The sequence below is a fragment of the Pseudodonghicola sp. genome (assembly GCF_048268305.1).
In the GTDB taxonomy this organism is placed as follows: domain Bacteria; phylum Pseudomonadota; class Alphaproteobacteria; order Rhodobacterales; family Rhodobacteraceae; genus Pseudodonghicola.
In genome coordinates, this window is the sequence record NZ_JBLWVT010000001.1 from 56,659 (window position 1) to 110,750 (window position 54,092).

58 protein-coding genes, 1 tRNA gene and 1 pseudogene (1 of these 60 running past the window's edge) are annotated in these 54,092 nt (G+C 64.7%); 35 read left to right on the forward strand and 25 right to left on the reverse strand.

Features of this window, described 5'->3' with window-relative positions; genetic code table 11:
* Positions 1–23: 23 nt before the first annotated feature.
* The 4 genes from ACN0V4_RS00275 (at position 24) to ACN0V4_RS00290 (ending at position 3,497) form a co-directional block, all read left to right on the forward strand.
* Entirely contained in the window at positions 24–518 is a 495-nt protein-coding gene (locus ACN0V4_RS00275) for a hypothetical protein (RefSeq protein WP_417672500.1), read from the forward strand.
* 161 nt (positions 519–679) lie between these two features.
* The gene (locus tag ACN0V4_RS00280; RefSeq protein WP_417672502.1) at positions 680–1,366 is read left to right on the forward strand and encodes a sigma-70 family RNA polymerase sigma factor; all 687 of its coding nucleotides are present in this window, start codon (positions 680–682) and stop codon (positions 1,364–1,366) included.
* Between the two features lie 78 nt (positions 1,367–1,444).
* Entirely contained in the window at positions 1,445–2,818 is a 1,374-nt protein-coding gene (locus ACN0V4_RS00285) for a flagellar hook-length control protein FliK (protein ID WP_417672504.1), read from the forward strand.
* A 13-nt stretch (positions 2,819–2,831) separates the two neighbouring features.
* Positions 2,832–3,497, forward strand: a complete 666-nt coding sequence (locus ACN0V4_RS00290) for a flagellar hook assembly protein FlgD (protein ID WP_417672506.1) — start codon at positions 2,832–2,834, stop codon at positions 3,495–3,497.
* A 19-nt stretch (positions 3,498–3,516) separates the two neighbouring features.
* On the opposite strand, the gene ACN0V4_RS00295 is transcribed toward ACN0V4_RS00290, so the two are convergent.
* Genes ACN0V4_RS00295 through ACN0V4_RS00315 form a run of 5 tightly spaced genes read right to left on the reverse strand, consistent with a single transcriptional unit; the run spans position 3,517 to position 7,038 of the window.
* Positions 3,517–3,987 carry a hypothetical protein gene (locus ACN0V4_RS00295; RefSeq protein WP_417672508.1) on the reverse strand — a complete coding sequence of 157 codons (471 nt, stop codon included), beginning with the start codon at positions 3,985–3,987 and terminating at the stop codon, positions 3,517–3,519.
* An 11-nt stretch (positions 3,988–3,998) separates the two neighbouring features.
* The gene (gene flgH / locus ACN0V4_RS00300; protein WP_417672510.1) at positions 3,999–4,787 is read right to left on the reverse strand and encodes a flagellar basal body L-ring protein FlgH; all 789 of its coding nucleotides are present in this window, start codon (positions 4,785–4,787) and stop codon (positions 3,999–4,001) included.
* Positions 4,784–5,473, reverse strand: coding sequence for a flagellar basal body P-ring formation chaperone FlgA (gene flgA / locus ACN0V4_RS00305; protein WP_417672511.1), 690 nt, complete (start codon positions 5,471–5,473; stop codon positions 4,784–4,786). Before flgA ends, flgH begins: the two co-directional genes overlap by 4 nt.
* Before the next feature lie 5 nt (positions 5,474–5,478).
* Positions 5,479–6,264 (reverse strand): flagellar basal-body rod protein FlgG, encoded by a 786-nt coding sequence (flgG, locus tag ACN0V4_RS00310; protein WP_417672512.1) that lies wholly within the window; start codon positions 6,262–6,264, stop codon positions 5,479–5,481.
* A gap of 33 nt (positions 6,265–6,297) precedes the next feature.
* Positions 6,298–7,038, reverse strand: a complete 741-nt coding sequence (locus ACN0V4_RS00315) for a flagellar hook-basal body complex protein (protein ID WP_417672513.1) — start codon at positions 7,036–7,038, stop codon at positions 6,298–6,300.
* A gap of 148 nt (positions 7,039–7,186) precedes the next feature.
* Here ACN0V4_RS00315 and ACN0V4_RS00320 point away from each other — a divergent pair, with 148 nt between their 5' ends.
* The 4 genes from ACN0V4_RS00320 (at position 7,187) to ACN0V4_RS00335 (ending at position 13,019) form a co-directional block, all read left to right on the forward strand.
* A complete protein-coding gene (locus ACN0V4_RS00320; RefSeq protein WP_417672514.1) occupies positions 7,187–9,016 on the forward strand; it encodes a hypothetical protein in 1,830 nt (609 codons plus the stop codon).
* 172 nt (positions 9,017–9,188) lie between these two features.
* On the forward strand, positions 9,189–10,490 hold the full coding sequence (locus ACN0V4_RS00325) for a flagellar hook protein FlgE (protein ID WP_417672515.1): 1,302 nt from the start codon (positions 9,189–9,191) through the stop codon (positions 10,488–10,490).
* Between the two features lie 27 nt (positions 10,491–10,517).
* The gene (gene flgK / locus ACN0V4_RS00330; protein WP_417672516.1) at positions 10,518–11,930 is read left to right on the forward strand and encodes a flagellar hook-associated protein FlgK; all 1,413 of its coding nucleotides are present in this window, start codon (positions 10,518–10,520) and stop codon (positions 11,928–11,930) included.
* 9 nt (positions 11,931–11,939) lie between these two features.
* On the forward strand, positions 11,940–13,019 hold the full coding sequence (locus tag ACN0V4_RS00335; RefSeq protein WP_417672517.1) for a flagellin: 1,080 nt from the start codon (positions 11,940–11,942) through the stop codon (positions 13,017–13,019).
* Positions 13,020–13,067: 48 nt separating this feature from the next.
* Here ACN0V4_RS00335 and ACN0V4_RS00340 read toward each other — a convergent pair whose 3' ends face one another.
* Positions 13,068–13,829, reverse strand: coding sequence for a winged helix-turn-helix domain-containing protein (locus ACN0V4_RS00340; RefSeq protein WP_417672518.1), 762 nt, complete (start codon positions 13,827–13,829; stop codon positions 13,068–13,070).
* Positions 13,830–14,017: 188 nt separating this feature from the next.
* Between ACN0V4_RS00340 and ACN0V4_RS00345 the strand changes: the two genes are divergently transcribed.
* The 4 genes from ACN0V4_RS00345 to ACN0V4_RS00360 all read left to right on the forward strand — a co-directional run bounded on the left by ACN0V4_RS00345 (position 14,018) and on the right by ACN0V4_RS00360 (position 16,933).
* Entirely contained in the window at positions 14,018–15,151 is a 1,134-nt protein-coding gene (locus ACN0V4_RS00345) for a flagellar basal body P-ring protein FlgI (RefSeq protein WP_417673057.1), read from the forward strand.
* Positions 15,151–15,441: a rod-binding protein gene (locus ACN0V4_RS00350; RefSeq protein ID WP_417672519.1), complete on the forward strand. Its 291-nt coding sequence runs from the start codon at positions 15,151–15,153 to the stop codon at positions 15,439–15,441. Before ACN0V4_RS00345 ends, ACN0V4_RS00350 begins: the two co-directional genes overlap by 1 nt.
* 39 nt (positions 15,442–15,480) lie before the next feature.
* Positions 15,481–15,978, forward strand: coding sequence for a flagellar biosynthesis protein FlgI (locus tag ACN0V4_RS00355; protein WP_417672520.1), 498 nt, complete (start codon positions 15,481–15,483; stop codon positions 15,976–15,978).
* Between the two features lie 133 nt (positions 15,979–16,111).
* A complete protein-coding gene (locus tag ACN0V4_RS00360) occupies positions 16,112–16,933 on the forward strand; it encodes a flagellin (protein WP_417672521.1) in 822 nt (273 codons plus the stop codon).
* Between the two features lie 57 nt (positions 16,934–16,990).
* Here ACN0V4_RS00360 and ACN0V4_RS00365 read toward each other — a convergent pair whose 3' ends face one another.
* Positions 16,991–18,412 carry a FliI/YscN family ATPase gene (locus ACN0V4_RS00365; protein WP_417672522.1) on the reverse strand — a complete coding sequence of 474 codons (1,422 nt, stop codon included), beginning with the start codon at positions 18,410–18,412 and terminating at the stop codon, positions 16,991–16,993.
* A gap of 65 nt (positions 18,413–18,477) precedes the next feature.
* Between ACN0V4_RS00365 and ACN0V4_RS00370 the strand changes: the two genes are divergently transcribed.
* The 8 genes from ACN0V4_RS00370 to flhB are packed head-to-tail and all read left to right on the forward strand — an operon-like array spanning position 18,478 to position 24,720.
* Positions 18,478–18,831, forward strand: coding sequence for a flagellar basal body rod protein (locus ACN0V4_RS00370; RefSeq protein WP_417672523.1), 354 nt, complete (start codon positions 18,478–18,480; stop codon positions 18,829–18,831).
* Between the two features lie 11 nt (positions 18,832–18,842).
* Positions 18,843–19,253, forward strand: a complete 411-nt coding sequence (flgC, locus tag ACN0V4_RS00375; protein WP_417672524.1) for a flagellar basal body rod protein FlgC — start codon at positions 18,843–18,845, stop codon at positions 19,251–19,253.
* Between the two features lie 10 nt (positions 19,254–19,263).
* Positions 19,264–19,584: a flagellar hook-basal body complex protein FliE gene (locus ACN0V4_RS00380; protein WP_417672525.1), complete on the forward strand. Its 321-nt coding sequence runs from the start codon at positions 19,264–19,266 to the stop codon at positions 19,582–19,584.
* Between the two features lie 39 nt (positions 19,585–19,623).
* A complete protein-coding gene (gene fliQ / locus ACN0V4_RS00385; RefSeq protein ID WP_417672526.1) occupies positions 19,624–19,893 on the forward strand; it encodes a flagellar biosynthesis protein FliQ in 270 nt (89 codons plus the stop codon).
* Positions 19,883–20,719 carry a lytic transglycosylase domain-containing protein gene (locus ACN0V4_RS00390; RefSeq protein WP_417672527.1) on the forward strand — a complete coding sequence of 279 codons (837 nt, stop codon included), beginning with the start codon at positions 19,883–19,885 and terminating at the stop codon, positions 20,717–20,719. The genes fliQ and ACN0V4_RS00390 overlap by 11 nt, the downstream gene beginning before the upstream one ends.
* 7 nt (positions 20,720–20,726) lie before the next feature.
* Positions 20,727–22,826 carry a flagellar biosynthesis protein FlhA gene (gene flhA / locus ACN0V4_RS00395; protein WP_417672528.1) on the forward strand — a complete coding sequence of 700 codons (2,100 nt, stop codon included), beginning with the start codon at positions 20,727–20,729 and terminating at the stop codon, positions 22,824–22,826.
* Between the two features lie 4 nt (positions 22,827–22,830).
* Positions 22,831–23,586, forward strand: a complete 756-nt coding sequence (locus tag ACN0V4_RS00400) for a flagellar biosynthetic protein FliR (protein ID WP_417672529.1) — start codon at positions 22,831–22,833, stop codon at positions 23,584–23,586.
* 3 nt (positions 23,587–23,589) lie between these two features.
* Positions 23,590–24,720 (forward strand): flagellar biosynthesis protein FlhB, encoded by a 1,131-nt coding sequence (flhB, locus tag ACN0V4_RS00405; protein ID WP_417672530.1) that lies wholly within the window; start codon positions 23,590–23,592, stop codon positions 24,718–24,720.
* A gap of 84 nt (positions 24,721–24,804) precedes the next feature.
* Here the strand turns inward: flhB and ACN0V4_RS00410 are convergent, their stop codons facing one another.
* The 4 genes from ACN0V4_RS00410 to ACN0V4_RS00425 are packed head-to-tail and all read right to left on the reverse strand — an operon-like array spanning position 24,805 to position 27,340.
* Positions 24,805–25,464 (reverse strand): MotE family protein, encoded by a 660-nt coding sequence (locus ACN0V4_RS00410; protein ID WP_417672531.1) that lies wholly within the window; start codon positions 25,462–25,464, stop codon positions 24,805–24,807.
* 3 nt (positions 25,465–25,467) lie between these two features.
* Complete coding sequence (locus ACN0V4_RS00415; protein ID WP_417672532.1) at positions 25,468–25,851, reverse strand: flagellar motor switch protein; 384 nt, start codon at positions 25,849–25,851, stop codon at positions 25,468–25,470.
* Complete coding sequence (locus ACN0V4_RS00420; RefSeq protein ID WP_417672533.1) at positions 25,832–26,785, reverse strand: flagellar motor switch protein FliM; 954 nt, start codon at positions 26,783–26,785, stop codon at positions 25,832–25,834. The genes ACN0V4_RS00415 and ACN0V4_RS00420 overlap by 20 nt, the downstream gene beginning before the upstream one ends.
* 9 nt (positions 26,786–26,794) lie before the next feature.
* The gene (locus ACN0V4_RS00425) at positions 26,795–27,340 is read right to left on the reverse strand and encodes a flagellar basal body-associated FliL family protein (RefSeq protein WP_417672534.1); all 546 of its coding nucleotides are present in this window, start codon (positions 27,338–27,340) and stop codon (positions 26,795–26,797) included.
* 241 nt (positions 27,341–27,581) lie between these two features.
* Here ACN0V4_RS00425 and fliF point away from each other — a divergent pair, with 241 nt between their 5' ends.
* The 5 genes from fliF to ACN0V4_RS00450 all read left to right on the forward strand — a co-directional run bounded on the left by fliF (position 27,582) and on the right by ACN0V4_RS00450 (position 32,295).
* Entirely contained in the window at positions 27,582–29,276 is a 1,695-nt protein-coding gene (gene fliF, locus ACN0V4_RS00430) for a flagellar basal-body MS-ring/collar protein FliF (protein WP_417672535.1), read from the forward strand.
* Positions 29,276–29,947, forward strand: a complete 672-nt coding sequence (locus ACN0V4_RS00435) for a hypothetical protein (protein ID WP_417672536.1) — start codon at positions 29,276–29,278, stop codon at positions 29,945–29,947. Before fliF ends, ACN0V4_RS00435 begins: the two co-directional genes overlap by 1 nt.
* Positions 29,948–30,319, forward strand: coding sequence for a flagellar motor switch protein FliN (fliN, locus tag ACN0V4_RS00440; protein ID WP_417672537.1), 372 nt, complete (start codon positions 29,948–29,950; stop codon positions 30,317–30,319).
* 11 nt (positions 30,320–30,330) lie between these two features.
* Complete coding sequence (fliP, locus tag ACN0V4_RS00445; RefSeq protein WP_417672538.1) at positions 30,331–31,152, forward strand: flagellar type III secretion system pore protein FliP; 822 nt, start codon at positions 30,331–30,333, stop codon at positions 31,150–31,152.
* Positions 31,153–31,272: 120 nt separating this feature from the next.
* Positions 31,273–32,295 (forward strand): flagellar motor switch protein FliG, encoded by a 1,023-nt coding sequence (locus tag ACN0V4_RS00450; RefSeq protein WP_417672539.1) that lies wholly within the window; start codon positions 31,273–31,275, stop codon positions 32,293–32,295.
* A 13-nt stretch (positions 32,296–32,308) separates the two neighbouring features.
* On the opposite strand, the gene ACN0V4_RS00455 is transcribed toward ACN0V4_RS00450, so the two are convergent.
* Genes ACN0V4_RS00455 through flaF form a run of 3 tightly spaced genes read right to left on the reverse strand, consistent with a single transcriptional unit; the run spans position 32,309 to position 33,986 of the window.
* A complete protein-coding gene (locus tag ACN0V4_RS00455; RefSeq protein WP_417672540.1) occupies positions 32,309–33,142 on the reverse strand; it encodes a DUF1217 domain-containing protein in 834 nt (277 codons plus the stop codon).
* Positions 33,143–33,157: 15 nt separating this feature from the next.
* On the reverse strand, positions 33,158–33,583 hold the full coding sequence (locus ACN0V4_RS00460; protein ID WP_417672541.1) for a flagellar biosynthesis repressor FlbT: 426 nt from the start codon (positions 33,581–33,583) through the stop codon (positions 33,158–33,160).
* Positions 33,584–33,587: 4 nt separating this feature from the next.
* The gene (gene flaF, locus ACN0V4_RS00465) at positions 33,588–33,986 is read right to left on the reverse strand and encodes a flagellar biosynthesis regulator FlaF (protein WP_417672542.1); all 399 of its coding nucleotides are present in this window, start codon (positions 33,984–33,986) and stop codon (positions 33,588–33,590) included.
* A 254-nt stretch (positions 33,987–34,240) separates the two neighbouring features.
* Here flaF and ACN0V4_RS00470 point away from each other — a divergent pair, with 254 nt between their 5' ends.
* The 4 genes from ACN0V4_RS00470 to recR all read left to right on the forward strand — a co-directional run bounded on the left by ACN0V4_RS00470 (position 34,241) and on the right by recR (position 37,526).
* On the forward strand, positions 34,241–36,040 hold the full coding sequence (locus tag ACN0V4_RS00470; RefSeq protein WP_417672543.1) for a DNA polymerase III subunit gamma/tau: 1,800 nt from the start codon (positions 34,241–34,243) through the stop codon (positions 36,038–36,040).
* A 90-nt stretch (positions 36,041–36,130) separates the two neighbouring features.
* On the forward strand, positions 36,131–36,445 hold the full coding sequence (locus ACN0V4_RS00475) for a helix-turn-helix domain-containing protein (RefSeq protein ID WP_417672544.1): 315 nt from the start codon (positions 36,131–36,133) through the stop codon (positions 36,443–36,445).
* Between the two features lie 78 nt (positions 36,446–36,523).
* Complete coding sequence (locus ACN0V4_RS00480) at positions 36,524–36,868, forward strand: YbaB/EbfC family nucleoid-associated protein (RefSeq protein WP_417672545.1); 345 nt, start codon at positions 36,524–36,526, stop codon at positions 36,866–36,868.
* Positions 36,869–36,932: 64 nt separating this feature from the next.
* Entirely contained in the window at positions 36,933–37,526 is a 594-nt protein-coding gene (recR, locus tag ACN0V4_RS00485) for a recombination mediator RecR (RefSeq protein ID WP_417672546.1), read from the forward strand.
* Positions 37,527–37,530: 4 nt separating this feature from the next.
* On the opposite strand, the gene ACN0V4_RS00490 is transcribed toward recR, so the two are convergent.
* Entirely contained in the window at positions 37,531–38,727 is a 1,197-nt protein-coding gene (locus tag ACN0V4_RS00490) for a benzoate/H(+) symporter BenE family transporter (RefSeq protein ID WP_417672547.1), read from the reverse strand.
* 170 nt (positions 38,728–38,897) lie between these two features.
* Positions 38,898–39,674 (reverse strand): DUF1013 domain-containing protein, encoded by a 777-nt coding sequence (locus ACN0V4_RS00495; RefSeq protein WP_417672548.1) that lies wholly within the window; start codon positions 39,672–39,674, stop codon positions 38,898–38,900.
* 132 nt (positions 39,675–39,806) lie between these two features.
* On the opposite strand from ACN0V4_RS00495, the gene ACN0V4_RS00500 reads away from it, so the two are divergent.
* Positions 39,807–40,436, forward strand: coding sequence for a ribonuclease T2 family protein (locus tag ACN0V4_RS00500; protein ID WP_417672549.1), 630 nt, complete (start codon positions 39,807–39,809; stop codon positions 40,434–40,436).
* A gap of 596 nt (positions 40,437–41,032) precedes the next feature.
* Here the strand turns inward: ACN0V4_RS00500 and ACN0V4_RS00505 are convergent.
* The gene (locus ACN0V4_RS00505) at positions 41,033–42,106 is read right to left on the reverse strand and encodes a GlxA family transcriptional regulator (RefSeq protein ID WP_417672550.1); all 1,074 of its coding nucleotides are present in this window, start codon (positions 42,104–42,106) and stop codon (positions 41,033–41,035) included.
* A gap of 101 nt (positions 42,107–42,207) precedes the next feature.
* Between ACN0V4_RS00505 and ACN0V4_RS00510 the strand changes: the two genes are divergently transcribed.
* The 3 genes and pseudogenes from ACN0V4_RS00510 (at position 42,208) to ACN0V4_RS00520 (ending at position 45,301) form a co-directional block, all read left to right on the forward strand.
* Entirely contained in the window at positions 42,208–42,849 is a 642-nt protein-coding gene (locus ACN0V4_RS00510) for a glutathione S-transferase family protein (RefSeq protein ID WP_417672551.1), read from the forward strand.
* Positions 42,850–42,881: 32 nt separating this feature from the next.
* Entirely contained in the window at positions 42,882–43,859 is a 978-nt protein-coding gene (locus ACN0V4_RS00515) for an agmatinase (protein ID WP_417672552.1), read from the forward strand.
* Between the two features lie 166 nt (positions 43,860–44,025).
* Positions 44,026–45,301, forward strand: a pseudogene (locus ACN0V4_RS00520) (IS5 family transposase).
* A 332-nt stretch (positions 45,302–45,633) separates the two neighbouring features.
* Here ACN0V4_RS00520 and ACN0V4_RS00525 read toward each other — a convergent pair.
* A tRNA-Pro gene (locus ACN0V4_RS00525) sits at positions 45,634–45,710 on the reverse strand.
* Between the two features lie 129 nt (positions 45,711–45,839).
* On the opposite strand from ACN0V4_RS00525, the gene ACN0V4_RS00530 reads away from it, so the two are divergent.
* Positions 45,840–47,435, forward strand: coding sequence for a Na/Pi cotransporter family protein (locus tag ACN0V4_RS00530; protein ID WP_417672553.1), 1,596 nt, complete (start codon positions 45,840–45,842; stop codon positions 47,433–47,435).
* Positions 47,436–47,438: 3 nt separating this feature from the next.
* Here the strand turns inward: ACN0V4_RS00530 and leuB are convergent, their stop codons facing one another.
* Together leuB and ACN0V4_RS00540 are read right to left on the reverse strand one after the other, a co-directional pair.
* Positions 47,439–48,545 (reverse strand): 3-isopropylmalate dehydrogenase, encoded by a 1,107-nt coding sequence (leuB, locus tag ACN0V4_RS00535; protein ID WP_417672554.1) that lies wholly within the window; start codon positions 48,543–48,545, stop codon positions 47,439–47,441.
* Between the two features lie 105 nt (positions 48,546–48,650).
* Positions 48,651–49,550 (reverse strand): LysR family transcriptional regulator, encoded by a 900-nt coding sequence (locus ACN0V4_RS00540; RefSeq protein ID WP_417672555.1) that lies wholly within the window; start codon positions 49,548–49,550, stop codon positions 48,651–48,653.
* Between the two features lie 97 nt (positions 49,551–49,647).
* Between ACN0V4_RS00540 and ACN0V4_RS00545 the strand changes: the two genes are divergently transcribed.
* Positions 49,648–50,520 (forward strand): epimerase, encoded by an 873-nt coding sequence (locus tag ACN0V4_RS00545; protein ID WP_417672556.1) that lies wholly within the window; start codon positions 49,648–49,650, stop codon positions 50,518–50,520.
* On the opposite strand, the gene ACN0V4_RS00550 is transcribed toward ACN0V4_RS00545, so the two are convergent.
* From ACN0V4_RS00550 to leuC, 5 genes are all read right to left on the reverse strand, one after another.
* The gene (locus ACN0V4_RS00550; protein ID WP_417672557.1) at positions 50,500–51,510 is read right to left on the reverse strand and encodes an endonuclease/exonuclease/phosphatase family protein; all 1,011 of its coding nucleotides are present in this window, start codon (positions 51,508–51,510) and stop codon (positions 50,500–50,502) included. The genes ACN0V4_RS00545 and ACN0V4_RS00550 overlap by 21 nt on opposite strands.
* Positions 51,507–52,331 (reverse strand): hypothetical protein, encoded by an 825-nt coding sequence (locus ACN0V4_RS00555; protein ID WP_417672558.1) that lies wholly within the window; start codon positions 52,329–52,331, stop codon positions 51,507–51,509. The genes ACN0V4_RS00550 and ACN0V4_RS00555 overlap by 4 nt, the downstream gene beginning before the upstream one ends.
* A 337-nt stretch (positions 52,332–52,668) precedes the next feature.
* Positions 52,669–53,274, reverse strand: a complete 606-nt coding sequence (gene leuD / locus ACN0V4_RS00560; RefSeq protein WP_417672559.1) for a 3-isopropylmalate dehydratase small subunit — start codon at positions 53,272–53,274, stop codon at positions 52,669–52,671.
* A gap of 109 nt (positions 53,275–53,383) precedes the next feature.
* Positions 53,384–53,908: an HdeD family acid-resistance protein gene (locus tag ACN0V4_RS00565; RefSeq protein ID WP_417672560.1), complete on the reverse strand. Its 525-nt coding sequence runs from the start codon at positions 53,906–53,908 to the stop codon at positions 53,384–53,386.
* A 118-nt stretch (positions 53,909–54,026) separates the two neighbouring features.
* Positions 54,027–54,092 carry the end of a 3-isopropylmalate dehydratase large subunit gene (leuC, locus tag ACN0V4_RS00570; protein ID WP_417672561.1) on the reverse strand. Its footprint extends 1,338 nt past the window's final position, so 66 of the gene's 1,404 nt are visible here — the last part of the coding sequence; the start codon falls outside the window, past its right edge; its stop codon occupies positions 54,027–54,029.

The window sequence follows — 54,092 nt, forward strand, 5'->3', positions numbered from 1 at the left end:
GCAAGATTTTGGGGGATCGGACCGTGCGTGAAGAGAGACTATTAGAACAGATCTGGGGCGACGCGATTGAATACCGTGCTCCGGCCGACATGTCACCGCTGGCCAAGCTGCTTTCGGCCTTGCTGACTGTCCCGACCGTTGCGCTTGTGTCCCACGCCGGGGTGGCGCGGGCACATGCTTTGATGGAGAGCGCCGAGCTGCTGCCGGGGGCCTCGCTCGGGGATGTGCTGGTCGAGGAATTGGGGATCGACATCCCGCATGATGCGGTGGTGTTGATCGAACCCGTCGCCAGTGCCGAGGCCGAGGAAGTCTCGGGGAATGCGCTGGGTCAGGACCTGGGCCACATCCTGATCGAACTGGCCAGCACCGGCCATTCGCCACTGATCCGTCCCGAGGCCTTCGCGGTCGCCGGGGCCGAGACCGGCCGCGCGGCTTCCCGCCCGATTGCACGCGATTTCACTCGTATCGTTACCGATATCGATCGCCGGCCGTATCAGGAAGAACTGCGCGCCCAATAACCCAAGAGGCGGACAAGAATAGTTTCGTCTCCTTGCCGCAGTTCAGGATCTGAACTGCGGCCTGTAGAATTAAATGGGCGTTAATCACTTAAGTCTTTGCAGGCTGATCTTGCTGTGATCTTCTACTGGTAACGAAACGTTACGTTTTCGCGAGGCAGGTCATGGCAATCTCTTACGCAACGGCGCGTCAGGCGCCGCTGCTGGAGTTGGAGCAGGAGCGGGATTTGATCCGGCGCTGGCAGCAGGACCGTGACCGTTTCGCGCTGGAGGCGCTGATCCTTTCGCATGCCCGCCAGGTCTATGCCTGCGCATTGCGGCTGGGGTTGCCGCCGGCCGATCGGGAGGAATTGATCGCTGAGGGGATTGTCGGGCTGATCCGCGCGACAGAGCGGTTCGATCTGACCCGGGGCGTGCGGTTCTCGACCTATGCGCATTGGTGGATCCTGAATGCGGTGACGCGGGCGGCGGCGCGGTTGGGCTCTGTGGTGGATCTGCCGCCGCGTGCCTACCGTGACGGTCGGGCCGGTCAGATGATGGAGGCGACGCCGGAGGGGCTGGGGATGGATGCGATGTCGTCGCAGGAGCCGACCCCGGAAGAGCAGCTGATCGCGGCGTCTGGCGCGGCCAGGCTGAACGGCGTTCTTGCCGAGGCGATCGCAGAACTGGGCGAGGTCGAGCGCGAAATCGTGGTGGCGCGCAACCTGCGTCAGGTGCCGGCGACGATCGAGGATTTGGCCTCGGGTCTGGGGATCAGCCGGGATCGGCTGCGGCAGATCGAACGGCGGGCGATGACGCGGCTGAAATACGGGTTGCTGTCGCGCGGCGTGACATCGGCTCAACTGGGATAGAAGAACGAAAAGAGCATGAGTGGTGTTGTCTCCCTGTTATCTCTTCTGACGGCTCCCGCCTCGGGGGCCCAGGGTGCAATGCGTGCACTGTCCGCAGATGCGGCAGAGCTGTTTGCCGGGATATTTTCCGCCAGCACCGACATCGGCCCTTCGGTCGAGGCCGATCCGTCGACCACGGCGGCAGAGGCGCGCGCGACCCTGTTGCAGCGGCTCGATGCCTTGGGGCGTCGGGCGATGCAGGCCGAGGGGCTGGATGAGGCGGATGCGCTGGGGGAGGTCGCTGATATGGCCACCGATCTGGCCGAGGCGATGGCCGAGCTCGACGACAGCGGCGCCGGCGGCTTGGCCGCGATGATCGCGCAGATGCTGCCGCAGGCGGCGGCAATGGAGCCCGCGGGCGCCGGGGTGTCGACGGCGACCGACGGCGCCACCGCCGCGGCGGCCATTGACATGTTCCGTTCGGCGCTGATGCTGGTGGGGCGGGCGGTTCGCGCCTTGCCGCAGGTTGCCGAGCTGGGCGAGACGGGATCGCAGTTGCGGCAATCGGCCGGGATCCCGGGGTTGTCCGAACTTTTCGGCATGGAGCGGGTGGCGGCAGAAGGGGAGGCGACCGATCTTTTGTCGGGATCTCCCGCCGCGCCGGTGACCCCTGATCCGGCGGATGTCGTGGAGGCTGCTGTTGACGCGGCGCCTGAGGTGGGGGAGGCGCCCCTTGCCTCGGGAACGGGTCCGGACGGGGCCGCTCTGGTCGCCGATGGTCCCGCGACCGAGGCAACCGACGAGGGGCTGATCCTGCCATTCATGCCGATGCGCGGCGAGGCTGCCGCCGCGGGGGGCGCTGATCTTCTCGGCCGGATTGCCGCAGTGGCGGCGGCCAGTGTCGGCGCTGTCGGTGGCGGTGACGGTGCTGGCGCCGGAACGTCGGACAACAATCGTCGGCGATTGACGGTCGAAGACGTGCTGTCGGCGCTGTCGCAGGGCGGCGCGAGCCGGCAGGGCCAGGTGGCGAGCGGTGTCGATACCGCCGCGCGCTCCGATGTCGCCGAGCCGCCCCGTTTTGCCGAGGTGCTGACCGAACAGATCCGCGCCGCGGAGATTTCCGACGGCCATACCCGGATCGAGCTGAACCCGCGCGGGCTCGGGGCCTTGGAGGTCGATGTCTCCACCACCGACGATGGGCTGCTCAACGTCGTGGTGCGGGCGGAAAACCCGGGCGTGCTGAACGCGCTCAAGGCGGACCGCGATCTGCTTGCCCAGGCCTTGGGCAATCTGGGCGGCGGGGCGCTGGATCTGCAATCCTTTTCGCAGGGCTCCGATCAGCGGGGCTCGGATCAGCGGGCCGCACCCTCCATGATCGCCTCGGCGATGGAAAGCCCGGCGGTGGCCTCCGCCGGGGAAGTCGTAGCGCCCGCCGATCGGATTGGCGGCGGGCGGCTGGATATCGTTACCTGATCGGGGATTCGACATGACTGTGACCAACACGACCGGCACCAGTGCAGCCACCACCACGACAGGCACCGGTTCGCTGTCGTCATTGGCCGAGGATTACACCCGTTTCCTGACGCTGCTCACGGCGCAGATCCAGAACCAGGACCCGCTGGAGCCGATGGACAGCACCACCTTCGTGTCGCAGCTTGCCCAGCTGAGCCAGGTGGAGCAATCGGTCAAGACCAACAGCAATCTGGAAACCCTGTCGTCGCAGTTCGCCGCCCTGAACGCGATGTCGGGGGCGCAGATGATCGGGCGCGACGTGACCGCCTATTCCAGCAACGTCGTGCTGGGCGGCGGGGAAACCGATTCCTATTACCTGCTGTCCGGTGGCGCGGCCAGCGTCAGCGTCGATATCTATGATTCACTGGATCGGGTGATCCGTACGATTTCCGACTTGCCGACCGACGCGGGCGAGCTGCACTCGATCGACTGGGACGGCACCGATGACGATGGCGGGGCGGTGCTGGACGGCTCCTATACCATGGTGGTCAATGCAAAGGACAGCGAGGGCAAGACGATCGACGCCTATTCCTTCCGCAAGACCACGGTGGATGAGGTGCTGTTTTCCAACGGCCAGCTTTACTACAATCTCACCGGTGACGAGACGGTCTCGTCGGACGCGGTGGTGGCGATCCGCTGATTGCCTGCACCTTGGCGGCTCAGTTCCGGCGGGGGGTGGCGTGGGTGACGAAACTGTCGATCTGCGCCGACCGGACCGAGGGATAGCTGTTGTGCACCTTCAGGGCGATCTGATCGGCCAGCGCCTGCTGGTCCAGCCCATCTTCCTGTCCGGGCGTGACCCAGAGCATGGTTTCGGCCAGATCCGAGGCGGCGCTGATCGTCGCGTCGCGCAGCCGGGCGCGGCCCTCGGCGTCGCCGAGGCGTTCGAAATTGGTTGCCCCGGCGATGAGGACATCCATCTCGATCTGGACATAGAGGATGCGGTCGGGCTGCAGCACCTGGATGGTGAACCGACCCAGCGGCATCTTGTAGAGCATCGCCTCGCGCTGCGTCGCGGCAGAAGCCTTTTGCGAGGCGGAGGCTTCGCGAGGGAACAGCAACCGGCCGGCGGCAAAGCCGACGCCTCCCATCAGCAGTGGTGCCAGCAGGATGAGAAGCAGCTTTCTCATGCCGGACGCCCTCAGTAGGGCAGGACGACGTCCAGCATATCCTCGCCATAGCGCGGTTGCTGCACGCGGGAAAGCTGGCCGCGGCCGCCATAGGCGATGCGCGCTTCGGCGATCTGATCGTAGGAGATGGTGTTGTCGATGTTGATGTCGACCGGGCGGATCACGCCCGCCACGCGCAATTCGCGCAGCTCATAGTTCACCTTCACCTCTTGCCGGCCGCCGATGACGAAATTGCCGTTCGGCAGTTCCTTGACGATCATCGCGGCGACGCGGAGCTGGATGCTCTCATTGCGCTTGATGGTGCCCTCGCCGGCGCTGGAGGCCGAGGATTCGAGGTCGATGATGTTGTCGCCCGAAGGCAGGTCGTTCTTGTCGACGCCGGGCAGGATTTTCTCGATCTGGGTGCCATAGCCGAAGAAGGTCGGCTTCGAGATGCTGGTGCCATTGGTGCGCGAGCGTTCCGAGGCGTTCTTGAGCTGTGCCTCGTCGTCGATGTTGATGACCACGGTCAGCAGATCACCCACCGCCTGCGCCCGGCGGTCGCCGAAGAAGCTGCGGGTGTTCTTGCCCCAGAGCCCCGAGGCCTCGGCGCGTTTCGGTGGCAGCATCGGCTCGGCATCGGGCATCGGCACGCTGATCCGGTTGACCTCGGGCAGGGTCTCGCTGTTGAGCACCACGTCGCTCAGCTTGGGGTCGCGGTGTTTGGTGTATTCGCTGCAGGCCGAAAGCGACAGCAGGGCCGCCGCGGCGACGACACCCAGGCGTGGCAGCGGGCGGGCGGTGTTACGATTGCGGATCAAAAGTTGGCCTCCACTAAGCCGTCGCCGCGGGCGATGGCCACGATGGTCTTGTTGCTGCTGAGATTGATGACCCTGACCTCCTGCCCCAGGTGGGCATCGGAAATCGCCTTGCCTTCCGCCGAAAGCTGAAGTCCGCCGTGGATCAACTGGATCGTGACCCGATCGCCACGCGTGATGATGAGCGGCGGCATTACGGATTGGAGTTGTACCGGCCGACCGGGGCTGAGCATGCGGCGCACCTGCATGCCGACCAGCCCGTCGGCATCCGTCACCGCGTAGGCGTTGACCCGCGACCAGGGCAGCTCGATCGTCTCGACATCCTCGGGCTGGACGATGGTGTCGGGCATGATCCGGCGCACCGGCACCGGCACCGGCACGGTCAGCGTCGCCAGCCCCCAGACCCGGCGCACCTCGCCCGAGGGGACCACCACATTGGCGATGAACTGGCCGGTGTCCTGGTCGATCCAGAACTCACGGATCAGCTCGCCCTCGGTGGTCAGCCCTTCGGCCAGTCGCACCTTGAAATACCCCTGCTCCGGCAGCTCGGGCCCGAAATCCCGGGCGGCGCGCTCGGCCACCAGATCGGTCACCTCGGCGGCCGCGGCCGGCAGCGCCGCCGCCAGGCTGAGCGCCGCGGCCCCCAGCAGGCGGCGGATCGGGAGCAGGGGAGAGGCGGCGCGGGTCATCGTGGTTATTTGATCTGATTGGCCGTCGACAGCATCTGGTCGGCGGTCTCGATCGCCTTCGAGTTCATCTCATAGGCGCGCTGCGCCGAGATCAGATCGGTGATCTGCTGAATGATGTTGACGTTGGAGTTCTCAAGATAGCCCTGCCGGATGATACCGACGCCGGGCTCGCCCGGGTTGGTCATCGTCGGCTCGCCCGAGGCGGTGGTTTCCTCCAGCATGTTGTTGCCGATCGGTTTCATCCCGGCTTCGTTCAGGAAGGTGGCCATGGTGAGCTGCCCCAGTTCCACCGGGGTGGGGGTGTTGTCGACATAGGCCATCACCACGCCTTCGTTGTTGATCTCGACCTGGGTGGTGTTGTCGGGGATGGTGATGCCGGGGTCGATCTCGTAACCGTCCAGGGTGACGATCTGCCCCTCGGCGCTCAGCTGGAAGCTGCCGGCGCGGGTATAGGCCTGGGTGCCGTCGGGGCGGTTGATCACGAAGAACCCCTTGCCCTCGATCGCCAGGTCAAGTTCGTTCTCGGTCTGCGACAGTCCGCCCTGCGAGCTGAGCCGGACCACGCCGACGCTTTGCACCCCGAGGCCGACGTTCATCCCCACCGGCCGCGCCGTGCCCTCGGTCGAGGTCAGCGCGCCTTCGGAATGGACCGACTGATAGATCAGATCCTGAAACGCTGCCCGGCCCCCCTTGAAGCCGGTGGTATTGGCGTTGGCGATGTTGTTGGCGATGACGTCCACGTTGGTCTGCTGTGCCAGCATCCCCGTCGCCGCGATCCCGAGTGCTTTCATGTCCTGGGTCCTTCCCTTCGCCTTGCCTGCGGCTCAGACCACGTTGCCGAGGCGCTGGATCGCCTGTTTGGTCTGGTCGTTGGATTCCGACATTAGTTGCGAGGCGCGACCATAGGCGCGCTCGATATCCATCAGCCGGGTCATCTCGATGATCGGCTGCACGTTGCTTTGTTCGATGAAGCCCTGTGAAAGCTGGGTCTCGCCATCTGCTTCGACATTGCCCAGGCTGTCGTCGGACAGGAACATGCCGTTGCCCATGGGGACGAGCTGGTTGACATCGGGCAGGCGGAAGATGCCGATCTGGCCCAGCACCGCGCCGCTGAGGTCGGTGATGGTGCCGTCCTGGGTAAAGATGATCTCCTGCCCCAGCGCATCGGGCAGGGTGATCGGGTTGCCGGCAGGGCTCAGCACCGGCGCGCCGCTCAGCGTGGCGAGCTGGCCATCGCTGTTGACGGTCAGCCGCCCGTCGCGGCCATAGGCGGTGCTGCCGGCTTCGGTCTGATAGGAAAGCCAGCCGGGCCCGGTCAGCGCGATGTCGAGCGGATTGCCGGTGGCGATCAGCGCGCCCTGGGCGGTATCGGTATAGGTGCCACGATCCTGGACATAGCTGATCGCGGTGCTGTCGGTGGCGCCATCGGGCTCGACCGCCTCGAACAGGGCCTGCGTTGCCTTGTAGCCGGCGGTCGAGGCGTTCGCCATGTTATGCGCCGCCAGATCCATGCTGCGTTCGAGCGCGGTGGCCAGAGAGAGCGAGACATAATTTGCTTGGCCCATCTGCGCGCCGCCCCCTGACTCGTCTCGGCAAGAACAATATGAAAGAATTCGGTGCAATTCACCTTATTGCGTGGTAAACTATCCATCAATATAAGAATTAAGGCAAGATATAATTGGATTCCCGCAAGGCTAACCGCAAGAACAGTTGGTGGCAGGCATGAAGAACCCGATGACAGTTGCGGCGATGCTGCTGGCCGGCCTTGCGGCGGGCGGGGTGGCTGGCGCTGCGCGGGCTTCGGGCGAAGAGGCGACGGAGCCTGCCGAAGGCGTCGGCCTCATGGTGCGGCCCGCTCCGGGAAGGGGCGCTGCCGAGGCTATGGCGTTGGGGCGTTGGCCACAGGCGCGATTCCATGATGATCTGGTCGGCCGCATCCAGGCGCTGAGCACCGCTCACGGGCCTGAGCGTCCGGGGGTCTTTCTGGACATGGCCGAGCTGTTTCTGGCGCAGATGATGTTGCCTGAGGCGCGGTCGGTGCTGGAGGGGGTCACCCCGGAAATCCCGCATGACAAGCTGCGCTGGCGGGCGATGTCGGGCGCGGTCCGGCTTTTGGCGGGGGAAGCGGCGGCGGACCTGTCGGAATCGCCCCTGTCCGACCCGGCGCGGCAGGATCGGGCGCTGTGGCTGGTGTTGCAGGCGATCGCGACGGGCGACGCGCAGATGTTGCGCGACAATCTTGATGGCGTGGCCGCGGCGCTTGCCCTGCAGCCCAAGGCGTTGCGGCGCAGCGTGCTGCCCAGCGTGACCGAGGCGGCGGTCGAGGCCGGTGCCGGGGCGGTGGTGCCCGATCTGTTGGCGATGGTCGAGGGGCTGCCCGATCTCTCCGACGCGTCGGTGGGGTATTTCCTGCGCGGTCGGGCTGCCGCGCTGTCGGGTCAGGCCAGTTCAGCGCTGGAGGCCTATTTCGAGGCCTCGAAAGGCTGGGATCGCTATGCCGCCCGGGCGCGGCTGGCTCTGGCGGATATGGCGCTGGAAAACGGTGGGCGCGGCGCGCTGCTGGCGGCGCAGGACGTGCTGGAGCACGGCGTTGATGCCTGGCGCGGCGACCAATATGAGCTTGAGTTGCTGAAGATGCTGGCGACGGTCTATTCCCAGTCCGGTGATGGTATCGGTTCGTTGCTGCTGCTTGGTCAGCTGATGTCGCGCTTTCCCGGCACGCCCGAGGCGGAGTGGGCCGCGGCCCAGGCCGCCGAAGATATGGCGCGGGTCTATCGGGGCGGCGCCGAGGGGAAGATTCCGCTGGCCAGATGGCTGAGCGTGCATCTCCGGCTTGTGCCGCTCTTTCGTTATTTCCCCGAGTTCTCGACCTATACCGAAGTTCTTGCCGATCGCGCGCTTGAGATCGGCGGCACCGATCTGGCCGCGGTGGAATATCGCCGGGCGCTGGCGCTGCTGGAAGAGCTTGATGGTTTCACCGGCCAGCCGGTGCCGGTCGAACGCATGGTCGGGTTGCGCCTCAAGCTGGCGCAGGCCTTGGCCCGTGGTGGGTTGCTGGCCGAGGCGCTGACCGAGCTGGATCGTGTCGAGGCGCTTGAGGATCCCGGGCTGAAGCTGCGGCTCGGTCGGCTGAGATCACAGGTTCTGGCCGATATGGGCAATTCCGACGAAGTGCTGCGCATCCGTGTCGCCGCCCCCGACGCCCGCAATCTGCGTGACGTCGCCCTGGCATTGTGGCGGGAAGGCGATTGGATCGAGGCGATGCTGTTCTATCGTCGGCTCTGGTCGGGTTTCCCTGAGCAGTTCACTGCCCGCGATGCCTCTTACCTGCTGTTGGCAGCGCGCAAGGCCGGCAATGAGGGGGTCGCCGAAGAGGTCGCCGCAGCCTTTCCCGAGCTGACCAGTTCGGAGAGCTGGATTGAGATCGCTCAGAGCCTGATGGAGGTTCCGGCCCCGATCACACCGCTGAGCGAGGGCGGTGCCGCCAGCCGGCTGGAAAGCCTGGAACGCGCGCTCGGCAAGATCAGCGATACCGGCCTCTGAGATCACTTCGAGCCGGTCTGCCCTATGCTGTAGGTCTCTGCCTGCAATAGTGGTGGTGACTGCTATGTCGCCCAGATCTTGCGTTTTTCCTGTTTCTTTAACTCGCCTTAAAAGAGCCTTGTGTATTCCTTGAAGGAAACACTCAACCACAAGAATAATGGGCGGCGGTCAGATGAGCATTTCCAGTGCATTGCAAACAGGTGTGAGCGGTCTGAAGGCGAATTCGGCAGCCGTCAGCAATATCTCAGAGAATATCGCGAACGCGAACACGGTGGGCTACAAGCGGGGGTTCTCGCAATATGTCACCAGTTCGGCCTCGGGCAGCAGCTCCTCCTCGGTGCTCTCGGTCTCGACGGTGGATGTGAGCGAGATCGACCTTGCCGGCAGCCTGCTGTCGACCAGCTCCTCGACCGATCTGGCGATTTCCGGGGATGGGTTCTTCGTGGTTTCCGTCAATCCGAACGAGACGCTCGAAACCAACTATCTGCTGACCCGGGCGGGGTCGTTCTTGGTAGATGAGGACGGCAATCTGGTGAACTCCGCCGGCTATTATCTGGCGGGCTACCCCTATGATGTCAGTGGCGCGCTCTCCGATGTGGATCGCACCACCTTCGGCGGGATGGAGACGGTGAATGTCGCCAATATCTCGCTCTCGGCCTCCGCGACCACCGGGGTGACGGTGACGGGCAACCTGCCGTCGCAGGATACCGGGTTGGCCGAGCCGGGGTCGCCCTTTCCCTCGTCGACCGAATATTACACTGCGCTCGGAGCTTCTGAGCGGCTGAATTTCTCCTGGCAGCCGACCGCGACCGACAATCAGTGGACGGTCACCGTCAGCGATAACGATGGCAACGAGCTGGGCTCGGTCACTGTCGACTATTCAGATTCCGGCAGCACGGCGGGGACGCCGGCCTCTTATTCGGATGTGGTCTCGACCGCGGTGGCGCCCTCGGCCTTTGCCTTCGATACGGCGACCGGCGTGGCGACGCTGACGCTGGATAGCGGTACCACGCCGCAGGTGCTGACGCTGAACTTTGGCGCTCCGGGCAGCTTTGATGGAATCACCCAATTCGCCGGTGATTTCAGCCAGTCCTTCGGCCGGGACGGCTCCAGCGTCGGAGAGCTGAACCGCACCGAGATCGACGAGAACGGCACGCTCTACGGGGTTTTCGACAACGGCGAGCGTCGCGCGCTTTACCAGATCCCGGTGGGCACCGTGGCGAACGTCAACGGGCTGAAGGAGGTGGACGGCAACGCCTATGCGCTGACCAAGGATACCGGCAGCTTCATGGCGCTTGAGGCGGGCTCCGGTTCGTTGGGGACGATCGCGTCGAATTCGCTGGAGTCCTCCAACGTGGATATCGCCGAAGAGATGACCGACCTGATCGTCGCGCAGCGGGCCTTTTCGACCAATGCCCAGATCATCACCACCGTCGACGACATGATGTCCACGATCGCGCAGCTGAAACGCTAAGTCCGCTTGGCGTTCAGGGGGTAGAAGATGAGTCTTTCGACGGCACTGAACGTGGCCTCCAGCGGGCTGGCCACGACGCAGGTTCGGGCACAGGTCGTTTCCGAGAACATCGCCAACGCGATGAACGCGAATTATGTTCGTCGCGAGGCCGTCCTGGTGTCGACGTCGAGCGGCGGCGTCCAGGTCAGCCAGGTTACGCGAGAGGTGGACGATGCGCTGGTCCGCATGTCGCGGTCCGAAGGCAGCAAGGCGGCACATCAGCAGGCGATCTACGAAGCGCTCAAAACCTATACGACCTATCTCGGAGAGCCCGGCGACGGCTTGTCGCTGGCTGACAAGTTTTCCAATTTCAACACCACGCTGACGACGCTGGTGAACATGCCGTCCTCGACCGAGGCGCAATCGGCAGCGGTCTATGCGGCGGAAGATCTGGCCGCCTCGATCCGCAATACCAGTGGCATGTTGTCGGAGGTCAGCGCCGATGTGGATATGGAAATCCGCTATGAGGTCGCCGATCTGAACCAGACACTCTACGATCTGGCCGAGCTGAACTCGAAGGTCGGCAAGTTCGAGAGCGGCACGCTCGAGACCGCCAACCTGAGCGATCAGATGGATAGCCTGCTGGATCAGGTCTCTGAGATTGTCGGGGTTCGGATCAACTATAATGCCGACAAGACGGTCAGCCTCTACACCACCGGCGGCGCCGCGCTGCTGGAGGGGACGCAGGTTCAGGATGTGACCTATAATTCCGCTGACGGCACCTTCTATGCGGGCAAGACCGAGATCACACCGAACAAGACCGGCGTGCGCGGGATCGAAGAAGGCAGCCTGGTCGGCTTCGCCGAACTCAAGAACGAGATCTTGCCGGAGTTCCAGCTTCAGCTTGACGAATATGCCCGCGGGTTGATCCAGGCCTTCGAGGCGGCCGATGCGTCTCTGTCGGCCGGAGAGGCGGGGCTGTTCACCGACAAGGGCAATGCCTTTGATGCCAGCAAGCTCGATGGGCTGGCCAGCCGGATCGCGGTCAACGAGGCGGTTTCGCATGATGGGGATGCCGAAACCTGGCGCATTCGCGATGGCATGGGCGTTGATGAAGAGGGGGCCGTCGCTGACGCCACCCAGGTGCAGGCCTATATCGACGTGCTCGATACCAAGGTCGATGCCGATCCGGCCACGGGGCTCAGCCCCTCGATTTCCCTGGCCGATTTCGCCTCTGCGGTGGTGACGGCCCAGGCGCTGACCCGTTCGCGCGCCGAAAGCAACTATAGTGCCGCGGCCTCGGCGGCCGAATTGGTACAGGCTTCCCGCGATAACGTCGCGGGCGTCAATATCGACGATGAAGTGCAGCAGCTTATGCTGATCGAGCGGAGCTATGTTGCGAATTCCAAGGTGCTGACGGCGGTGAGCGACATGCTCGACGCGCTGTTGGCCGCAGTCTGAGGGTAGAGTATGAGCTGGAATATCAGCCGGGTATCGTCTTTGCAGTTCAATACCGCCAACCGCAGCTTTGTCGCCAGCGCGACCTCGGCTTTGGCGACCGCGAGCGAAGAGCTGTCCACAGGTGTGAAATCGGATATCTACGGCGCGCTCGGGGCCAGCTCCGCGACGCTGATGACGCTGCGCAAGAATTACGAGAATACCGAAGCCTATATCAACACGAACAGCATTCTGGACAGCAAGCTCCAGGCGATGCTGACCTCGATCGACACCGCCCGGGGAAGCGCCGACAGCGTGCTGAAGACGGCCATCGTGAACTCCTCGCGGGCGACCACCGGCGTGACCGAACTGCAGAACGAGGCGAGCGCCGCGCTGGAGAGCCTGATCGCGACGCTGAACATCAGCTATAGCGGCGATTACCTGTTCTCGGGCATCGACAGCGACAAGCAGCCGCTGACGCGCTGGAGCGAGGTGAACAAGGAAACCGGCGCCTCTCCGGCTCAGGTTCTGGCCGATATCGTCGGCGGCGGCCCGACCTCGGCCGAGGAGGCCGAGGAGATGTTGGCCAAGATCGACGCGGTGTTCTCCTCCTCGAACGCGGATGAGGCCGAGAATTACGAGGGCACCTTCTTCAGCGGCACTCGGGCTGTCAGCGCAGACGGCAGCAGCCCGACCCGCGTCACCGCGCGGATCGGCGAAGGGCAGGCGCTGGAGTATGGCGTTCAGGCCAATGATGCCGGTATCGTCAACGTGATCAAGGGGTTGGCGATGCTGGCTTCGGTCGACGTCAGCACCATCGAGGATGATGCGACCTATTCCGCCTGGATGGCCGGCGCGACCGCGGCGCTCAGCACTGGGGTCGAGGGCATGCTGGAGATTTCGGCCGGCATCGGCTTCCATCAGCAGGTGGTCGAGAATGCCCAATCCCGGCTCGGGGATCTGTCGCTGGTGCAGAAAACCCAGATCTCGGACTATGAAAGCGTCGATCCCTATGAGGCCTCGACCAAGGTCGAGAACCTGCAGTATCAGCTCGAAGCCAGCTATGCGGTCAGCGCCAAGCTGTCGCAACTGTCGTTGCTGGATTATCTCTGATCCATTGGTCTGAATGAGAAACGCCCGGCGGATCGCCGGGCGGGTCAGTCAGGCACGCGCCTGATAGCCGGTGCTGTGCTGGGGGATCTGGGCGGGCTGCGCTTCGGGGGGCGGCAGCTCAAGCAGCTCCGGCGCGCTGAGCTTGTAGCCGCGGCCGTGTACCGTTTCGATATATTGCGAACCGCTGGTGGCCGCCGCGGCGATCTTCTTGCGCAGCTTGCAGATATAGACGTCGATCACCTTGTCGAACGGCTGGTCGGCGCTCATCCCATAGACGGCGTCATAGATCGCGTTCTTCGAGATCACCTTGTTCGAGTTCAGCGCCAGATGCTGGAAGATCGAATGTTCCCGCTTCGACAGTTTGATCCGCGCGCCCGAGACGATGGGATCGCGGCCGTCGAAAAAGGCGGTCAGCTCGCCCACCACCACGCTTTCGGCGGCGTGGCCGTGGAACCGTCGCACGATGGAATTGATGCGCGAGGCCACCTCGCTGCCCTTGATCGGGCTGACGATGACATCGTCTGCGCCGCGATCAAGGGCTGCCGAGGTATCCTGGGAATTGCGGAAATCGCGCAGCACGATCACCGGGTTGGCGCAGCCCGCCCGGCGAATGGCGCGGATCTGGTCGTGGATGTTCGGAGATTCCCCGATCAGGATCGCCCGGGTGTCATGGCCCGGTTGTGTCAGCGGAGCGAGCCCCGCCTCGAAGAAATCCTCATCGACGAAATGTGGCTCGATGCCCGCGTTCTCCAGCTCGCTGGCGAGCGAGGCCTGCCGCTTTTCACGTGGTTCGAAAACATAGGCGCGCATGAACACCTCCGTTCCCGCCGCAATTCATCACTATTCTTAATGGCTAGCAAGGAAAGTTGGTTAGTTCAACGATAAAGTTGTCCACATCTATGATTAGTTTTCGCTATATATGGACTTGGCAAAAACAAACGGATAGATTTGCCGGGAAGCCAGGGATGAATTCCATGTCAGCACAGCAGGTTCAGGCAATGGTTCGGGGCGCGCGCGCGATCGCGCGGCGCCACCTGCGTGCCGTTGTGATGGCCCTGGCGGCGGCGGTGCTGTTGGCTTCCGCGGCGCAGGCCGGGGTGCGGATCAAAGATATCGCCAGTTTCGAAGGGGTCCGGGAAAACCATCTGATCGGCTATGGTCTGGTGGTGGGCTTGCACGGCTCCGGCGACAAGATGACCAACAGCCCGTTCACCCGGGAGTCGGTCAAGGGCATGCTCGAACGGCTGGGCGTCGGGAACCTCGATGGCGATCTGCTGAAGACCAAGAACACCGCCGCGGTGATGGTGACGGCCAAGCTGCCGCCCTTCGCCCGTCGTGGCGCGCCGATCGACGTGGTGGTCTCTTCGCTGGGCGATGCCACCAGCCTGCGCGGGGGCACCCTGCTGGTCACGCCGCTGTCCGGCGCCGACGGCGAGGTCTATGCCGTGGCGCAGGGGCCGGTTGCGGTGTCGGGCTTCATGGCGCAGGGCAATGCCGCCAGCGTCGTTGAGGGCGTGCCCACCATCGCCCGGATCGACAATGGCGCCATTGTCGAACGTGAGGTGAATTTCGAACTGCGCCAGCTCGACAGCTTCCGGATTTCGCTGCGGGTGCCGGATTTCACCACTGCGGCGCGGATCGAGGACGCGATCAACATGACGCTGGGCGGTGGCACCGCCCGGGCGCTCGATTCGGCCACGGTCGAAGTGCGGGTTCCCGGCAAGGGCGATGTGACCGAAACCATCGCGGCGATCGAGAATCTGACGGTTCAGCCTGACAGTGTCGCCCGGGTGGTGGTGGATGAAAAATCCGGAACCATCGTGATCGGTGCCAATGTGCGGATCGGTCAGGTGGCGATCAGCCAGGGCGGGCTGACGGTGCGAGTGCGCGAACGCTATAACGTCAGCCAGCCCAATCCCATCAGCATTGGCGGCACCACGGTTATCGTGCCGGAATCCAATGTCGATGTGCAGGAACGTGAAAGCCGGTTCACCATCCTTCAGGGGGACGTCAGCCTGCAAGATCTGGTGGATGGGCTGAATGCCATCGGCGTTGGCGCGCGGCAGACGATTTCGATCCTCGAGGCGATCAAGGCCACCGGGGCGCTGCACGCCGATCTGGAGATCATCTGATGACCGATCTGACCTCTGTTTCCGCTGCCGCGATGCAGGCGACGGTCGCGGGCGAGCCGCAGCCGACCGCCGAAGACATGCAGGTGGCGCAGAAGTTCGAGGCAGTCTTCATCAGCCAGTTCGTCGATCAGATGATGTCGACGGTGGATTACGGGCCGGCCTCAGGCGGGCAGGGGGCCGAGATGTGGCGATCTTTCCTGTCCGACGCGATGGCGCAGCAACTGGCCGATCGCGGCGGGCTGGGGATGGGCGAAAGCATCGGTCGCATGCTGGCGGCCTATCGCCGCTGAGTGGCGGTATCATTCGAGACAATGGGCGGGGGCTGCGGAATGCGAGAGCGGCGGAAATTCAGGATCGGGCAGCGGGCCGAGGCACGGCGCGGTGCCGCCGAGGCGGGCAATAGGGTGCTCACCTCGGAGGATGAGGCGAATATCGAAGCCTTCGCCGCCAAGGTGGGGGAGGCGATCGATCTGTTGAACGAGGAAATCGCCGCCATTCGTGCCGGCAAGTTTCAGCGGGTGGGCGAGCTTTTTGAACGGAAATCCGCGCTGCTGAAATGGCTGGAGCTGCGGGTGCCGCTGGTCGAACCCTTCCTATCCCATGACATGGCGAAGGACAGCGGCTTGCCGGCCCGGCTGGCCGAGCTGCAAAAGGTGGTGAGCGAGGATGGCGTGCTGTTGCAGCGGATGGCCCTCGCCGCCGGCAATATCGTGCGCGAGATCAGGAAGGCGACGGAACGCAGCGGACTGACCGGGCTTTATGGCAAGTCCGGGCAGAAGATCGCGGCCCAGCCGGGCGGGCGGCTGCGGATAGATCGCGAATTCTGAGCGTCGGCGTCGGGAAACGTCAAAACGTAAACCCCGCTTTAATCCCGGTGTTAATATCCTCGGTACTGGTTTTCGAACCAGATCACAGTCAGAAGACTGGACTCAAAAAAACGAGAACTGAGGAGAGCATTAAATGTCGTCCATTCTCAACAATAGCTCCGCAACCGTCGCTCTGGCCACTCTGAACCAGATCAACAAGGGTCTGAACGAGACCCAGAACCGCGTCTCCAGCGGTCTGGCGATCAGCTCGGGCAAGGACAACGCCGCCTATTTCGCCATCTCTGAAACGATGTCGGGCGACAGCGGCATGTTCAGCGCCATCAACGAAGGCCTGACCTCGACCAAGAACTCGGTCTCGACCGCCCGTCTGGGTGCTGAAACCGTTTCCAGCCTGACCGAAAAATTCGCCGAGCGTATTGCTTTCGCCCAAGGCAACGGGATCAACCTGACCGACGTGCAATCGGAACTCGACGCTCTGGTTGCCCAGATCGGCGCGGCCATCGACCAGTCGACCTTCAACGGCGACGATCTGGTCACTTCGACCGACACCGTCACCGTGGTGACCGGGATCAGCCGGTCGTCGGGCAGCTTCGCCACCACCACGATCACCTTCGACAAGGTCGATCTGTCGGCGATCAAGACCACGCTGGAAAGCATCGACCTGACCACTTCGACCGACCTGGCCGCCGATCTGGCCACCGCCGAAGGCGCTCTGGCCGACTCGATCACCGCCGCGACCAGCCTGGGCGTCACCGAAGACACGCTGGACGGTCAGCAGGATTTCCTGTCGTCGCTGACCGACACGCTGGATTCCGGCGTCAGCGCCATGGTTGATGCGAACATGGAAGAAGAAGCTGCGCGTCTGCAAGCCTATCAGGTTCAGCAGCAGCTCGCGACGCAATCGCTGTCGATCGCGAACCAGTCGCCGCAAAACATCCTGAGCCTGTTCAAGTAACAGTCCTTGGTCGTCAGGGGGTAACCCCTGACGACACCTCGTATCCGGTACCAGTGATCAGGCGCGATACCCTTGGGTCGGCTTGGGCCGGGCGCCCGAACTGCGTGGCGCGGGCGTTTGCTTGTCCGGGGCGGTCGGCAGGGCAACCTCGATCCCTGCCTCCAGCAGCATCCGATAGATTTCCGCAAAGCTTTGATCGGCGCGCAGGGTTTCGGCCTTTTTCTGCGCCAGAAAGCCATTCGCCGCGCGGAAAAAACGGATCGCGGCGTCGGTTTCAAGGTCGGACCCGGGTTTGTAGGCGCCGACGCGGATCAGCTCCTCCATATCGGCATAGCGGGCCAGGGCGCGTCGTGCCGCCTGCATGATGGTGAACTCTTCTTCGCTGTGGCAGTCGGGCAGCATGCGCGAGATCGACTTTTGCACGTTGATCGCCGGATAACGGTCCTGTTCGGCGATGCGCCTGTCCAGCACGATATGGCCGTCGAGGATGCCGCGCACCGCATCGGCAATCGGTTCGTTCATGTCGTCGCCGTCAACCAGAACAGTATAGATGCCGGTGATGTCGCCTTCTCCCTCGCGGCCGGGCCCGGCGCGTTCCAGCAGGTGCGGCAGTTCGGAGAACACCGTCGGCGGATAGCCCCGCGTGGTCGGTGGCTCGCCGCTCGACAGGCCGATCTCGCGCTGTGCCATGGCGAAACGGGTGACGCTGTCCATCATCAGCAGCACCTGCTTGCCCTCGGCGCGGAAATGTTCGGCTACGGCGGTGGCGGTCCAGGCGGCTTGTCGCCGCAACAGCGGCGCCTCGTCCCCGGTGGCGACCACGACCACCGACCGCGCCATGCCCTCGGGGCCCAGATCCTCTTCGATGAAGTCCTGAACCTCGCGACCGCGTTCGCCGACCAGACCGATGACGATAACATCGGCGTTGGTGTTGCGGGCCAGCATCGCCATCAGGGTCGACTTGCCCACGCCCGAGCCGGCGAAGATCCCCATGCGCTGACCGCGGCAGATCGGGGTGAACAGGTCGATGCACTTGATCTGGGTTTCCAGCTTGGCGCCGACGCGGCGGCGGGCATAGGCGGGCGGCGGGCTGTTGCGGCCGCGGGTGCGCCGGCTGCCGCGGCGAAAGTCGGGCGCAAGTGACAGCGGTTGCCCCAGGGCATTCACCACCGTGCCGATCCAGCTTTCGTCCGGGCGGATACCGTCCTCGGACTGGATCAGATCGACGGCGTCGCCGACAGCAATGCCCTCCCAGGTGCCGAAGGGCAGCAGGTGCAGCCCCTCGGCACTGGCGCCGACGATCTCGCCGGTGACGGTGCCGTGCTGGCCATGGACGCGACAGCGCTGCCCCAGTCCGGCGGCGCGTTGCAGCCCGGCGACCCGCAAGGTCAGGCCAACGACAGATTGAACACGCCCTGTAATTCTTGTGGATTCCAGGGGCGAAATCTTTTGTCGCAGGTCGGAAAATACCTTAGTCACAAGAATAGACCTGTTAATCTTTGTTGTGCTTGCTATAGTCTCCAAGAATTGAGCCGGAGTCCATGATGAATTTCGAAGCCCTCAACCTGTTTCAGCTTGCCTCGCGCCGTCTGCAGTGGCTGTCGGACAAGCAGCGTTCAGTTTCGGAAAATATCGCCAACGCCGATGTCGCCGGCTATCGCGCCCGCGATGTGCAAAGCTTTGATGCCTATCTCGACAGCGCGGGCCGTTCTTCGGTTTCGCCCGAGGCGGAGGTTTCCGAGGTCAGGGACGAATGGGGCGGGACGATTTCGGGCAATACCGTGGTCATGGAAGAGCAGATCCTCGATGCGGCGAATACCCAGAGCCAATATCGTCTTGCCTCCAACCTCTATCGCAAGGCGCATGAGATGCTGCTCAGCGTCGCCGGCAGTAACTGAGGAGATCGGTCATGGATGCGCTGTCCTCGATCGTGAAAATCGCCGCCAGCGGCATGCGCGCCCAGGGCGAGCGGCTGCGGGTGGTGTCGGAAAACGTCGCCAACGCTTCTACCACCGCGCAGAAGTCCGGCGATGAACCCTATCGCCGCAAGGTGATCAGCTTTGGCGAGATGACGGATGAGGCGACCGGTGCCGCCTTGGTCGAGGTCAGCGACATCACCCGCGACATGGGCGAATTCTCGTTGCGCTTCGACCCCTCGCATCCGGCGGCGGACGACAATGGCTATGTCAAGTTGCCCAACGTCAATCCGTTGATCGAGATGAGTAACATGCGCGAGGCCTCGCGCAGCTATGAGGCCAATCTGACGATGCTCGAGAATGCCAAGCAGATGCGCAGCGAGCTGATTAATCTGATTGAGTAGGAAGTGATTCATGGTTGATGTCTCCGCCATCCGTCCGGGCATGATCGTCGAAGCCGCCTATGGCAAGGCCAAGACCCTGGGAGAGGGCGCCGCCGCATCCGACGGTGACCAGGGGCCGAGCTTTGGCGATATGATCCGCAAGGCCGCCGAAGGCGCGGTCGGCTCCGTGCGCTATGGCGACGCCGCCGCGCAGGCGGGGCTGGCCGAGAAGATCGGCATGCAGCAGGTGGTCGAGGCGACGATGGCGATGGAAAGCACGGTGCGCGTCTCGGTGGCGCTGCGCGACAAGCTGGTCAGCGCCTATAAAGACGTCCTGAACATGTCGATCTGACACGGGCATTCGCCTGCCATCACCCCGGGGAGAGGCCGATTGGATACGGTCAGCGTATATGAGATCATCCGATTGACGCTCAACACGGTGCTGCTGGCCTCGGCGCCGGTGATGGCGGTGGCGCTGCTGGTCGGGCTGATCGTCTCCTTCGTGCAGGCGCTGACCCAGATCCAGGAAATGACGCTGACCTTCGTGCCGAAGATCGTGGCGATCTTTCTGGCACTCGCCCTGACCCTTCCCTTCATCTACGGAACGCTGAGCCGGCTGTCGAACCAGGTGTTCGACCTGATCGTCAGCGGTGGCGGCTGAGATGGGGCGCGGGCGGCGCATCGGCACGTGTGGCGCGGTGATGGTTCTGGCGGCCGCCCCGTTCTGGGGGGAGGCGCGGGCCGAATTCTTCGCGGGCTTCTACAAATCGGTGCTGCCGCCGTCGGCGCGGGCAGTCGTGACGCCGGATGACCCCGAGGAGCGGGCACTGACTGGGGCCGATTGCGTTGCCGCGATCCTCGACGCCCAGGCGCGCTATGGTATTCCCGACAACCTGCTGTTGGCGATCGGCGTGCAGGAGGCCGGCCGGCGCGGCAAGGAGGGGCTGACCGTCTGGCCCTGGACTGTCAACGCCGCGGGCGAGGGCGCATTCTTCAAGACCCGGGCCGAGGCGATGGCCTGGGTCGAGGGCAAGCGGGCGGCCGGGATCGCCTCGATCGACGTGGGCTGCATGCAGGTGAACCAGCGCTGGCACGGGGCAAATTTCGATACGCTCGATCTGGCCTTCGAACCCCTGGTGAACGTGGATTATGCGGCGCGCTATCTGAGCGGGCTCTATCAGGAGACCGGCGATTGGTGGGCGGCGGCGGGGCGCTATCACTCGGCCACGGAGGCCTATCAAAAGACCTATCTCGCCGCGCTCAAACGCAATCAGTCGGTGGTCAATGCCGGTCTGGGCCAGCTGCTGGGCCAGGCGCGCAGGTCGTCGATGTTCACTGTCGCCGCCGCAGAGGCCGCCGCGCCGCCGCCCCCGCCCGAGCCGCCGGTGTTCTGGGGCAGCGCCCATCAGGCCGAGGAGGCGCAGTTTTCGATTTATTCCGCCTATCCGATCCGTCCGGTGCTGCCGGATTACAGGATCGTGAATTGAGGATCAGATGAGCGCAAGGGACATCAACCTGCCGAAATCCATCTCAGGGCTGTGGTCGCAGCTCAGCATGGCGAACCGCGACGTGGGGTTCGCCATCGGGGTGATGCTGATCCTTGGCATGCTGTTCATCCCGATGCCGCCCTTCCTGCTCGACTTCGGGTTGGCGATCTCGCTGTCGCTGGCCGTGCTGATCCTGATGGTGGCCCTGTGGATTCCGACGCCGCTCGATTTCAACTCTTTCCCGACGGTGCTGCTGGTCGTCACCATGTTGCGGCTGGCGCTCAACGTCTCCTCCACCCGGCTGATCCTGAGCCGCGGGCACGAGGGATCGGAGGCCGCCGGCAAGGTGATCTCGGGCTTCTCGCGCTTCATTGTTGGCGGCGATTTCGTCATCGGGATCGTGATCTTCGCCATTCTGGTGATCATCAACTTCGTGGTGATCACTAAGGGCTCCACCCGGATCGCCGAAGTGGCGGCGCGGTTCTCGCTGGATGCGATGCCGGGCAAGCAGATGGCGATCGACGCGGATATGGGCGCCGGCATCATCAACGAGGAACAGGCGCGCGAACGCCGCCGGGTGCTCGAAGAGGAAAGCTCGTTCTTCGGGGCGATGGACGGGGCGTCGAAATTCGTCCGCGGCGATGCGGTCGCCGGCTTGATCATTACCGTGATCAACGTGGTGGGCGGCATCCTGATCGGGGTGGCGAGCCATGGGTTGAGCGTGGCGGAGGCGGCCGGCAACTATACCGCGCTGACCATCGGCGACGGGCTGGTGACGCAAATCCCGGCGCTGGTGGTGTCGTTGGCCGCCGGCCTGCTGGTCACCAAGAGCGGCACCCATGGCGCCGCGAACGAGGCGGTGCTCAAGCAGCTCAGCGGTTTCCCAAAGGCGCTCTACATGGCCGCGGTCCTAGCCTTCATGATCGGCTTCCTGCCAGGCTTTCCCTTCGTGATCTTCACCGTTCTGGCGGGGGGCATGGCGGTGCTGGGCTATGTCATGCAGACCAACATCAAGGATCGCAACCTGGCCAGGGATGCCGCCGCCAAGGCCGATGCCAAGCCTAAGAAGGTTGAAGACCCGATCGCCGAGGCGCTCAAGCTCGATGATCTGCGGCTGGAACTCGGCTCGGGGCTGGTGTCTCTGATCACCTCGGCCGATGCGGCGCTGCCGGGCAAGGTGAAAAGCCTGCGCAATCTCTTCATCAAGGATTTCGGCTTTGTCCTGCCGCCGGTGCGAATCAAGGACGACAGCAACCTGCCGGCGATGAGCTATGCGATCTCGCTTCAGGGGGTGGAGACCGCGAGGGGCGAGGTGCGTCCGGGCCTGATGATGGTGATCGACCCTTCGGGCAAGGATGCCGATCTGGTGGGCGAACGCACCCGCGAGCCGACCTTCGGGCTGCATGCGGTCTGGGTCGATCAGGGCCGCGCCTCGGATGCCGAGATGCGCGGGCTGACGGTGGTGGATCCGGAAAGCGTGATCACCACCCATCTGACCGAGGTGATCAAGGAATACATGCCGGATCTTCTGACCTATGCCGCCACCCAGGATCTGATCGCCGGGCAGAGCAAGGAATATCAGAAGCTGCTGAACGACATGTCGAACAAGTCGCCGGCGGTGCTGTTGCAGCATGTGCTGCAGGCGTTGCTGTCCGAACGGGTGTCGATCCGCAACCTGTCGCGTATCATCGAGGCGGTGGCGGAGGCGGTCTCCACCACCCAGAACTTGCGCAATATCGTCGAGCATGTACGCGGCCGCCTGGCCAAGCAGATCTGCCAGGCGCTGGCCGATGCCAAGGGCTATGTTCCGGTGATCGTGCTGAGCCCGGATTGGGAGCGCGAGCTGAACAATGCGGTGTCGCCCGGTGGCGATGGGGACGGCTTCATGATGTCGCCGGCGCGGGTGCAGGAATTCGTTCTGGCCGTGCGCAAGGAGATCCAGCGTTTTGCCGCCGGCGATGAATGGCCGGCGCTGCTGGTGACCCCGGATGTGCGCCCCTATGTGCGCCAGATCCTCGAGCGGGTGAGCCCGGTGACCCAGGTGATTTCCCACAACGAGATTCATCGCAAGGTCTCGCTGCGCACCGTTGCGACGGTCGGCGCCTGAGGCGATGGGGCTGAACGATTATATCGCCGGCCTGATCTTCGGATACTTCCTTGTCGTGGCCCGCATCGGCGGCGCGGTGATGTTCATGCCGGGCTTCGGCGAAACCCAGATTCCGGGGCGGATGCGGGTCGCCTTTGCGCTGGTGCTTTGCGCCGCGCTCTATCCCGCCACGCCGGTCGCTGCGCATATCCCCGACACACCGGTCGAGATGACGCTGCTGCTCGGGCTGGAGGCGACCATCGGCATCTGGATCGGGCTGTGCGGGCGGGTGCTGTTGTCGGCGATGGATTTCGCCGGCTATCAGGTCGGCCAGGTCTCGGGGCTGGCGAATGCCTTCGGCCCGTCGCTTGGGGCCTTCGAGGGGGCCACGTTGGTGGCCTCGCTGCTGATCATCGGCTCGGTGGCGGCGATCTTCGCCTCGGATGCGCATCACCTGATCCTGCGGGCCCTGCTGGACAGCTATCAGGTGTTTCCGGTCGGGCTGGTGATGACAGGCGATCTGGCCGAACAGATCGTGCGGGCCGGCGGCCAGAGCCTCTATATCGGCATGTCGATCGCCGCGCCCTTCTTTGTCATGGGGGTGGTGCTGAACCTCGGCATGGGGCTGGCCAACCGGATGATGCCGCAACTGCCGGTGTTCTTCGTCGCCTCCTCGATCCTGATCGTGGCGGGGCTTTTGATCCTGTCGGTGGCGACGCCGGCGATGATCGACCATTTTCTCAACCAGTTCACCACCTGGTTGGGGCTGTTCAGGTTCTGAGCCATGGCAGAGGGCGATCAGGACGACAGCCAGAAGAGCCACGAGCCGACCGAGAAGCGGCTGCGCGATGCGCGCAAGCGCGGCGACGTGCCCGCGTCGCGCGAGACCGGTAACATGATGGTGGTGCTGTCGCTGTTCGGGGCGGCGGCGTTGGTGCTGCCCTGGATGGGGCCGCGCCTGGCCGCGGCGCTGTCGGCACTGATCGACGGTGCCGGTCAGGTCGAGGTGGGCGAGGGGCGTTCGGGTCTCAGCGTGCTGGGAGAGCTGCTGCGCGAGGTGGTGCTGTCGCTGTCGCTGGCCCTGGCGCCGCTGTTCCTGTTGATCCTCGTCGGCGGGGTCTTCGGTGTGCTGATCCAGGGCGAGACGGTGGCGGCGCTGGAGCGGGTGACGCCGAAGCTGTCGAAACTGTCACCGCTTCAGGGGCTGAAACGATTGTTCTCGGCCAATACGCTGGTGGAATTCGGCAAGAGCCTGGTCAAGGTCCTGGTGGTCGGCGGCTTGGCGATCTGGGTCACCCGCTGGGCGGTGGAGGGGATTTGGGAGGCCCCCGGGTTCATTCCCGAGAACCTGCCGGGATATCTGCTGCAGGCGGCGCGGCGGTTGTTGCTGGCGGCGGCGATCTTCCTGGTGCCGGTGGCGATCTTCGACATCCTCTGGCACCGGTTCGAATGGCGTCGGCGGTTGATGATGACCGTGAAGGAGGTGCGCGACGAGATGAAGGAGGCCGAGGGCGATCCGCATATCAAGGCCCGTCGCGCCGCCATTCGCCGCCAGCGCGCCCGCCAGCGCGTCGCCGCCGCGGTGCCGACCGCCAGTGTGATCCTGACCAACCCGACCCATTACGCCGTGGCGCTGCGCTATGAGCAGGGCAGCGATGACGCCCCGGTCTGCGTTGCCAAGGGGGCCGATCTGATGGCGCGGCGCATCCGCGAGATCGCCTTCGAGCATGATGTGCCGATTGTCGAGAACAAGCCCTTGGCGCGGGCGCTCTATGATCGGGTCGAGGTGGATCAGATGGTGCCGATGGAGCATTGGCAGGTGGTGGCGGAGATCATCAGCTTTGTGCTGGATCTGCGGAATAACCGCCGCCGCAAGCCGCCCGAGGGATCGGTGCTGAGAACCTCGCCCGAGTGAGTGCGGCGAAGGTGAGGCGGGGGGCTCTGCCCCCCACGGCCTGCGGCCTCCCCCCGGGATATTTTCAGCTAGAAAAAGGGCGGATCATTTCAGGCGGATGCCGACCAGATCCTGATCGCCCGGCAATTGCGAGCGTTCGAGGATGATCTTTGAGACGGCGCGGGCGCGCACCGGCGACATCTTGGCAAGGATCGGCGCGGCGGTGCGTGGCTTCATCTGCGCGAGCACCAGGATCGTCACCTCGATGTCGAGATCGTCCATGATCCGCGCGGCTTCTGCCGGTTTCATGTTCTCGTAGAAGGCGATGAGCCGGTCGAGGTCCTCGGTCTGGGCGGCCTTGGTGCGGGCCAGCAGCTCTTCGATCTCGCCCTTCAGTTCGAGGAGCGCCTGTTTTTCGACGTCGAGCTTTTCCTTGGCGAGCGACAGTTCCGACTGGCGGCTTTCCAGATCGTCGCGCTGCTTGTCGATCAGGTCGCGTTCGCGGCTGAGCGATTGCAGCACCTCTTCGGGGGTGTCGCATTGCTGCGCCGTGGCCGAGGTTCTGGCGAGCGTGCCGGATTGGATCATCGTTGCCGGCGTCGCGCCGTTGGCCTGGCTGGAGCTGACCGCGGCCAGGGTCGCTGTCTCGGGGCGGTTCAGCACCTCGCCGGGAGAGGCAAGTTCGGGAAAGGAGATCGCGGCCTTGGCGAAGGCCGTGATCGCGAGACCGCCGAGGAAAAGCTTGCCGACAAGGCCGCGTGCCATGGCTCAGGCCCTCGATTCGCTGCGGGAGGTTTCAAAGAACCGGCGCACCAGATCCTGCTTGTTGCGGACCACCTGGACGCCGGGCAGCCGGCGCGGCGTCGGGTGTCGGCGCGAGGTGAAGGCCGGTGTCATCGTCTCGGCGCTCTCTGCCGCGGGCTGCGGGGCCGGCATTTCAGGCGCCTCCTGGCGGCGGGCCTCGAGGTTCTCGCGCAGCGCCTCGACCGAGGATTCGGACTTGTCCACCGCCTTGGAGAATTCCCGTACCAGGGGCTCCAGCTCTTCGAGGGCGGACATCAGTCTTTGCACCCGACGGGTGATCACCAGCCCGTAACCGATGCTGCCGGCGAGCAGGAGGAGGATCAGAAGATCAGTGATCGTTGCGGCCATGGGAGGGGTCCTCTTCGGGGGCGAGCGCTTCGGTGATCCGGATAGCGGTGTTGCCGTTGTTGCGTTTGCCAAGTGCTGCGTGGAACATCGGGGTCTCGGCGCAAAGGACGGTGGCGTCGTGGTCCTCTTCGATCCAGAGGTTCACGGTGTCACCGGGCTGCCATGCCATGATGTCCTGGATCGGAAGCCGGATATCGGTGAGCACCGCCTCAAGCTCGACGGTGGCGCGTTCGATCTGGCCGGCCAGCTGGTCGCGCCAGGGGCTGCCCTCGTCGCTGAAGCCGCCGAAATGGATGCGGCTGAGCTTGGGGCGGATCGGTTCCAGCGCATCATAGGGCAGGATCACCTCGAGCATGCCGCCGTGGCCGGCGAGCACGACGGTGATCTGCATCCGGACGCAGAGGCTGGCCGGCTGGGCGACCGAGGCGGAATCGGGATCGGTCTCGATCCGCTCGAGTTCGAGTTCGACATCGCCGACCTGGGCCAGATTGCGCTGCAGCTCATGTGCGATCAGCCCGGCGAGGCGCTTGCCGAAACCGCGTTCGATGGCGGTGAAACCGGTGGTGGCACGCGGCGCCTCGCCCTTGGCGCTGCCGCCCAGCATCAGTTCCAGCGCGGTCAGCACCAGGGTGCTGTCGAGGGTCAGCAGGATTTGTCCATAGAGGCTGTGCGAGGAACAGACCGCCAGCAGCGCCGGACCCGGCAGCGCATCAAGAACCTGCGACATCGGCACATAGTCGAGCTGGGTCAGCGAGGCCTCGCAAAGCGTGCCGGTCATATTGGGCAGTGCCAGAGCGACGGAATCGGCCAGCCGTTCGCCGATGATGTCCAGCATCGGCAGCCGTTCGAAGCTGAAATCCGACATCCGGATGATTTCGTCGATCAGGTCGCTGTTCTGAAGCGAGAGATCTTCGGGGGACATCTGTTCGTTCATCGCCGGCCCCTATTGCACGATCAGGTCGCTGATCAGGATTTCTTGCGGCAGGTCATTGCCGGCGGCGGCGCGGGCGCGTTTGAGCAGTTCGGCCTTGACGTTCATCATCCCTGCCATGCCACGCACGTCGGTTTCCGTCAGGCTGTGGGCGTAGCCGGTGAAGAGATCGCGCATGAAGGGCTGTCGCGCGTGCATCAGATCGGCGGCGCCGGCCTCGGGGCGGTAGACCAGCACCAGGGTCAGCTTGAGAAAGGCCTTGGCCGAATTGCCGCGGGCGTCATAGCTGGTGATATTGGTGATGATCTCTTCGAAAGGCAGGATGCCCTCGATCGCGCCGGCTTCCTGCGTCTCGCCATGCCCGGCTTCGGATGCGGCCGGCGTTTGGCTTGCCGTGGTGCCTCCGGCATGATCAGGAGCCTCGGCGGTCTGGCCTTCGGCGGCGGAGCCCTCGGCGAGGTAGTCGGGTTCATAGCCGGCCGCATCCTGCTGGAAGGCGAGGCGCGCCAGCACGAAGCCGCCGCCCAGCGAGCCCACCGACAAGAGCGCGGCCGCCATCAGCATCGTCCGGGCTGAACGCGCCTTGCCGGTCGGGGGGCTTTCGGCGCGCGCGGGATCAGGGGCAGGCTTTTTGGTTGCGGGGCGGGCCATGGGCGATCAGGTCAGACTCTTAAGGTTTCCATGGATATAATCCCTGTTTTTCTTTTTAATGCAAGTATAGACATGCCTGTTTACTTGAGGATCAAAAATAGAATAGTCTTTATAAAGGACAGATTAAAGATATCCGGGCGGGGTCGGCGTGCAGGACTTGATCAACAACCTCAAGGCGCTGGGACAGCGACGGCTGATGATCCTCGGCGGCGTGGCGCTGGGGGTCGTGTTGGCGCTGGTGCTGGGGATCGCGGCGGTGTCGCAGCGCGAATTCGCGCCGCTCTATACCAATCTGTCGGTCTCTGCCTCGACCTCGATCGAAACCACCCTGGCCGGCGCCGGGTTCGAGACGCGGATGAGCGAGGACGGCTCGAGCGTCTCGGTGCCGCGCGCCGATCTGGCGCGGGCGCGGATGGCTCTGGCCGAGGCCGGGCTGCCGATCGAGGGGGATCCCGGTTGGGAGCTTTTCGACGAGAACAGCGGCCTGGCGATGAATTCCTTCATGCAGAAGGTGAACCGGCTCCGTGCCATGGAGGGCGAACTGGCGCGCTCGATCCAGACCATGGACGGGGTGCAGAGCGCGCGGGTGCATCTGGTGCTGCCCGAACGCGAGGCGTTTTCGCGTGAACGACCCGAGCCGCGCGCCTCGGTCATCGTGCGGCCATTGCCGGGCCGGACCATCACCCGCAAGCAGGCGGTGTCGATCCGCAACCTGATCGCCTCCTCCGTGGCTGAGCTGGAGCTGGGGCGGGTCACCGTGCTGTCGGCCAGCGGCGAGACCATTCTGGCCGAGGCTGCCGATGGCGATGGCCAGGCGACGCTGCAATCGGCCCGCTCGGGGATCGAGGACCGGCTGGCGCAGCAGATCCAGAACATCCTGACCGCCCGGGTCGGAGCCGGCAACGCGCGGGTGAAGGTGAACGTCGATCTGTCCACCGCACGCGAAGTCATTGTCGAGCAGACCTATAATCCCGACCAGCAGGTGGTGCGCTCGACCGACAGCCGGGCCGAGCAGCGCGCCGGCAGCGAGGGGGGCGGCAACGTCGGGGTCGAGAACAACATCCCCGCCGCGCTGGCCGACCCGAACGCCGGCAGCAGCTCCAGCCAATCGAAGTCCGGCGAATCCGTGCAATACGAGATCGGCAATACCCGCCGCGAGGTGGTGCGCGAGGCGGGCGAGGTACAGCGCATCTCGGTCGCGGTGCTGATCAATGGCATCTATACCGTCGACGGGTCCGACGTGACCTATTCCGAGCGCAGCCCGCAGGAACTGGAGCGGCTGACCGAACTGGTCAAGACCGCCGTGGGTTATGATGCCCGGCGTGGCGACAGCATCTCGGTCGATAGTCTGCGCTTCATGGATTACTCGATGGAGGTCGGCGATCCGGTCAAGGAAAGCCTGGGGCAGCAGATCAGCGACAATATCGTGTCGATCCTGCGCGGAGTGCTGGCGCTGATCATCGTCGCGCTGGTGATGATCCTGGGCGTGCGGCCGCTGCTGCGCCAGCTCAATCAGCGCAATACGCCGGAACTGGCGGGGGCCGATGTGTCGGCCGCAGCGCTTGCCGGCCCAGAGGGGGCGGCCCTGGCGGCAGAGCCCGGCACGCCGGCCTTGAGCCTGGCCCGCAAGGCCGAGGCGCCGAGTTTCGAGGTGGCGGAGGGGCAGACCTCGGTCTTCGATCCGGAAGCGGACGAGGGGCCGCATGAGTATATCGAGGCGATGGGGGTGCGCGGCAGCCTGATCAAGGCGCGGGTCGAGGCGATCCAGGCCCTGGCCGAGGAAAAGCCGGAAGAGGTGCTGCGCGTGTTGCGGTCGTGGCTGGTGGCCGAGGCTGACGCGTGATGAAGCTTTGGCTGCGCGATTTCGATGCCGAGGACGCCCGGGTCGCATCCGCCGCGATGGCGCCTGTCGCCCCTGCTGAGCCAGAGCCGATCCGCAGCCTGCCCCTGGAAGAGGTTGAACGCCTGCTGGCCGAGGCGCGCGAAACCGCCTTTGCCCACGGGCGGGAAGAGGGCGCGGCCGAGACCCGGGCCGAATTGGAGCAGGCGCGCGACAGCCGCGCCGCCGCCACGCTCGAGGTGATCCGGGCGGAAACCGACCGCCTGCTGGCGCAGGAGGACCAGCGTCGCCGCGAGATGGAGCGCGACATGGTCGATCTGGCGCTGGATGTGGCCGAGCGGATCGCGCCGGAATTTCTGGCCGCCTATGCCCGCGATCTGGCCGAGGCGCGAATCCGCGAGGGGCTGCGCATGGCGCAGGGCAGTGCCCGGCTGAAACTGCGGCTATCGCCCGAGATGGCCGAGATGCTTGGCCCCCGGCTTGCCGATCTCGCCGCGCCGACCGGGGCCGCACCCGATCTGGTGGCGGATGCGGCGCTGGGCGATGGGGCGGCGCGGCTCGATTGGGATGGCGGCGGGCTCAGCTACAGCCTGGACCAGCTCTGCGGCGCGGTGCTCGACGCGCTGCGCGAGGCGGCCGCGAAACTGAAGGACGATCAGGAGAAGGCCGGATAGATGTCGGATAGTGAAACCCAGAACATGCCCGAAGCCGCAATCGACGCGGCGAGCGGGGCCTCGGGGGCGAGCGAAAAGCCGTCGCTCAAGGATGTGGCGGTCGCCGCCGCGGCGGGCGGGCGCAATATCGACGCGCTGCTGAACGTCAAGCTGGATGTGCGCGTGGTGCTGGGCCGCAGCCGGATGCCGATATCCGATCTGCTGGAACTGTCCAAGGGGTCGGTGATCGAGCTTGACCGCAAGGTGGGCGAGCCGGTGGACATCATGATCAACGACCGGCTGGTCGCGCGGGGCGATCTGGTCAAGGTGCAGGGGGACCGGATCGGCGTGGCCCTGCGGGAAATCGTCAAAGATTTCATTTCGGACGCCTGAGGATTTTCCGGATGCGCCGCCCTCAATCCTTTGTCGCGCGCTGCGCTATCCTTGCCGGGGGTTTCCTTCTGGCCGGGACTGTGGCCGCCGTGGCGCAGGAGACCGATCTGGGCGGGTTGATCCGCGATCTGTCCTCGACCTTCGGCGGCTCGACCCCGGGCAGCGATCAGGCCGCCAGCTTCTCGGGCCGGCTGATCCAGATCTTCGCGCTGATGACGGTGCTCAGCATCGCGCCGGGGCTTTTGGTGGTGACCACCAGCTTCACGCGCTTCGTAATCGTCCTGTCGATGCTGCGTTCGGCGCTGGGGATGAACCAGACGCCGCCGAATATGGTGCTGAACGCGATGGCGCTGTTCATGACCTTCTTCGTGATGCAGCCCGTGCTGGAGGATGCCTGGGTCGACGGGTTGCGGCCGCTGCTGCAGAACGCGATCACCGAGGAGCAGGCGATCGTCAAGATCGCCGAGCCGTTCCGCAGCTTCATGTATGCCAATGCCCGCGACAAGGACATCGTCCTGTTCCGCGATATCGCCGGCGAACCCAACCCCGAGGTGGTGCCCGCCGAGGCGGCGCAGGTGAGCTGGCGGGTGCTGGTGCCGGCCTTCATGATCTCGGAACTCAGGCGTGCCTTTACCATCGGCTTCCTGCTTTATCTGCCGTTCATAGCCATCGACCTGATCGTCGCCTCGGTGCTGATGAGCGCCGGCATGATGATGCTGCCGCCGGTGATCGTGTCGCTGCCGTTCAAGGTGATCTTCTTCGTGCTGATCGACGGCTGGTACATGCTGGCGGGGTCCTTGATGCAGTCCTATTCGGCAGCGACCGGCGGTTAGGCGAGCCGACCGTCCCCCGCTGTTAAGAAATAGTCGGAAGTTCTTGTCGGTATTCCTTGCATCACATGGATAGGGAACGCTATTTTGGCGATGATCCGTTAACCTCGTGAACCTGTGCCGATGAATCACTTCACCCCTCTCCGCAAGCACAGGGTGCTGAGTGGAGCCGAGAAATCGGCCATTCTGTTCCTCTGTCTGGGGGAGGCGCGGGGCGGCGCGCTGATGCAGCAGCTCGACGTCGGCGAGATTCGCAAGATCACCCGGGCGATCTCGGCCATGGGCGAGGTGGCTGCCGAGGTGGTCGAAGAGGTGATGCGCGAATTCGGCGAGAAGATGTCGAGCTATGGTGGCATCACCGGCTCGGTCGAGGCGGCGCGCGGGCTGCTCAAGGGCTTTCTGCCCGAGGATCGCGTGGCCGAGATTCTGGGCGAGATCGAGGACAGCGCCACCGGCAACCTCTGGGGCGATCTGTCTCAGCTTGACGAAAAGATCCTGGCCGATTTCCTGCGTCAGGAACACAATCAGACCGTGGCGGTGATCCTGAGCCGGATCAAGGCGGATGCGGCGGCCAAGGTGCTGCCGCTCTTGGGGCAGGAGCGCGCCGTCGATCTGATCGAACGCATGGTCGCGATGGAGGCACTGCCGAGCGAGGCGCTGCGCGGCATCGAGGAAAGCCTGCGCCGGGATGTGCTGGCGAAGGCCGGGCGCAATGCCGAGGCGGAAACCGAGAAGCAGCTTGTCATGGTCTTCAACAAGCTTGATTCCAACGTGTTCGAGGGGCTTTCGCGCGAGCTGGAAAAGAAGATCCCCGAGAAGTTCCGCGCCATCAAGCAGAAGATGTTCATCTTCTCCGACCTGATCGAGCTGAAGCCGAACGCCCTGGCCAAGGTGATGCGCGAGGTCACCGGCAAGACACTGCCGCTGGCGCTGCGCGGTGCCGAGAAAGAGCTGCGCGATCATTTCCTGTCATCGCTGCCGGCGCGGTCGCGTGATATGCTGGAAGAGGAGATGCGCGCCATGGGGCCGGTGCGCACCCGTGACGTCAAGCAGGCGCAATCCGAACTGGTCGAGGCCGCGATCCGTCTGGCCCGCGATGGCGAGATCGACTTGCCCAGCGGCGAAGACGAGGACCTGATCGGCTGACCTGCCGCCGCTCTCAGCGATAGAGCGAATAGGTCGAGAAGGCGACCGGCGCCACATTCCAGGTGATCTGGATGATCGAGGAGGTCAGCGAGGTCGAGCTTTGCAGGATCGTCAGCGCGGCGCTTTTGATGTTCGAGGTCTGCGGGTTTTCGACATCGGCGATGGCCATGAACTGGGTCATCAGCCGCTCCTGCTCGTCCGGGTCGGACAGCTTGCTCAGATCATAGCTCTTGGCGAGCAGTTGGGCCTGCTTGTCGACGTCGATCGAGGCCATCTCCTTCGGCAGGCCAAGCGCGGTGCGGAAGAAGGTGCTCAGATCCTCGTTCTTCAGGACGTCGAACCAGTTGTCGATGCTGTCCACCTTGTCGCGGAAGGTCAACGCCACCCCGACATTCTCGTTTTCGTCGGAATAGCTGTTGGTCAGCGTCTGTTCGAAGAACTTGTCGATGATGCCCTGTTGCCAGTCGGCGTCGGTGAAATCGGGCACCACCTGTTCGCCGCCCTCGGCGGTGAATCCCATCGCCTCGTTCAGATCGGTGAAGCGGTCGTCGGTCAGCTTGTTGACCAGCGAGGATTTGTCGGCAGGATCGCTTTCCAGAATCTTGCGGATCATCGCCCGGCCGAAAATCTGGTCTTCCAGGTCGAAGGCCTTCATCACGAAGCTGTAAACCTCGTAATCCTTCACCAGCTCCTCGGGCGAGGAGATCGAGCCGATCCGCTCCTTGAAGGTCTCAACCGCCCGGGCGTATTGCCCTGAGGAGCTCATGGTCTCGATCTGCTTGTCATGGGTGCTGTCGATCAGCTTCAATGCCAGTGGGCTGCTCAGGCCAGAGATGCTTACGACCATGACGGGTTCCTTCTCTTATTCCGCCGCCTGCACGGCGGCGTTGTCGCGGTTGGCGAGCAGATTCAACAGCTCGTCCTCGTACCGCATGACCTCGCGCAGCGCGCGCATGGCTTTATAGTAGTTCCGGGCCGACACGTGGTTGGCCGCTTCGAAGATATGGCCGGCGATCTGCTGGTTGAAGATCGGTACCAGATCGGCCAGGTGCTTTTGGATGATTGGCGTCAGATCCTTGCGGATCTCGGGCCGCAGCAGCGCCGACTGGATAAAGAAATACACCTTCTTCACGGGCGTGGCGGCCTCGTGCTCGTCCAGCAGGTCGACGCCGCGGACCACATCGGCATAGTTTTCGATCGTCAGGGTCTGGCGCCGATCCGCGTTGCGGATGACGCAGCCGTTTATCACGATCTTCTCGTTCGGTTTCAGGGTCAGTCGCAGCGCCATTCGATCATTCCATAACCTGCAGCGGATTGCCTTCGAGAGCGCGGATGATGGTTTTGTTGATGTCGATCAGCGGCTGCACCCGATTCTTGCCCTTGAAGATCCCGTTGCTGTGGGTTCCGACCCAGCTCGCGAGCGAGATCAGCCCGGCGCGCAGGGCCGGGGGCAATTGGTTGCCCGGTTGGGCCAGATCGCTCTGCAGCGCCATCCAGACGCGCTGGTTGCGCCAGAGCGCATCGTTCAGGCCGCCCGCCAGAAGGGCGAGCTTTTCGGTGCTGGTCTCAGAGCGATCGAACTCAGGTCCGAACCGTTCAAGTTCTGCGGTGACACGGGAAAGGACGCGGCGCTCGATCTGGCGGGGGGATTCCGTCTCGGTGATCGTCCGCTTGTAGGCGGCTATGCTCATTGCAGGTTGTTCCGGAATTTTTGTTTTACTGCCTCAACAGCTAACCTAACCCATGCCGGTTAAAGCGCAATAAATCCTTGCTAATTTTTCTTCAAACCAGGGGAGACGCAAAAACTGTTGCAACTTTACCTTGCGAGGATAGGGCCAAACTATCCGTCTGGGTTGGATCGAAACGGGGGGGCATGACGGGCGGCGAATGGCGATCGGGACGGCGGCCACTGGACCTTGGCCCCCCCAACCCCTACGTTCTGGTGATGCAGATTCCCCGACCTTCAGGTAGCCCTTTGTCCGACGCTCCAGCCTATCAGGTTCTCGCCCGTAAATACCGCCCCGAGACCTTCGCCGATCTGGTCGGTCAGGAGGCGATGGTCCGCACCCTGAAGAATGCCTTCGCCGCGGATCGGATCGCGCAGGCCTTCATCATGACGGGGATTCGCGGCACCGGGAAGACCACCACGGCGCGAATCATCGCCAAGGGGATGAACTGCATCGGCCCGGATGGCACCGGCGGCCCGACGACGGAACCCTGCGGCGTCTGCGAGCATTGCAAGGCCATCATGGAAGGCCGCCATGTCGACGTGATGGAGATGGATGCGGCCTCGCGCACCGGGGTCAATGACATCCGCGAGATCATCGACTCGGTGCACTATCGGGCGGCTTCGGCGCGCTACAAGATCTATATCATCGACGAGGTTCACATGCTGTCGACCAGCGCGTTCAACGCGCTGCTGAAGACGCTTGAGGAACCGCCCGCCCATGTGAAATTCATCTTCGCCACCACCGAGATCCGCAAGGTGCCGGTGACGGTTCTGTCGCGTTGCCAACGGTTCGACCTGCGCCGGATCGAACCCGAGGACATGATGGGCCTGCTGCGCAAGATCGCCGGCAAGGAAGGCGCGCAGATCGCCGATGACGCGCTGGCGCTGATCACCCGGGCGGCCGAGGGCTCGGCCCGCGACGCGACCTCGCTGCTCGATCAGGCGATCAGCCATGGCGCTGGGGAAACCAGTGCCGATCAGGTCCGCGCCATGCTGGGGCTGGCCGATCGGGGCCGGGTGCTGGATCTGATGGACATGATCCTGCGCGGTGACGCCGCCGGCGCGCTGACCGAGCTTGGCGCGCAATATGCCGAAGGCGCTGATCCGATGGCGGTGCTGCGCGATCTGGCCGAGATCACCCATTGGGTTTCGGTGGTGAAGATCACCCCCGAGGCGGCCGAGGATCCGACCATCGGCCCGGATGAACGTGCCCGTGGGCTGGCGATGGCCGAGGCGCTGCCGATGCGGGTGCTCAGCCGGATGTGGCAGATGCTGCTGAAGGCGCTGGAAGAGGTCGCCGCCGCCCCCAATTCGATGATGGCGGCCGAGATGGCGGTGATCCGGCTGACCCATGTGGCCGATTTGCCCAGCCCTGAGGAGCTGCTGCGAAAGTTGCAAGATACGCCACCGCCACCGATGTCCGGGGGGGCGATGGGCGGAGGCCCCGGCGGTGGCATGGGCGAGGGCGCCCGCGGCTGGTCGGCGCCCGCGCCGGCGGTCGGCTCTGCCGCGATGCCCGCGCGCAGTTCGGCGGGCGGTGGTCCCACCGCCCTTCTCGCCGGAGAAGTGGCCGAGGCGCTGTCGCGCTACCCGACCTTCGATCATGTGATCGAGCTGATCCGCACCAATCGTGACGTAAAGCTGCTGGTCGAGGTCGAGATCGGCGTGCGGCTGGTCTCCTACCAGCCGGGGCGGATCGAATTCACCCCCTCGGACGAGGCCCCCACCGATCTGGCGCAACGGCTCGGGTCCAGGCTGCAAAGCTGGACCGGCAACCGCTGGGCGGTGATCATCACCAGCGGCGGCACGGCGGAGACCATTGCCGAAAAACGCGACGCTGCCGAAATCGCCCTGCGCGAGGAGGCCACCGCGCATCCGCTGGTCCAGGCGGTGCTGGCGCGGTTCCCCAAGGCCAAGATCGCCGAGATCCGCACCCCCGAGCAGATCGCTGCCGAAGTCGCCGCCGAGGCGCTGCCGGAGGTCGAGGACGAATGGGATCCCTTCGACGATAACTGAGCCTTTGCGCGGCCGGACCCGGGGCCGTGCTTAGGCCGTCAGCAGATCTTCTGTCTGCGCCACCTTGGCATAGCTCGTTGCCAGCGGCGGATGGATACGGACTATCCCGAGCCGCTGACGGTGGCCGATCTGGCCAGCCATGCCGGGCTGAGCGAGCGCAGCTTCCTGCGCCGGTTCCAGCGCGCCACCGGGCTGAGCCCGGCCAGCTATCTGCAGCGGTTGCGGGTCGAGAAGGCCCGCGGCGCCCTGGAGCGCGGAACAAAAGCCGCGGCGGAAATCGCCTGGGCGGTCGGCTATCGCGATCCCTCTGCCTTTGCGCGCGCGTTCAAGACGGTCACCGGCCTCAGCCCCGGCGCCTATCGCGACCGGTTCCGCATCCCCGCCTCGCGGGCGCGGCAGGCCTAGGCGCTTCCCCGGCCTTGTACCGGGGCGTCGGCGCGCGTATTTGTGAACCAAGCACGAACACCTTTTCAGGAGAGCCCCATGTTCAAAGGACTCGGCCAGCTCGGCGATATGGCCAAGATGATGAAGTCGGCGCAGGAACTGCAGACCAAGATGGCCCAGATGCAGGAAGATCTGGCCAATCTGACCGTTACCGGGGAATCCGGCGCCGGCCTGGTCAAGGCGACCGCCACCGCCAAGGGCGAGCTGGTGGGGCTGGATATCGACCCCTCGATCTTCAACGGCGAGGACAAGGAAGTGGTCGAGGATCTGATCCTGGCCGCGATCAAGGACGCCCAGATCAAGGCGGGCGAGAAGGCGCAGGCAGAGATGGCCGCCCTGACCGAAAGCATGGGTCTGCCGAAGGATATCAAGCTGCCCTTCTGATCCCCGGATCTGACAGACCGGCCGGGCGCCGCGCCCGGCCGCTTTTCCTCTGCACAGGCGCCCCATGTCCGCGAACCGCGAGATCGAAAACCTGATCGAGCTGATGGCCAAGCTGCCCGGGCTCGGCCCGCGCTCGGCCCGTCGGGCGGTGCTGCACCTGATCCGCAAGCGGGCGCTGCTGCTGACGCCGCTGGCCGACGCCATGCAGGAGGTCGCCGCCACCGCGCGCGAATGTCTCAACTGCGGCAATGTGGCGACCTCGGACATCTGCGACATCTGCCAGGACAACCGGCGCGCCAATGGCGAGCTTTGCGTGGTCGAGGATGTCGCCGATCTCTGGGCGATGGAACGCTCTGGCGTCTTCAAGGGGCGCTATCACGTGCTGGGCGGTACGCTTTCCGCGCTTGATGCGGTGGGGCCGGAAGAGCTGCGGATTCCCAAGCTGCTCGATCGCATTCCCGGCGAACATGTCACCGAGGTGATCCTGGCGCTGAACGCAACCGTCGAAGGCCAGACCACGGCGCATTACATCGCCGATCAGCTCGAAGGGCAGGTGAAACTGACCTCGCTGGCGCAGGGGGTGCCGATCGGCGGCGAACTCGATTACCTCGACGACGGCACGATCAGCGCCGCCCTCAGGGCGCGCAAGGAGTTCTGAGCGCTTACTCCGCGTCGGCCGCCGCTAGGCGACGCGATTTGCGGGTGTCCAAGGCATAGAGCACGGCGCCCGCGACCAACCCCCAGAAGGCGGCCCCGATCCCGAAGAAGGACACGCCCGAGGCGGTGATCAGGATGGTGGTCAGCGCGGCCTCGCGCCCGGTAGGCTGGGAGACAGAGACGGCCAGCGATCCGGTCAGCGCCCCGATCAGCGCCAGCCCGGCCACCGCCGCAATCACCGCCGGCGGGGCCACCGCCATCACGGCCACGGCGATCGCCGCGCCAAGACCCATCACCGTATAGCCGATCCCGGCGATGATCGCCGACCAATAGCGCCGGTCGGGGTCGGGATGCGCCTCGGGCCCGGCGCAGAGCGCGGCGGTGATCGCCGCCATGTTCACGCCCGGCGAGCCGAAGGGGGCGGACAAGAAGGCCACCATCCCGGTGAAGGAGATCAGCGGCCCGGCCTTGGGGGTATAGCCGAAGGATTTCAGCACCGCGATCCCGGCCACGTTCTGCGACGCCATGGTCAGGATGAAGAGCGGCAGCGCGATCCCCACCACCGCCGCCAGGGTCAGCTCGGGCATGACGAAGACCGGCCCGGACCACAGATGGTCGAGCGCGAAGGCGCCGGGCTCGAGCCCGCGGGCCACCAGCACCGCGGCCACCACCACCGCGGCCGGGATGGCCAGCAGCCGGTTCACCCGCGCCATCACCGCCCAGGCCAGGAAGACGGGCAGGGCGATCTCGGGGATCAGCCCCATGGCGCGGAACGGCGCCAGGCAGAGCGGCAGCAGGATGCCGGCCAGCATCGCATTGGCCAGGGTCATCGGGATCGCCTCGGCCAGCCGGCCGAGCGGCCGCCACAGCCCGGCGAGAACGCAGAGCGCGGCCGCCAGCATGAAGGCACCGACGGTGACGGCAAAGCCGCCCTCGGGCGCCTGCAGCGTGGCCAGAAAGGCCGCCCCCGGTGTGGTCCAGGCCACCGACAGCGGCATCCGGTAGCGCAGGCTCAGCGCGATCCCGGCGAGCCCCATCGCCACCGCCGCCATCATCAGCCCGGAAGAGGCCTGCGCCGGCGAGGCACCCACCGCCTTCAGCCCCTGCACGATCACCGCGAAGGAGCTGGAGAAACCGACGAAGGCCGACAGCAGCCCCGAGGTGACCGAGGTGAGGGAAAAGTCCCTGAAGAGCGGTGACATGATATTCCTTTCGGCGGCGGGATTTGCGCCAACCCGGGCAAGATGCCGCATCGCGGCAGGGCTGTCAAAACCGAACTTCGGCTGCCGTGCTCAGGCTTCTGGGCATAAGAAAACCCCCGAAACTCAGGGGCTTCGGGGGTTCTGAATGTCGAATCGGGTGGTCCCGGGGATCAGCGACGGAAGTCGTCTTCATCCTCGTCGTCATCGTCGCCACCACCGGCGGGCAGGTTGAAGAAGCTATTGGCGTCGCTGATATCACGCTCCGGACGAGCCTCTTCATCCCTGTCGCGCGAGCCGGAGAGGGTGAAGGTTTCCAGCCCCTCGATCGCGGTGGGGATCTTCGGCTCGATATCCATGCCCAGCGATTGTTCGGTGCTCACCAACTTGCGGCGTTCGTCATCGGTCATGACCGAGCCTTCGGCGGCGCGCTTGGCGGCGGCCTTCTGCACGGTGGCATCCAGTTCGGACTGCTTGCACAGGCCCAGGGCCACCGGGTCGATCGGCTGGATATTGGCAATGTTCCAATGCGTGCGTTCGCGGATCGCCTGGATGGTCGGCTTGGTGGTGCCCACCAGCTTGGCGATCTGGCCGTCGCTCAGCTCGGGGTGGAATTTCACCAGCCAGAGGATCGACGCCGGGCGGTCCTGACGTTTCGACAGCGGCGTGTAGCGCGGACCACGACGCTTTTCTTCGCCCGCGGCAGCGGGGTTGAATTTGACGTGCAGCCTCAGAAGCGGATTCTGCTCGGCCTTGTCGATTTCGGCCTGGGTGAGCTGGTTGTTGGCCACAGGGTCAAAGCCCTTGACCCCGACCGCGACGTCGCCGTCGGCAATGCCCTGAACCTCCAGCTCGTGCATGCCCACGAAATCGGCGATCTGCTTGAAGGTCAGCGTCGTGTTGTCCACCAGCCAGACAGCGGTTGCCTTGGGGTGCAGCAGTTTGGCCATCTCGTGTCTCCTTACGCGTAGTTTTCCCGTCGCCCGGATCAGGGGCGGTCCCGGATCGGCTCCGGAACGGGTTTCCATTGTGGGGGAACTTCAGGTTTATATAGTGGCCCCGATGAAATAAGGAAAGAGTGAATGCGCTGGATCCTCCTGTGGCTGTTGACTGCCGTGCCGGTTCTCGCCGACAGCGGCAAGCCGGGACAGTTCGACTATTACGTCCTGTCGCTGAGCTGGTCGCCCAACTGGTGCGCCACCGAGGGCCGCAGCCGCAACTCCGAGCAATGCGACGCGCGGCGCGACTATGGCTGGGTGCTGCACGGTCTCTGGCCGCAATATCATCGCGGTTGGCCGGAATATTGCCATACGGCCGAAATCGCCCCCACCCGCCGGATGACCGCCGAGATGACCGATATCATGGGCACCCCCGGGCTCGCCTGGTATCAATGGAAGAAGCATGGGGTGTGCTCGGGCCTGTCCGCCCCGGCCTATTACGCGCTGGCGCGCGAGGCCTATGGCCGGGTGAATCGCCCGGCGGTGTTCCGCAGGCTGAAGTCGTCGGTGAAACTGCCGGCCTCGGTGGTGGAGGAGGCCTTTCTGAAGGCCAACCCGGGGCTGACGCGCGACATGGTCACTGTCACCTGTCAGCAAGGCTATATCCAGGAGGTGCGGATCTGCCTGTCGCGCGATCTGCAGCCGGTGCCCTGTGGCCGCGATGTGATTGCCGATTGCAAGCTGACCGACGCGCTGCTCGAACCGATCCCCTGACACGGCGGCGTAGCGGGGGCGCTTCGCCCCCTGGCTCGGCCGATCGACGAAAGGGGAGGGGCGGGCAAAACAAAAGGCGCCCGAGGGCGCCTTGGTGTCGAGAGTCAGGGTATTTGCCCTTTTGGTGACCGGTAAAAATTTGAAATCAGAGACATCGACTTTGGATTGACGCCAAAACTGTCCTTTTTCGTCACGAATCCTGTCCGAACATACACAGCCGGAAGAGTTTGAAACATCTATCCTCAGTGTGGTCTAGATTTGAGGAAGGCAGGAAAACATGGCGAAGCGTCGATGTTTGCTTCTCCGGGAACTGGCTACGCGATGGAAGCGCGACTTGTTTGGCGCTCTGCCACATAGCAATTCGAGGCTTCCTGCTTAGGGCTTTCGGCCGCACGTTGTTCGATATTGCGGCTTCGATTCCGGGCGCGGCCACTCGGGCCGACAAGCTACAGCTAACCCGGGACAGGCCAGCCGAAAGCGCAAAACTGCGCCACGCCGATTTTTCTATTGTCGGTTTTCAGCCGCTGGAAGTGCGGCCGACGTCGGAAAACACCGCAGCCGGCAGCTCAGTAGCTCAAAGAAATATGGCTTCGCCATCACCCAGGGTCAGCAACGCCGCAAGCGCCTTTGAGCTTGTCGGTGATCTGCGGGTTCAGTGAAGAAGACACTTCCGGACCGAGGGGGCCAGAGCGGCAAAAATGCTCGCGATACTCTGCCGGGGTTGTCTTGACACGACGCAGAAAGGCACGACGCGCAATGTCTGGGCCGGAAAAACCGCACTGCGCCGCAATGGTTTTCAGCGGCATATCTGAATCCTCCAACGCCCGGCGCATCGCATCGACGCGTACATGCTCCACAAAAGCGGCGGGCGTAGTCCCGGTTTCCGTCAGAAACAGGCGCGCAAAGTTGCGCGGGCTCATCCCTATGCGCCGCGCCAGAGTGGTCACTGAAAGATCGGCTGCGACATTCTCCAGAATCCATTTCTGCACTCCGGCGATCCGGCTTTCTTGCGCGGTTTGGGCAGCAAGATGTGCACTGAACTGAGACTGTCCCCCGGGGCGCTTCAGAAACACCACGAGGCGCCGAGCGACACGCATGGCCACCTCATGGCCAAGGTCTTCTTCGATAAGCCGCAGGGCCAAGTCGATCCCCGCGGTCACGCCCGCGGAAGTGTAGACCCCACTGTCCTCGATATAAATCGCATCGGGGCGGATCTCGGCCTCGGGGCACCAGAGCGCCAGTTCTGCGACATGCTGCCAGTGGGTGGTGGCCCGCCGCCCCCCCAGAAGCCCCGCGGCCGCCAGGAAAAACGCCCCGGTGCAAACCGATCCCAAACGCCGCACCGTGCCTGCCTGGCGGCGCAGCCAATCGGCAAAGGCCGGGAACTCGGCCGCACCGGCGTAGTCCGGCGTTCCGGCGATCAGCAGCGTGTCGATCTCCTCCGCCAAATCGGCAAAGGTGGCGTCCATGAGCAGGGTCATCCCCCCGACCCGCACCTGCATCCGACCATCGACCGCGATCAATCGGATCTCGTAGACCGGGGCCTGCGCCGCCTGGTTCGCCTCGAGAAAGCAATCGAGCGGCCCGGAAATGTCGAGAGACTGCGCCGCGAGTGGCACGCAGATCACAACGAGGCGCGGGCGGCCGCTCTGCATGATGTCCCTTTCCATCGGCATTCCGTCCCGAAACGTCGGCTTGCGACGATTGAGGACAGGTCGTGGCCCGACATAGGCTTGAACCACCCTCAGGTTCAACCGGCAAAGGCAGGCTCATGTATACGCTCTACTATTACCCCGCGAATGCGAACGCGGCTCCGCATATGTTGCTTCGCGAAATCGGGGTGCCGTTTCAGCTCTCGCTCGTCGATCGCAGTGTTGCGGCGCAAAAATCCGATGCCTTCCTGGCGCTCAATCCGAACGGTCGGATTCCGGCGCTTCGCGATGAGGAACTGGTGATTTTCGAAGCGGCAGCCATTGCACTTCACCTGGCAGACCGCCACCCCGACGCAAAGCTCGCACCCGCATTCGGCACGCCGGAGCGCGCCGGATTTTATCAATGGCTGATCTTCCTGACCAATTCGCTGCAGGAAGAGCTCATGACCTGGCAATATCCCGAACGTCTGACCGCGACAGACGGGCGCGCGGCGGAGGTCGTCAAGGCCGGGTCGGAAGTCCGGCTCAACGGCTACCTGGATGTGATCGAGGCGCATCTTGCAACCAATGGTCCCTACTTCCTTGGCGACACCCTTGGCGCAGCGGATTTCTACTTCACCATGCTCTGCCGCTGGGCGCGCCCGATGGCGACCCCGCCGCGAAAACGTCCCGCAATCGCCCGCCTGCTCGACCTCATGATCGCGCGTCCCGCAGTGCAAGGCGCCTATGCCGCCGAAGGGATCGAAGGCGATATCGCCTGACACACAGTCACCAGGAAGCGAAGGCTCCGATTATGACACATAACCGCAATCTGCCCGATCGCATGAACCTGCCGTTTGTCGGGCTGGTCAGCTTTGCAGGACAACCCGCTCAAGAAGACTGGAGCAAACTGGAGGGTGTCGATGTCGCGATCCTCGGTATCCCCATCGACACGGCCTTAAGCTATCGGGTCGGCACCCGTTTCGGCCCGCGCGCGATCCGCGAAGCCTCCATGTTCCATAGCTTCGGACCGGAAGGTGTCTTCGACTTCGAAGACGAAACAACCTATCTTGGCGCCTCAGAGGTGCGGATCGCCGACGTAGGAGACAGCGATGTCATCTACGCGGACACGCAGCGTAGCCTCTCCAATGCGACGCAGGCTGTCAGAACGTTGCGCAGCGCAGGCACACTGCCCTATATCCTCGGTGGAGATCACTCAATCACCATGGCGACTGTGGCCGCATACGCCGCAGAGCCACCGATTCACATTATCCATATCGATGCGCATTTCGACTTCATCGACGAACGCAACGGCGTTTCCTGGGGGCATGGCAGCCCGATGCGCCGATCATCCGAAATGGCCCATGTGTCGGGGATCACGACGCTTGCGCCCCACAACATGGCCTCGGTCAGCCGCGCGGATTACGAGGCGGCGAAAGCCTATGGGACGAATGTCGTGCCCCTTCGGCGTTTGCGCGCGCAGGGGGCTGCGGCCTCCCTGGCGCATCTGCCCGATGGCCAGAGGGTCTATGTCTCGATCGACATCGACGCTTTTGACCCCTCTATCGTCCCGGGAACCGCGACGATCAGCCATGGCGGCTTGAGCTATTACGAAGGCAAGGACATTCTGCGCGAGATCGCATCCCGGTTCGAAGTTGTTGGTGCAGATTTCGTCGAGGTCTCCCCGCCTTACGATCCTTCCGGCATCACATCTCTGCTTGCTGCCCGACTGACACTTGATTTCATCGGAGCGATATACAGACAGCGACGCGTGCGGAACCAAGCAAAATAACGGCAACCTGCGCCGAATCTATGAGATCAAGCGCTGGTTTCTATCCCTGAAACCCTCAGGCTATTCATGGCCAAATGAAAATACTAACAGGCTGCTGAAATAGTCGGGCCTCGACGCCGATTGCAGAACATGATTCACCCGCTGCGGATCAACGGCGGAGGCAGGTATGCGCGGTGCAGACGAGGCGAGCGGATCGCTGTTCAGCTATGTCGATCTCGAAGAGCGGGTCCCCGCCCGGCATCCGCTGCGCACGATCCGTCGGGTCGTCAATGACGCCTTGGCGAGCCTCGATGGCGCGTTCGAGGTGCTTTACGCCGACTGTGGCCGCCCCTCCATCGCGCCGGAACGGCTGATCCGTGCGAGCCTGCTGCAAATCCTGTTCTCGGTCCGCGTCGCGCCGGCGGCGTGCCTTCGGCACGACGCGGCAACTGATGGAGCAGCTGGACTGCAACCTGCTGTTCCGCTGGTTTGTGGGGCTTGGCATCAACGACCAGGTCTGGGGTGAAGGGCGTCCGGAAATCTGTCCAGTGGACAGATTTCAGCCCTGAACGCGCGAAGCGCTGGGCCGAAGGCCGACCGTGTTCAGCAAGAACCGCGACCGGCTGCTGACCACGGACATGTCGCGCAAGGTGATGGCCGCCAGTCTCGCGCATCGCGAGGTCGCGCCGCTGCTGTCAGACGACCACGTCTCGGTCGACGGCACATTGGTGAAGGCTTGGGCTTCCATGAAGAGCATCCGGCCGAAAGAGGACGGCGATCCCGGCGATCCCGGCGATCCCGGCGATCCCGGCGATCCTCCGGCACAGGATGCCGCGCCGCAAGACCCATCTCCGCAGCCCGATCCGGAAACCCGCCCGATGTCCCGCCCTGCCAGCCGCAGCCGAAATGCCGAAGTGGATTTCAGGGGCCAGAAGCGCACGAACGCGACGCATGCCTCCACGACAGATGCCGATGCGCGGCTTTACCGGAAATCCCCCGGCACCGGCGCGATGCTATGCTTCATCGGGCACGTGGTCATGGAGAACCGCAGCGGGCTGGCCGTCCAGGGCGACTTGACCCGCGCGGACGGTCGTGCCGAGCGCAAGGCGGCGCTCGACATGATGCACCGGCAGTCGCCGGGATCGACCAGGCAGCTGACCCTGGGTGCCGACAAGGCATAGGACGCTGCCGGGGTCGTGGCGGATTGCAGGCGAGCCTGCATCACCCCGCATGTCGCGCAGAAGGCGCGGTTCTCGGCGATCGACGGACGGACAACGCGGCACAAGGGGTATGCCCTGTCTCGGAAGCACCGGAAGCGGATCGAGGAGCTCTTCGGCTGGTCCAAGACCATCGGCGGCGCGGCGCAGACCCTCTATCTCGGCGTGGAGCGGGTGCGGTCCCGCTTCATCCTCACGCTGGCCGCGGCAAACCTGGCCCGGCTGCCGCGGCTGCTGGCGATTTGAGGCCAGGAACCACCGCACCCCATGCCGCAAGGCCAAGAATGGCCGGAAAATCAAGCCGCCCGCCAAGCGCCGCGGAAACCCTTCCGCTTGCACGACTATTTCAGCAGCCTGCTAGGAGCATGGAGCGAGGTCGACCGTCCACAATGGGCCGAGCGTTGCGTTGCCTGTCATCGGGCAGTGGGCCGTGAGACACGGTATCGCCGCGCCAGAGCTGCATCTGGAACGTTCTAAACTGAACATCCTGCCGACACCGCATCTGCCCTTCAGAATGCGCAAAAGCCCTGCCTTCTGGAACGAAAGGCAAGACTTTTTGAAACTTGATACTTGTTTTTTGGTCGGGCTGAGAGGATTCGAACCTCCGACCCCCTGCTCCCGAAGCAGGTGCGCTACCAGGCTGCGCTACAGCCCGACCGTGTCGCGTGGGGTATACGTGCGCCGCGGGATTTGCAAGGGCAATTGTGAGAGAAAACCCACCTCATCCCGCGGCTTGTCAGAAACCACTGCCCGGGGCAGTCTGGCGCCTCTGGGAGAGTGGGGCATGACGACGAATTATTTCTATCTTCTGGGCGGCATCGGCATGTTCCTGATGGGCATGGACGCGATGACCCGGGCGCTGAAGGACATGGCGGGGTCGAATCTGCGGGCGATTCTCGCGCGGTTCACCACCACGCCGCTGCGCGGGGTGATCACCGGGGCGGCGGCGACGGCGCTGGTGCAATCCTCCAGCGCCACCACGGTGATGACGGTGGGATTCGTCGGTGCCGGGCTGATCAGCCTGCCGCAGGCGATGGGCATTCTCTTCGGAGCCAATATCGGCACCACCACCAACGGTTGGCTGGTGTCGCTGCTGGGGATGAAGCTGCAGCTCGGCTCGATCGCGCTGATGGCGCTGTTGCCGGCGGCGCTGCTGGCGCTGCTGGGCCGGGGCAGGCTGGCGCGGGCGGGGCAGGTGCTGGCCGGGCTCTGCCTGCTGCTCTCGGGGCTCGAACTGATGCAGGGGGCGATGGGATCGGTCACCGATCTGCTGCGGCCCGAGATGCTGCCGCAACGTGGCGCCCTGGGCATGCTGGCGCTGTTGCTGGTCGGGCTGGTGATGACGGTGATCGTGCAAAGCTCGGGCGCGATGGTGGCGCTTGCCCTGGTGCTGCTGCAGGGCGGCGCCATCGGGCTGGAGCAGGCGGCGGCGCTGGTGTTGGGGATGAATATCGGCACCACCTTCACCGCGCTTCTGGCCTCGGTCGGCGGCTCGCGGGTGATGCGGCAGGCGGCGGTGGCCAATCTGGGCTTCAACGTGATCACCTCGGCCCTGGCCTTTCCGTTGCTGCTGATCTTTGCGCCGGTGCTGTCCGACCTCGCCGGGGTGATCGGGCCGCTCAGCACGTTGCTGACCTTTCACACCGGTTTCAACCTTCTGGGCACGGCGCTGTTCCTGCCGGTGACGGCGCAGTTCACCGCGCTGATCGAACGGCTGGTCCCCGAGCGCGAGGACGACCGGCTGAGACTCGGTCTCGACAAGGGTCTGTTGTCGGATGCGCGGGCGGCCATGACGGCGGCGCGGGGTGGGGCGCAGGTGATCGCCGACCGGCTGTTTTCGGCCTTGGCGGCGGCGATGCGCGATGCGCCCGACTATCGGCCGCTTGCCGCGCTGGCGGCGGCGCTGCCGGCGGCGCTCGACCGGCTGGAGGAGTATCTCGCCGCGATCCGCACCCCCGAGGGCATGGCGCGCGAGGCAGAGGTCTATTCCGCCCTGCTGCACGAGGCTGATCACCTGCGTCGCCTGTTGGAGCGCAGCGGGCAGACCGCCTATATCCAGACGTTGTTCGAGGATCGCAGCCTGCATCGGCCGGCGGTGCTGATGGGGGCGCTTCTGGGCTGCGCCGCCGCCGCCCCGCCGGGCGAGATGGAGGCCGACCGGCTGGCCTGGCTGGAAGAGATCATCGCCCATCGGGTCGGGCGGCCCCGTCGCGGCCTGCTGCTGGGAGAGCACGCCGGGCTTTATTCGCTGTCGGAGGTCTTTGCGCATACCGATGCGATGCGCTGGCTGCAGCGCAGCGTGCATCACGCCGCGCGCATCGGTCATTACGACCGGATCGCCCGGCAGGGCCTGCTTCAGGAGACCCTGCCGGAGGACTAGGCCTTAGAGGCTGGCGTCGAGCGCCGCGACGATGGCATCGCCCATTTCGCTGGTCGAGACCGGCTTGACGCCCTCTTCACCCAGCAGGTCGGCGGTACGCAGACCATCGGCCAGCACCTTTTCGACCGCCTGTTCCAGCCGGTCGGCTTCGGCGCCCTGATCGAAGCTGTAGCGCAGCGCCATGGCGAAGCTGAGGATACAGGCGATCGGGTTGGCCTTGCCCTGGCCGGCGATGTCGGGGGCGGAGCCATGCACCGGCTCGTAGAGCGCTTTCGGCCGGCCATTGGCCATCGGCGCACCGAGCGAGGCCGAGGGCAGCATGCCAAGCGAACCGGTCAGCATCGCGGCGCAGTCGGACAGGATATCGCCGAACAGGTTGTCGGTGACGATCACGTCGAACTGCTTGGGCGCGCGGACCAGCTGCATGGCGCAGTTGTCGGCATACATGTGGTTCAGCTCGACATCCGGATAATCCTCGTCGCGAACCTTCTGCACCACCTCGCGCCAGAGGATGCCGGATTCCATCACGTTGGCCTTCTCGACCGAGGTGACCTTGTTGTTGCGCTTGCGGGCCAGTTCAAAGGCCGAACGCGCGACGCGGTCGATCTCGCTCTCGGTATAGCGCTGGGTGTTGATGCCGACGCGTTCGTTGCCTTCCTCGAAGATGCCGCGCGGCTCGCCGAAATAGACGCCGGCGGTCAGTTCGCGCACGATCATCAGGTCGAGCCCGGCCACCACGTCCTTCTTCAGCGAGGAGAAGTCGGCCAGCGCGTCAAAGCACTGGGCGGGGCGCAGGTTGGCGTAGAGGTCCATTTCCTTGCGCAGGCGCAGCAGGCCGCGTTCGGGCTTCACGCTGAAATCGAGGTTGTCGTATTTCGGGCCGCCCACGGCGCCCAGCAGGACGGCGTCGACGTCCTGCGCCTTCGCCATGGTCTCGTCCGTCAGCGGCGTACCATGCTTGTCGTAGGCGCAGCCGCCCACCAGATCCATGCTGACATCGAACTTCAGGCCGCCCTTGGCGCCGTACCAGTCGATGATCTTGATGACTTCCGCCATTACCTCGGGGCCGATGCCGTCACCGGGCAGGATGAGAAGCGAAGGATTGGACATGCGCAGACTCCTTTACAGATGTTGCGCAAGGGCCTAGCGCGCCGGCAAGACTTGGTCAATAACGCCGGCCTTCGCGACAGGCCCGCAATTGGGGATTGCCGGTGGTTACTGCGCCAGACGGGTGCTGAGCCCGGCGAAGAGCAGTTCCCACACCCGGGCGATGCGCGGGGTGCGACGCATCACGTCGGGGGCGGCCAGCCAGAACGGCAGCCTGGGCATCGGCAGACCCAGTTCGATTTCCTCGACCAGCGGATCGGCGCGGCCGACGGGGCATTGGGAAAAGCCCAGGCCGCAACCGGCGCGCACCAGTTCCCAATAGATTGCCTGGTTGTCGCAACGCAGCGCAAAGCTGTCGCGGGTGGCGGCGCTTCCCCGGGCGCGCATGGCGTCGAGGATCTGAGGATTCTGGTCGAAGCCGACCAGGGCGTGATGCGCCAGATCGCCGGCATCGCGCGGCCGCCCGGCGCGCGCCAGATAGGTCTTTGCCGCGAACAGCCCCATCGGCACCTCGGCCACCTGGCGGGCGATCAGATCGGGATGGGTGGGCCGATACATGCGCAGGGCGATATCGGCGGCGCGGAACAGCAGGTTTTCACTGTCGTCGCTGGGGAGCAGGTCGATCTGGATCTCGGGCTCCTCGGCGCGGATCTCGGCCAGGATCGGGGGCAGCAGGTAATGGGCGACAAAGACGCTGGCGGTGATCCGCACCGTACCTGCCAGCTGCCGCGCCTCGCCCGCCGCGGTCAGGGCGATGGCGGCGATCTCCTCGCGCATCCGGCGGGCATGGGGCAACAGCCGTGCGCCGGTGGCGCTGGGGGCCAGGCCGCGGGCGTGGCGGTCGAACAGCGTGGCGCCAAGCTGCGCCTCAAGCGCGCGGATGTCGCGGCCAAGACTGGGCTGGCTGCGTCCCAGCGCCCGCGCCGCGGCCGAGAGCGAGCCAGCCTCGGCCACCGCCAGAAAACTCTGGATCAGTGACCAGTCGGGAGGGGTGTCAGAGATATCCATTCAATTTTGAATACAGGATTGTCGAATCCATGCAATGTTCATGGTATAAAGCGGCGGCTATCTGGGGGGAGACGAGAGCCCAATACAGGAGGCCGATATGGCACAGGTGGCATTGATCCTCGGGGCGCATGGCCGGTTCGGCCGCCATGCCGCGCTGACCTTCGCTCATGCGGGCTGGGAGGTACGGCGCTTCGATCGCAAGGTCGATACGCTGGCCGAGGCCGCGATCGGCGTGGATGTGATCGTCAACGGATGGAACCCGGCCTATCCCGACTGGCCGCGTCTGCTGCCCGAGTTGACCAATCAGGTCATCGCGGCGGCGCGGCAAAGCGGCGCGACGGTGGTGCTGGCCGGCAATGTCTATGTCTTCGGCCCGACCACGCCCTCGCCCTGGTCGGAAACCTCGCCCCGGGCGGCGACCAACGAACTCGGCCGGCTGAGGATCGCGATGGAGGCGGCCTATCGCGAGGCCGGGGTGCGGACCATCCTGCTGCGCGGCGGTGATTTCCTGGATGTCGAAGCTTCGGGCAACTGGTTCGACCGGATGATGATCCCGGCGCTGCATCGTGGCATCTTCACCTATCCCGGCGATCCCGAGATCCCGCATGCCTGGGCCTATCTGCCTGACTTCGCCCGCGCGGCCGAGGCCTTGGCGGCCAAGCGGGCCGAATTGCCGGAGTTCTGCGAGGTTCCCTTTCCCGGCTTTACGCTGAGCGGGGCAGAGATGTGCCGCGCCTTGGGCCATGTGACCGGGCGCCGGCTGACGCTGCGGCCGATGTCCTGGCTGCCCTTGCGGCTGGCCTCGCCGTTCTGGCCGATGGCGCGGCGGTTGCTTGAGATGCGCTATCTCTGGACCACGCCGCACGCGCTGGACGGCAGCCGCCTTGCCCGCCTGTTGCCGGAGTTTCAGTTCACCCCGCTGGAGGCGGCGCTGGCCAGCGCCATCCCCTCAGGGTTGGTCCGGCGCTAGGTCGACCCAGATCAGCCGGTGACGGCTGGCCTTGGGGGCGGGGGCGGACAGCCCGGCGGCCTCGACCCGCCAATCGATGGAGGGCAGGAGGTAATCCACCCTGAGGGGGCCCGACCCGTCGAATTCGGCGGTCGGCCGGCCTGGCAGCGGATCGTGCAGCCGGGGATCGGCCAGCAGGCTGCGGATCGCCCGATGCCGGCCAGCGCCCCGCTCAGGATCCAGATTGGCGCCGCCGGCGATCACGACATGCCCCGTGGGCGCCGGCCCCAGCGCGCCGTCGAGGTAAAGCTGCCAGAGGCGGATTTCATCGGCGTTGCGCCGCCCGTTGCGATCCTCCGGCCCGTCGAAGACCGGCGGGCCGGCCTGAAAGGTCAGCAGCGTCAGCCGTGGGCCATCGGGCAGGGCGATGGGGACCGCCCAATGGCCGGTCGAGGACAGCCGCTGGGCCGCCTGCGCCGCCTCGGAGGGGAAGGGGGCGCCGTGGGGATGGGTCGGCAGCTCTGCCCCTGGCAGATCGCGCCAGAGCAGCGGGGTGAAATCCCGCACCTCCTGCCTCAGGATCGGAAACCGCGACAGCACCGCAATGCCGCCCTGGCCGGTGAAGCGGCCCCAGCCCTGGGCGTCGCCCGGTCCGCCCGGACGCCCATCCCCGTCGAGGTCGAGCCCGCTGTCCTGTCCGCTGTTGGGTCGCAGCGCCAGTCGATAGGGATATTCAACGCCCGCCTTTGCCAGACGATCGGCGAGGGCGGTCAGCGCCCGCGCTTCCAGATCCCAGTCGATCCCCTGCAGGGCGAGGATGTCCGGCCGCGCGTTTGCGATCACCTCGATCACCGCCGCGACCTGAAGGTCTTTGTCATGCTGCAGATCGCGCAGCAGCAGGCCCGGCCCCTTGCGGGACAATTCGGCGTTGAAGCTCGCCACCCGGATCGGGTCGGCAAACAGCGGTGCGGCGAGGGACAGGCAGAGCAGAAGGGCGGCAAGCCCTCTCATGCCGCCTGGGCGGCGTCGGCATCCGCATAGGCGCGCCGCCGTTTCTGTGCGATCAACCCGGCGATCCGCATCAGGGCGATGCCGCGCATGATCATGCTGGCAGGCAGAAAGGCCCAGGCGCTGATCAGCCAGATCATCGTCTGCGGTTCAGTAAAGGGCAGCGGCTGGATCAGTGCCGAGGACAGCTTGATCAGCGCCGGGATCGCGAAGGGCAGCAGGATGCCAAGCACGGTGTTGATCTGCCCGTCACGCTGCAGCCGGTGCACCACGTCGCCCCCCGCTGTCGGGTCGAACAGCGGCAGATTGGTCCAGACGTTGAAGGCGCCATGCGCCACCGGCCAGCCAAAGCCACGCACCGCCAGCAGAAAGGCCGCGACAGTCAGCAGCGCGATGACATAGCTGAGCCCCGCGGCGGTCCGCAGCGTCTCTACCGTCGCCGCTGAGGCGTCCGGGGGCAGCATCAGCACCGCCAGCCGCACCGGCGAATAGGGGAAATCGGTCCAGTGCCCCAGAAGCCCGCCGAGCCCGCTGACCAGCGCGGTCAGATGTGTCGGCTCGATCCGCTGCTTGGCGATCAGCGTCAGCGCCAGCACCGTGACCAGCAGCGCCACATAGCGCAGCCGGTTCAGCGGCGGGGCGCTGCGGAATTCGACGATGCTGGGATAGGAGGAATTATATTCGGCGAAGGTCAGAAGCGCGGCCACCAGCGCCAGCAGCGTCGCGATCTCGGGCGCGCTCACGGGCAGCAGCAGTGACGGAAACGCCACCACCAAAGCCACGAGCAACCCACGCAGGGCCGCGCCTGTGAAGCGTGCTAACACCGTTCGATCCCTTCAAACCGGACAGGCCCGATTCTTTGCCGGGCCCTTGTTCCAACTTGATGCCGCCCGAGTGGGGCGGATTGCCTCATTTATGCCATATTTGTGTCGAGATTTCGCCATGGGCTCAAGCGCGCATCGGGCAAAAGGCTGAATTCGCAGCGAAAAGGCGCGGGAACTGGTGCCTTCTTGCATCAACTTGCCGGCCGGATCGCATTATCCCACGGTCAATTCCACCATGTCTGGTGGGTCAATGCCGGTTTCTCTACCTTAGGGAGAGATGCAAAACGGGCGGCTGTGCGCCAGCCGCCCGCTTGCCGGTCATCCGGTCAGAGACTGCTCAGACCCAGGGGCGCTCGATCGCGGCCTTGGATTCGAAGGAGGCGATTTCCGAGGCTTTCGCCATGGTCAGGCCGATATCGTCCAGCCCTTCCAGCAGGCAATGCTTCTTGAACGCGTCGACTTGGAAGGGGATCACCTCACCGTCCGAGGTGGTGATCTCCTGCTTTTCCAGATCGACGGTCATCCGGGCGTTTTCGCCCTTTTCGGCGTCTTTCATCAGCAGGTCGACCTGCTCCTGCGGCAGGGCGATCGGCAGGATGCCGTTCTTGAAGCAGTTGTTGAAGAAGATGTCGGCAAAGCTGGGGGCGATGACGCAGCGGATGCCGAAATCCTTGATCGCCCAGGGCGCGTGTTCGCGCGAGGAGCCGCAGCCGAAATTATCGCCGGAGACCAGGATTTCCGCGTTGCGATAGGCCGGCTTGTTCAGCACGAAATCGGGCTTTTCGCTGCCGTCGTCGTTATAGCGCATCTCGTCGAACAGGTTCACGCCCAGGCCGGAGCGTTTGATGGTCTTCAGAAACTGCTTGGGAATGATCATGTCGGTGTCGACGTTGATCAGCGGCAGGGGCGCGGCAACGCCGGTGAGTTTTTCGAACTTGTCCATGAAGCTCTCCATATGCGGGGCCCCCGAAGGGGCGTGGCCCGCGGGCGGGCCAGGGATGAAAGGGACGGGGCGCGCGCGCTGGGGCGCCCCGATGGTCCGTCTGGCGCGGTCAGAGACGGCGGCCGGCACTGCGGATGAACAGCGCCAGCGCGACCAGACCGGCGCCGTTGAACAGAAGCTCGATGCCCAGAAGGATGCCCAGAAGCTGGACCGAGACGAGAGAGAAGTTCACCGCGATATAGGCGGCGAGCAGGATGGTGAGCGCGCCGGACAGCAGCATCGGCCAGAAATAGGCGGTCTGCCGCATCATCCAGGCGAAACTGAGCCGCAGGATGCCGCCGGCGGCCAGCAGGATCAGCACCAGCATCGCCAGCGAAATCGCCCCTTCCAGCGGGTTCGACAGGAAGGAGAAGCCCAGGAAGGCCATCAGAAGCCCTATCAGCACCGCGACGATGCGGTTGCCGATCGAGCTGCCAGAAAGGCCCGCGATGGTCTGGATGACGCCGATGATCAGGAACAGCGCCCCGGTGATCGTCGTCACCGCCAGCGAGGCCGCCAGCGTGTTCGCCAGTGCGAAGACACCAAAGGCCAGAGACAGCAGGCCCAGCAGCAGCCATTTCACCCAATCGCTCATATCGAAAACTCCTGTTCAGGTTGTGTTGGAGGCTGACATTATTCCCCAACCCTGTAAAGCGCGGTTAACCCGCGCCGCGGGGTCGGACGGCCCTGCCCGGGGCAGGGCCTTCCGGGGGTCACATCAGCTCGCGAACATCCGTCAGGTGGCCGGTCACCGCAGCGGCGGCGGCCATCGCCGGGCT

Coding starts and splice junctions, on each gene's coding strand:
- ACN0V4_RS00280 (WP_417672502.1), top strand. CDS start 680: ATGGCAATCTCTTACGCAACGGCGCGTCAGGCGCCGCTGCTGGAGTTG.
- ACN0V4_RS00285 (WP_417672504.1), top strand. CDS start 1,445: ATGCGTGCACTGTCCGCAGATGCGGCAGAGCTGTTTGCCGGGATATTT.
- ACN0V4_RS00290 (WP_417672506.1), top strand. CDS start 2,832: ATGACTGTGACCAACACGACCGGCACCAGTGCAGCCACCACCACGACA.
- ACN0V4_RS00295 (WP_417672508.1), bottom strand. CDS start 3,987: ATGAGAAAGCTGCTTCTCATCCTGCTGGCACCACTGCTGATGGGAGGC.
- flgA (WP_417672511.1), bottom strand. CDS start 5,473: ATGACCCGCGCCGCCTCTCCCCTGCTCCCGATCCGCCGCCTGCTGGGG.
- flgG (WP_417672512.1), bottom strand. CDS start 6,264: ATGAAAGCACTCGGGATCGCGGCGACGGGGATGCTGGCACAGCAGACC.
- ACN0V4_RS00315 (WP_417672513.1), bottom strand. CDS start 7,038: ATGGGCCAAGCAAATTATGTCTCGCTCTCTCTGGCCACCGCGCTCGAA.
- ACN0V4_RS00325 (WP_417672515.1), top strand. CDS start 9,189: ATGAGCATTTCCAGTGCATTGCAAACAGGTGTGAGCGGTCTGAAGGCG.
- flgK (WP_417672516.1), top strand. CDS start 10,518: ATGAGTCTTTCGACGGCACTGAACGTGGCCTCCAGCGGGCTGGCCACG.
- ACN0V4_RS00335 (WP_417672517.1), top strand. CDS start 11,940: ATGAGCTGGAATATCAGCCGGGTATCGTCTTTGCAGTTCAATACCGCC.
- ACN0V4_RS00340 (WP_417672518.1), bottom strand. CDS start 13,829: ATGCGCGCCTATGTTTTCGAACCACGTGAAAAGCGGCAGGCCTCGCTC.
- ACN0V4_RS00345 (WP_417673057.1), top strand. CDS start 14,018: ATGGTTCGGGGCGCGCGCGCGATCGCGCGGCGCCACCTGCGTGCCGTT.
- ACN0V4_RS00350 (WP_417672519.1), top strand. CDS start 15,151: ATGACCGATCTGACCTCTGTTTCCGCTGCCGCGATGCAGGCGACGGTC.
- ACN0V4_RS00355 (WP_417672520.1), top strand. CDS start 15,481: ATGCGAGAGCGGCGGAAATTCAGGATCGGGCAGCGGGCCGAGGCACGG.
- ACN0V4_RS00360 (WP_417672521.1), top strand. CDS start 16,112: ATGTCGTCCATTCTCAACAATAGCTCCGCAACCGTCGCTCTGGCCACT.
- ACN0V4_RS00370 (WP_417672523.1), top strand. CDS start 18,478: ATGAATTTCGAAGCCCTCAACCTGTTTCAGCTTGCCTCGCGCCGTCTG.
- flgC (WP_417672524.1), top strand. CDS start 18,843: ATGGATGCGCTGTCCTCGATCGTGAAAATCGCCGCCAGCGGCATGCGC.
- ACN0V4_RS00380 (WP_417672525.1), top strand. CDS start 19,264: ATGGTTGATGTCTCCGCCATCCGTCCGGGCATGATCGTCGAAGCCGCC.
- flhA (WP_417672528.1), top strand. CDS start 20,727: ATGAGCGCAAGGGACATCAACCTGCCGAAATCCATCTCAGGGCTGTGG.
- ACN0V4_RS00400 (WP_417672529.1), top strand. CDS start 22,831: ATGGGGCTGAACGATTATATCGCCGGCCTGATCTTCGGATACTTCCTT.
- flhB (WP_417672530.1), top strand. CDS start 23,590: ATGGCAGAGGGCGATCAGGACGACAGCCAGAAGAGCCACGAGCCGACC.
- ACN0V4_RS00410 (WP_417672531.1), bottom strand. CDS start 25,464: ATGGCACGCGGCCTTGTCGGCAAGCTTTTCCTCGGCGGTCTCGCGATC.
- ACN0V4_RS00415 (WP_417672532.1), bottom strand. CDS start 25,851: ATGGCCGCAACGATCACTGATCTTCTGATCCTCCTCCTGCTCGCCGGC.
- ACN0V4_RS00420 (WP_417672533.1), bottom strand. CDS start 26,785: ATGAACGAACAGATGTCCCCCGAAGATCTCTCGCTTCAGAACAGCGAC.
- ACN0V4_RS00425 (WP_417672534.1), bottom strand. CDS start 27,340: ATGGCGGCCGCGCTCTTGTCGGTGGGCTCGCTGGGCGGCGGCTTCGTG.
- ACN0V4_RS00435 (WP_417672536.1), top strand. CDS start 29,276: ATGAAGCTTTGGCTGCGCGATTTCGATGCCGAGGACGCCCGGGTCGCA.
- fliN (WP_417672537.1), top strand. CDS start 29,948: ATGTCGGATAGTGAAACCCAGAACATGCCCGAAGCCGCAATCGACGCG.
- fliP (WP_417672538.1), top strand. CDS start 30,331: ATGCGCCGCCCTCAATCCTTTGTCGCGCGCTGCGCTATCCTTGCCGGG.
- ACN0V4_RS00450 (WP_417672539.1), top strand. CDS start 31,273: ATGAATCACTTCACCCCTCTCCGCAAGCACAGGGTGCTGAGTGGAGCC.
- ACN0V4_RS00455 (WP_417672540.1), bottom strand. CDS start 33,142: ATGGTCGTAAGCATCTCTGGCCTGAGCAGCCCACTGGCATTGAAGCTG.
- ACN0V4_RS00460 (WP_417672541.1), bottom strand. CDS start 33,583: ATGGCGCTGCGACTGACCCTGAAACCGAACGAGAAGATCGTGATAAAC.
- flaF (WP_417672542.1), bottom strand. CDS start 33,986: ATGAGCATAGCCGCCTACAAGCGGACGATCACCGAGACGGAATCCCCC.
- ACN0V4_RS00470 (WP_417672543.1), top strand. CDS start 34,241: ATGCAGATTCCCCGACCTTCAGGTAGCCCTTTGTCCGACGCTCCAGCC.
- ACN0V4_RS00475 (WP_417672544.1), top strand. CDS start 36,131: ATGGATACGGACTATCCCGAGCCGCTGACGGTGGCCGATCTGGCCAGC.
- ACN0V4_RS00480 (WP_417672545.1), top strand. CDS start 36,524: ATGTTCAAAGGACTCGGCCAGCTCGGCGATATGGCCAAGATGATGAAG.
- recR (WP_417672546.1), top strand. CDS start 36,933: ATGTCCGCGAACCGCGAGATCGAAAACCTGATCGAGCTGATGGCCAAG.
- ACN0V4_RS00490 (WP_417672547.1), bottom strand. CDS start 38,727: ATGTCACCGCTCTTCAGGGACTTTTCCCTCACCTCGGTCACCTCGGGG.
- ACN0V4_RS00495 (WP_417672548.1), bottom strand. CDS start 39,674: ATGGCCAAACTGCTGCACCCCAAGGCAACCGCTGTCTGGCTGGTGGAC.
- ACN0V4_RS00500 (WP_417672549.1), top strand. CDS start 39,807: ATGCGCTGGATCCTCCTGTGGCTGTTGACTGCCGTGCCGGTTCTCGCC.
- ACN0V4_RS00505 (WP_417672550.1), bottom strand. CDS start 42,106: ATGGAAAGGGACATCATGCAGAGCGGCCGCCCGCGCCTCGTTGTGATC.
- ACN0V4_RS00510 (WP_417672551.1), top strand. CDS start 42,208: ATGTATACGCTCTACTATTACCCCGCGAATGCGAACGCGGCTCCGCAT.
- ACN0V4_RS00515 (WP_417672552.1), top strand. CDS start 42,882: ATGACACATAACCGCAATCTGCCCGATCGCATGAACCTGCCGTTTGTC.
- ACN0V4_RS00530 (WP_417672553.1), top strand. CDS start 45,840: ATGACGACGAATTATTTCTATCTTCTGGGCGGCATCGGCATGTTCCTG.
- leuB (WP_417672554.1), bottom strand. CDS start 48,545: ATGTCCAATCCTTCGCTTCTCATCCTGCCCGGTGACGGCATCGGCCCC.
- ACN0V4_RS00540 (WP_417672555.1), bottom strand. CDS start 49,550: ATGGATATCTCTGACACCCCTCCCGACTGGTCACTGATCCAGAGTTTT.
- ACN0V4_RS00545 (WP_417672556.1), top strand. CDS start 49,648: ATGGCACAGGTGGCATTGATCCTCGGGGCGCATGGCCGGTTCGGCCGC.
- ACN0V4_RS00550 (WP_417672557.1), bottom strand. CDS start 51,510: ATGAGAGGGCTTGCCGCCCTTCTGCTCTGCCTGTCCCTCGCCGCACCG.
- leuD (WP_417672559.1), bottom strand. CDS start 53,274: ATGGACAAGTTCGAAAAACTCACCGGCGTTGCCGCGCCCCTGCCGCTG.
- ACN0V4_RS00565 (WP_417672560.1), bottom strand. CDS start 53,908: ATGAGCGATTGGGTGAAATGGCTGCTGCTGGGCCTGCTGTCTCTGGCC.